General features: G+C 65.3%; 37 protein-coding genes, 1 pseudogene and 1 riboswitch. Of the genes and pseudogenes, 16 read left to right on the top strand and 22 right to left on the bottom strand.

Annotated elements, in window-relative coordinates:
* The first annotated feature begins 9 nt into the window (after positions 1–9).
* On the top strand, positions 10–2109 hold the full coding sequence (locus tag PSEMO_RS22185; protein WP_075805125.1) for a TonB-dependent receptor: 2100 nt from the start codon (positions 10–12) through the stop codon (positions 2107–2109).
* Here the strand turns inward: PSEMO_RS22185 and PSEMO_RS22180 are convergent, their stop codons facing one another.
* From PSEMO_RS22180 to PSEMO_RS22170, 3 genes are all read right to left on the bottom strand, one after another.
* A complete protein-coding gene (locus PSEMO_RS22180) occupies positions 2110–2298 on the bottom strand; it encodes a co-regulatory protein PtrA N-terminal domain-containing protein (protein WP_075805124.1) in 189 nt (62 codons plus the stop codon).
* Positions 2299–2444: 146 nt separating this feature from the next.
* Positions 2445–3461 carry a transporter gene (locus tag PSEMO_RS22175; protein ID WP_075805123.1) on the bottom strand — a complete coding sequence of 339 codons (1017 nt, stop codon included), beginning with the start codon at positions 3459–3461 and terminating at the stop codon, positions 2445–2447.
* 20 nt (positions 3462–3481) lie between these two features.
* Positions 3482–4429 (bottom strand): Ppx/GppA phosphatase family protein, encoded by a 948-nt coding sequence (locus PSEMO_RS22170; protein WP_075805122.1) that lies wholly within the window; start codon positions 4427–4429, stop codon positions 3482–3484.
* Positions 4430–4623: 194 nt separating this feature from the next.
* Between PSEMO_RS22170 and PSEMO_RS34490 the strand changes: the two genes are divergently transcribed.
* The gene (locus tag PSEMO_RS34490; protein ID WP_075805121.1) at positions 4624–6303 is read left to right on the top strand and encodes a methyl-accepting chemotaxis protein; all 1680 of its coding nucleotides are present in this window, start codon (positions 4624–4626) and stop codon (positions 6301–6303) included.
* 123 nt (positions 6304–6426) lie between these two features.
* Here PSEMO_RS34490 and PSEMO_RS22160 read toward each other — a convergent pair whose 3' ends face one another.
* On the bottom strand, positions 6427–6609 hold the full coding sequence (locus tag PSEMO_RS22160) for a DUF6021 family protein (protein WP_075805120.1): 183 nt from the start codon (positions 6607–6609) through the stop codon (positions 6427–6429).
* 238 nt (positions 6610–6847) lie between these two features.
* Here PSEMO_RS22160 and PSEMO_RS22155 point away from each other — a divergent pair.
* Positions 6848–7006 (top strand): annotated as a pseudogene (locus tag PSEMO_RS22155) (general stress protein); the annotation flags it as partial.
* A 27-nt stretch (positions 7007–7033) separates the two neighbouring features.
* Here PSEMO_RS22155 and PSEMO_RS22150 read toward each other — a convergent pair.
* The gene (locus PSEMO_RS22150; protein ID WP_218641249.1) at positions 7034–8212 is read right to left on the bottom strand and encodes an MFS transporter; all 1179 of its coding nucleotides are present in this window, start codon (positions 8210–8212) and stop codon (positions 7034–7036) included.
* A 110-nt stretch (positions 8213–8322) separates the two neighbouring features.
* Between PSEMO_RS22150 and PSEMO_RS22145 the strand changes: the two genes are divergently transcribed.
* The gene (locus PSEMO_RS22145; RefSeq protein WP_075805118.1) at positions 8323–9216 is read left to right on the top strand and encodes a LysR family transcriptional regulator; all 894 of its coding nucleotides are present in this window, start codon (positions 8323–8325) and stop codon (positions 9214–9216) included.
* On the opposite strand, the gene PSEMO_RS22140 is transcribed toward PSEMO_RS22145, so the two are convergent.
* Together PSEMO_RS22140 and PSEMO_RS22135 are read right to left on the bottom strand one after the other, a co-directional pair.
* Positions 9208–9684: a methylmalonyl-CoA epimerase gene (locus PSEMO_RS22140; protein WP_075805117.1), complete on the bottom strand. Its 477-nt coding sequence runs from the start codon at positions 9682–9684 to the stop codon at positions 9208–9210. The two genes, PSEMO_RS22145 and PSEMO_RS22140, sit on opposite strands and share 9 nt — an antisense overlap.
* A gap of 155 nt (positions 9685–9839) precedes the next feature.
* Positions 9840–10715: an AEC family transporter gene (locus tag PSEMO_RS22135; protein ID WP_075805116.1), complete on the bottom strand. Its 876-nt coding sequence runs from the start codon at positions 10713–10715 to the stop codon at positions 9840–9842.
* A gap of 161 nt (positions 10716–10876) precedes the next feature.
* On the opposite strand from PSEMO_RS22135, the gene PSEMO_RS22130 reads away from it, so the two are divergent.
* On the top strand, positions 10877–12064 hold the full coding sequence (locus tag PSEMO_RS22130; protein WP_075805115.1) for an MFS transporter: 1188 nt from the start codon (positions 10877–10879) through the stop codon (positions 12062–12064).
* Between the two features lie 103 nt (positions 12065–12167).
* Here the strand turns inward: PSEMO_RS22130 and PSEMO_RS22125 are convergent, their stop codons facing one another.
* The 3 genes from PSEMO_RS22125 to PSEMO_RS22115 all read right to left on the bottom strand — a co-directional run bounded on the left by PSEMO_RS22125 (position 12168) and on the right by PSEMO_RS22115 (position 13511).
* Positions 12168–12716 carry a TetR/AcrR family transcriptional regulator gene (locus tag PSEMO_RS22125; protein WP_075805114.1) on the bottom strand — a complete coding sequence of 183 codons (549 nt, stop codon included), beginning with the start codon at positions 12714–12716 and terminating at the stop codon, positions 12168–12170.
* Positions 12717–12787: 71 nt separating this feature from the next.
* A complete protein-coding gene (locus PSEMO_RS22120; RefSeq protein WP_075805113.1) occupies positions 12788–13024 on the bottom strand; it encodes a hypothetical protein in 237 nt (78 codons plus the stop codon).
* 61 nt (positions 13025–13085) lie between these two features.
* Complete coding sequence (locus PSEMO_RS22115; protein WP_075805112.1) at positions 13086–13511, bottom strand: hypothetical protein; 426 nt, start codon at positions 13509–13511, stop codon at positions 13086–13088.
* A gap of 249 nt (positions 13512–13760) precedes the next feature.
* Here PSEMO_RS22115 and PSEMO_RS22110 point away from each other — a divergent pair, with 249 nt between their 5' ends.
* Positions 13761–14453, top strand: coding sequence for a class I SAM-dependent methyltransferase (locus tag PSEMO_RS22110; protein ID WP_075805111.1), 693 nt, complete (start codon positions 13761–13763; stop codon positions 14451–14453).
* Here the strand turns inward: PSEMO_RS22110 and PSEMO_RS22105 are convergent.
* Complete coding sequence (locus tag PSEMO_RS22105; RefSeq protein WP_075805110.1) at positions 14440–15051, bottom strand: TetR/AcrR family transcriptional regulator; 612 nt, start codon at positions 15049–15051, stop codon at positions 14440–14442. The genes PSEMO_RS22110 and PSEMO_RS22105 overlap by 14 nt on opposite strands.
* 117 nt (positions 15052–15168) lie before the next feature.
* Between PSEMO_RS22105 and PSEMO_RS22100 the strand changes: the two genes are divergently transcribed.
* Positions 15169–16386: an MFS transporter gene (locus tag PSEMO_RS22100; protein WP_075805109.1), complete on the top strand. Its 1218-nt coding sequence runs from the start codon at positions 15169–15171 to the stop codon at positions 16384–16386.
* A gap of 68 nt (positions 16387–16454) precedes the next feature.
* On the top strand, positions 16455–17375 hold the full coding sequence (gene glsB / locus PSEMO_RS22095; RefSeq protein ID WP_075805108.1) for a glutaminase B: 921 nt from the start codon (positions 16455–16457) through the stop codon (positions 17373–17375).
* A 104-nt stretch (positions 17376–17479) separates the two neighbouring features.
* Here glsB and PSEMO_RS22090 read toward each other — a convergent pair whose 3' ends face one another.
* The 4 genes from PSEMO_RS22090 to PSEMO_RS22075 all read right to left on the bottom strand — a co-directional run bounded on the left by PSEMO_RS22090 (position 17480) and on the right by PSEMO_RS22075 (position 32101).
* The gene (locus tag PSEMO_RS22090; protein ID WP_081430307.1) at positions 17480–27007 is read right to left on the bottom strand and encodes a beta strand repeat-containing protein; all 9528 of its coding nucleotides are present in this window, start codon (positions 27005–27007) and stop codon (positions 17480–17482) included.
* Positions 27008–27046: 39 nt separating this feature from the next.
* On the bottom strand, positions 27047–28642 hold the full coding sequence (locus PSEMO_RS22085) for a ShlB/FhaC/HecB family hemolysin secretion/activation protein (RefSeq protein WP_075805107.1): 1596 nt from the start codon (positions 28640–28642) through the stop codon (positions 27047–27049).
* A 1429-nt stretch (positions 28643–30071) separates the two neighbouring features.
* Positions 30072–31361 (bottom strand): ATP-binding protein, encoded by a 1290-nt coding sequence (locus tag PSEMO_RS22080; RefSeq protein ID WP_075805106.1) that lies wholly within the window; start codon positions 31359–31361, stop codon positions 30072–30074.
* Positions 31358–32101, bottom strand: coding sequence for a response regulator (locus PSEMO_RS22075; RefSeq protein WP_075805105.1), 744 nt, complete (start codon positions 32099–32101; stop codon positions 31358–31360). The genes PSEMO_RS22080 and PSEMO_RS22075 overlap by 4 nt, the downstream gene beginning before the upstream one ends.
* 218 nt (positions 32102–32319) lie before the next feature.
* On the opposite strand from PSEMO_RS22075, the gene PSEMO_RS22070 reads away from it, so the two are divergent.
* From PSEMO_RS22070 to PSEMO_RS22035, 8 genes are all read left to right on the top strand, one after another.
* Complete coding sequence (locus PSEMO_RS22070; RefSeq protein WP_075805104.1) at positions 32320–33528, top strand: cytochrome c biogenesis protein DipZ; 1209 nt, start codon at positions 32320–32322, stop codon at positions 33526–33528.
* A 12-nt stretch (positions 33529–33540) separates the two neighbouring features.
* Complete coding sequence (locus tag PSEMO_RS22065; RefSeq protein WP_075805103.1) at positions 33541–34557, top strand: alpha/beta fold hydrolase; 1017 nt, start codon at positions 33541–33543, stop codon at positions 34555–34557.
* 187 nt (positions 34558–34744) lie between these two features.
* The gene (locus tag PSEMO_RS22060) at positions 34745–35641 is read left to right on the top strand and encodes a LysR family transcriptional regulator (RefSeq protein WP_075805102.1); all 897 of its coding nucleotides are present in this window, start codon (positions 34745–34747) and stop codon (positions 35639–35641) included.
* A 226-nt stretch (positions 35642–35867) separates the two neighbouring features.
* Positions 35868–36791 carry a hydroxymethylglutaryl-CoA lyase gene (locus PSEMO_RS22055; protein WP_075805101.1) on the top strand — a complete coding sequence of 308 codons (924 nt, stop codon included), beginning with the start codon at positions 35868–35870 and terminating at the stop codon, positions 36789–36791.
* 10 nt (positions 36792–36801) lie between these two features.
* On the top strand, positions 36802–37986 hold the full coding sequence (locus PSEMO_RS22050; RefSeq protein WP_075805100.1) for a CaiB/BaiF CoA transferase family protein: 1185 nt from the start codon (positions 36802–36804) through the stop codon (positions 37984–37986).
* Between the two features lie 16 nt (positions 37987–38002).
* The gene (locus PSEMO_RS22045; protein ID WP_075805099.1) at positions 38003–38527 is read left to right on the top strand and encodes a gamma carbonic anhydrase family protein; all 525 of its coding nucleotides are present in this window, start codon (positions 38003–38005) and stop codon (positions 38525–38527) included.
* Positions 38528–38591: 64 nt separating this feature from the next.
* On the top strand, positions 38592–39911 hold the full coding sequence (locus tag PSEMO_RS22040) for an MFS transporter (protein WP_075805098.1): 1320 nt from the start codon (positions 38592–38594) through the stop codon (positions 39909–39911).
* Between the two features lie 57 nt (positions 39912–39968).
* Positions 39969–41258, top strand: a complete 1290-nt coding sequence (locus PSEMO_RS22035; RefSeq protein WP_075805097.1) for an OprD family porin — start codon at positions 39969–39971, stop codon at positions 41256–41258.
* Between the two features lie 135 nt (positions 41259–41393).
* On the opposite strand, the gene atzF is transcribed toward PSEMO_RS22035, so the two are convergent.
* From atzF to PSEMO_RS22000, 7 genes are all read right to left on the bottom strand, one after another.
* On the bottom strand, positions 41394–43151 hold the full coding sequence (gene atzF, locus PSEMO_RS22030; protein ID WP_075805096.1) for an allophanate hydrolase: 1758 nt from the start codon (positions 43149–43151) through the stop codon (positions 41394–41396).
* The gene (gene uca, locus PSEMO_RS22025) at positions 43148–46732 is read right to left on the bottom strand and encodes an urea carboxylase (protein WP_075805095.1); all 3585 of its coding nucleotides are present in this window, start codon (positions 46730–46732) and stop codon (positions 43148–43150) included. The genes atzF and uca overlap by 4 nt, the downstream gene beginning before the upstream one ends.
* A gap of 159 nt (positions 46733–46891) precedes the next feature.
* On the bottom strand, positions 46892–47518 hold the full coding sequence (locus PSEMO_RS22020) for an urea amidolyase associated protein UAAP2 (protein WP_075805094.1): 627 nt from the start codon (positions 47516–47518) through the stop codon (positions 46892–46894).
* Between the two features lie 9 nt (positions 47519–47527).
* A complete protein-coding gene (locus PSEMO_RS22015; RefSeq protein WP_075805093.1) occupies positions 47528–48241 on the bottom strand; it encodes an urea amidolyase associated protein UAAP1 in 714 nt (237 codons plus the stop codon).
* A gap of 2 nt (positions 48242–48243) precedes the next feature.
* Complete coding sequence (locus tag PSEMO_RS22010; RefSeq protein ID WP_075805092.1) at positions 48244–49023, bottom strand: ABC transporter ATP-binding protein; 780 nt, start codon at positions 49021–49023, stop codon at positions 48244–48246.
* The gene (locus PSEMO_RS22005) at positions 49020–49835 is read right to left on the bottom strand and encodes an ABC transporter permease (RefSeq protein ID WP_075805091.1); all 816 of its coding nucleotides are present in this window, start codon (positions 49833–49835) and stop codon (positions 49020–49022) included. Before PSEMO_RS22005 ends, PSEMO_RS22010 begins: the two co-directional genes overlap by 4 nt.
* 13 nt (positions 49836–49848) lie before the next feature.
* A complete protein-coding gene (locus tag PSEMO_RS22000; protein WP_075805090.1) occupies positions 49849–50916 on the bottom strand; it encodes a putative urea ABC transporter substrate-binding protein in 1068 nt (355 codons plus the stop codon).
* A 66-nt stretch (positions 50917–50982) separates the two neighbouring features.
* A riboswitch (guanidine-I (ykkC/yxkD leader) is annotated at positions 50983–51084 on the bottom strand.
* Positions 51085–51188 lie beyond the last annotated feature (104 nt).

The raw sequence follows: 51188 nt of genomic DNA, 5'->3' as shown, positions 1-51188 counted from the left end.
CTCCCCCCATTGTTGCTGACCCTCCCCCTGACCACCATCGCCGCCACCGAAGAACGCCTGCCCAGCGTCACCGTCACCGCCGAGCACCGTCAGGAAAACCTGCAGAAAACCCCGGTGGCCATCAGCGCCTTCGACGAAACCACCCTGCGCGACCAGCAGATCAACAATATCCGCGACCTCTCCGGCCGCGTCCCGAACCTGACCCTGAATCGCCAGTCGATCTCCTACAGCGCCCAGACCTACGGCATCCGCGGCATCGGCGAGACCGACCCGATCCAGGAAGCCGCCGTGGCCGTCTATGCCGACGACCTGTACATCCCCCGGGCGATCTCCTCGATGCTCAACTTCAACGATGTCGAGCGCGTCGAAGTGCTGCGTGGCCCGCAAGGCACCCTGTACGGCCGCAACAGCGCCGCCGGGGCGATCCGTGTGATCACCCGCGACCCGGACCAGAAAACCCGCGCCTTCGTCGAACTCGGCGCCGGCAACTACGACGCACGCAACGGCCGCCTGCTGGTCAGCGGCCCGCTGGTGGACGACACCCTGTTCGCTAGCTTCTCGGCCCTGCGCCTGAGCCGCGATGGCACGGTGTACAACCGCACCCGGCACAAGGACGTCAACAACGTGGATATCCAGTCCTATCGCGGCAAGCTGCGCCTGGCCCCGGTGGACTCGGCCTGGGACACGCAACTGACCCTGGCCGGCACCTTCGACCGCGGCGACACCACCAGCTACACCCCTTTCGACCCGAGCAACGGCCACTTCGACAAGTTCAAGACCTACAGCAGCCTCGACCCGAAGAACCGCCTCGACCAGGGCAGTGCAGTGCTGCGCTCGATCTACCACTTCGACGATCAGCTGAGCTTCAAGTCGGTCACCGCCTGGTCGGCCTTCGACCAGCCGGTGGACTACGACAACTCCGGCGAAGCCAACACCGGCAACGCCGCACCGACGCAGAACAACCTGATCCACTACAAGCAGCGCTACGCCACCCAGGAGTTCCAGCTCAACGGCGAGTACCAGCGCTTCAACTTCACCCTCGGCGCCTACCTGTACAAGGAGCGCTTCCGCGCCGAGCGCGACAGCCTGACCTACTCGGTGGCGGCCGACCGGGTCAATGCCAGCGGCCAGTACAGCACCACCGACACCGAAAGCTACGCCCTGTATGGCCAGGGCACGTACAAGCTGACCTCACGCCTGTCCCTGACCGCCGGCCTGCGCTACACCGCCGAGCACAAGAACTTCGACTACCAGAACTACGCCATTACCCGACAGCGCGAGATCACCGGCCTCAACTTCAGCGCCGAAACCAGCGAAAGCTGGGCCTCGTTCAGCCCCAAGCTGGGCCTGGAATACGCCTGGAGCGACGAGCTGACCCAGTACGGCTACGTGGCCAAGGGTTTCAAGGCCGGCGGCTTCGACAACCGCGCACCGACCCGCCTCGCCGCCTTGCAGGGCTTCGACCCGGAGAACGTCATCACCTATGAAACCGGCGTGAAGGGCGACTACCTCGATGGCCGCCTGCGCAGCAACATCGCGGTGTTCTACAACGACTACAAGGACCTGCAGACCAACGCCTGGGACCCGGCGATCAGCGCCAACCTGCGCACCAACGTCGGCAGCGCCCACAGCTACGGGGTGGAACTGGAAAACACCGCGCTGCTCAGCCGCGACCTGACCTTCAAGGCCAATCTCGGCTACCTCGAGGCGCAGTACGACGACTTCAAGAATGCGGCAGGGCCGGGGGTGGATGCCGATGGCAACCGGATGGTCTTCGCGCCGCGCTGGAACCTGGCGCTGGGCTTGAACTGGACGCTGCCGGTAGACGTACCGGGCGCACTGGTGGCGGGGACCGACTGGCAATTCCAGAGCAAGTCCTACGCGAATGCGGTGAATGGCGATATCTATGAGGTGCCGCAGCAGAGTTTCTGGAACGCCACCAGCAGCTACAGCAGTGGTGATGGTCACTGGACCACCACCCTTGCGGTGAAGAACCTGCTCAACCGCGCTTATCCGCAAAGCATTGCGTATTCGGCGGCGAGCAGTACGGCGTATTACTCGGTGAATGATCCGCGGACCATCACCTTGAGCGTGCGTTACGACCTGTGATCAGGAATCGCGCTTGTCGGCAGTCGACTGCTCGGCTTTCTTGTCGGCTACCGCCTGCTGCGGTGCCTCTTTTTGTGCCTGCTGGAATTGCGCATGCCATTCATTGACCCGGTCGCTGCCGCCTTCTGCATGGGCCAGGACTGGCAGGGCGAAAAGGACGGACAGGGTTGCGGCTTTGAACATGGACATGGAATAGGACCTTTGCTTGGGCTAACGGAAATCGTTTAGCCCGGGCATTGTCCGAAGGTGCGATTAACCAGGAATTAAGCGCCGGGAGCGCTGCTGTCTTTCCCGGTCTGCTCGCTGCGGAGCAGCCCGAAAGCCTGACGCGAGCGTCAGTAGTCCCCACGCTTGCGGAAGGCCCAGCGCCCCGCCAGCGCGGTAAAGGTCGCCACCAGCACCACCAGCACCCAGAAGCCGTTGGGGTCCTCCGACAGCGGCACCCCGCCCACGTTCATGCCGAAGAAGCCGGCAATGATGTTGATCGGCAGCGCCAGCACCGTGACCACCGTCAGGGTGAACAGGGTGCGGTTGTTCTCCTCGGTCAGCTTGGCCGCGATCTCTTCCTGCAGCAGCTTGATCCGCTCGCCCAGCGCCGTGAGGTCGTTGATGATCACCGAGAACTCCTCGGTGGCCGCGCGCAATTGGCGGATGTCCTGCTCCTGCAGCCAGTCCGGCGGCCGGTTGAGCAGGCGCAGCAGCGAGCCCGGCTCCAGCGCCAGCAGGCGTTGCAGGCGCACCAGTACACGGCGCATGGCGCTGAGGTCGGCGCGGTTGTCGCTGAGGCGCTGGGACAGCAACTGATCCTCGATGCGGTCAACGTTCATGGTGGTCTCGCGGACGATCTGGGTCAGTACATCGCCTTGGTCGCCGAACAGGTGCACCAGCAACTCGATGGTCGAGCTGAACTGCTCGCCACGCTTGACCGACGAACGCAGGCGATCCACCGAGTGCAGCGGCTGCAGGCGCGTACTCACCAGCAAACGCGGGCGCACGCAGGCCCACAGGGTGGAAACGTCGGACGAGACCATGCCGAAGTTGAACACCACATCGTTGACCACCGCGAGCAAGGCGGTGTCGGCGTGTTCGATGCGGGTCGAGCGCGAGCCTTCGCGCAGGGTTTCGAAGAAGGTTTCCGGCAGGTCGAGGCTGCCCTTCATCCAGCGCTCGCAGGCGGCGTGGGCGAGGTTCATGTGCAGCCAGAGGAATTCCTCGGGGTCGCGGGGCGCGAGCATCAGCTCGCGGGCTTCGCTGGAATCGATCTCCCGCCCCGGCTGGCCGGGACGGAACACGAAACCGTAGAGCAGGCCGTTGAGGTCGGCGTCCTGCTGATGGCCCTGGGTGGTGATCATGCGGGCTCTCGGCAAGGGAATCAGTGACGGGAAGAACCGCTATCCACGAGGCTGTGCAGCAGGCCGAAACGCAGGCCGGGCTCGGACGGGGTCATGTCCTCGATACCGAAGACCTTGAACGCCGCCAGCATGATCGCCAGGCCACCGGGGAGCATGCCCTGGCGATGGGCCTGCAGACCGCCAAGCTTGAGGCGCTTGACCTGGCCGGCACCGAGCAGGGCCAGGGACAGGCGCAACAGCCCGGCATAGGTGATGCCATCGCGCCCGCCCTCGTTCAGGCCATTGGCCTTGAGCACCCGGGACAGCATGCGCGCGGTGCCGGACGAGCCGATCGCCGCATGCCAGTCGTGTTCGCGGATATAACCATCGACCCGGGAGAACTCCAGGGTGGCGTGCTGCTCGGCCTGCTGCAGGGCGCGGCTGTCGACCCGGCCAGCGGGGAAATAGCGCTTGCCAAAGGTGCCGGAGCCGATGGTCAGGCTTTCGGTGAAGATCGGCTGCTTGCCGCGGCCGACGATCAGCTCGGTGGAGCCGCCGCCGATATCCACCACCAGGCGCGTGGTTTTCTCGCACGGCATGGTGTGGGCGATGCCGGAGAACACCAGCTCGGCTTCTTCCTGGCCGGAAATCACCCTGATGGGAAAGCCCAGGCGGGCCTCGGCGCCTTCCAGGAACACCGCTGCATTGCGCGCCTGGCGCACTGCGCTGGTGGCCACCGCGCGCACCCGCGCCTCCTTGAAGCCGCTGAGGTGTTTGCCGAAGCGCTCCAGGGCCTGCCAGCCGCGCTCCAGGGCGAGCTTGTCCAGCGACTCGTCACGCAGCCCCTCGGCCAGGCGCACTGGCTCGCGCAGGCTTTTCACCTTGCGGATCAGCGGGCAGCGGTTGCCGGGAATCTGCTGGCCGATGGTCATGCGGAAGGCGTTGGAACCGAGGTCCACGGCCGCAAACAGGGGGGCGCTGCCTTTCATGGGAGATGTCCTGATAGGTCCGACGGCCAATTCCGCGCCGGGCGCAAGCATGTTCGAATTTGATGGCAGGAATGTTACCTCTCGTTTCATGACACTTCGGTGACGCGTGCGCCCTCGAGCCTTCAGCTTTTCCCGGCCAGGCCGATGACCCTGTTACCTCCCCTCGCCTTGTGCCCGTCACTGAGGACTCGAAGATGCAGCTGACTCTAAAAACAAAACTGCTGTTGCTTGCCGTACTCCCCGTCCTGGTTTTCGCCCTGGTCATCAGTGGCGCCGCCGACCGGATCCTGCGCAACCTCGCCGAAAGCGAGATCAGCGAAACCCGCCAGCGCCTGCTGGATGAAAGCCGCCAGAGCCTCGAACACTACATGCAGATCGCCGTTGGCTCGGTCCAGGCCCTGTACGACGCCGCCCCCGCCGGCGACCTGGCCAGCCGAAGCGAAGCCATCGCCCTGCTGGCGAAGATCAAGTACGGCAAGGATGGCTACTTCTTCGCCCACGACTCCAACGTGGTCCGCCTGTTCCGTGGCGACAGCCCGGTGGACGTGGGCAAGAACCTCAGCGACCGCAAGGACGTCAACGGCGTGTTCATCAACCGCGAGCTGGTGCGGGTGGCCAAGGACGGCAGCCACTACGTCAACTACAGCTCGCCGCTGCCGGGCAACGAAAGCGTGCAGGTGCCGAAGCTGGCCTACAGCTTCTACCTGCCGAAATGGGACATGGCCGTCGGGACCGCAGTGAACCTGGACAACATCGAGCTGCGCATCACCGAGCTGCGCGCCGAGATCGACCAGCGCATCGACTCGATCCTCACCAGCATCATCGCCATCGCCGCGGTGCTCCTGGTGATCCTCGGCATCGCCGGGCTGATGCTCAGCAACACCCTGCTCAAGCCGCTCAAGGCGATGAAGGACAACCTCGACGCGATCGCCGACGGCGACGGCGACCTGACCCACCGCCTGCGGGCCGGCAACGACGAGCTGGGCCAGCTGGCCGGCTCGTTCAACCGCTTCGTCGAGAAGATCCAGGGCCTGGTGCGCCAGGTGGTCGAGGTCAGCGGCGAGCTGTCGACCCTGGTCGAGGCCGTGGAAAGCCAGAGCCGCCGTTCCGAGCAGGCGATGGAAGCCCAGCGCCACGAAACCACCCAGGTGGCCACGGCGATCAACCAGATGTCCGCCGCTGCCCTGGAAGTGGCCCACAGCGCGCAGAACGCCGCCCAGGCCGCCCAGGAAACCGACAGCCAGGGCCAGCAGGCGCGGCAGGTGGTAGACGGCAGCATCAAGCGCATTCATGCGCTGGTGGAGAACATTCGCGGCAGCGGCACCTCGCTGGACAGCCTGCAGCAGGACGTGCAGTCCATCGTCGGGGTGCTCGGGGTGATCCGCTCGATTGCCGAGCAGACCAACCTCCTGGCCCTCAACGCCGCCATCGAGGCAGCCCGGGCCGGTGAGGCCGGGCGTGGTTTCGCCGTGGTTGCCGATGAGGTACGCGGGCTGGCCAGCCGGACCCAGCAGAGCACCCAGGAAATCCAGGTGATGATCGATCGCCTGACCACCGGCACCCATTCGGCGGTGGAGTCGATGCGCAACTCCTGCGAAGCCGGCGACAGCACCCGCGACCAGGCCAGCGAGGCCGGGGTGTCGCTGGATGCCATGGCGGGGTTGATTGGCACCATCAGCTCGATGAACGCGCAGATCGCCAGTGCGGCGGAGGAACAGACGGCCGTGGCCGAGGAGATCAACCGCAGCGTGCACCAGATCGCCCAGGCGGTGGACAGCGTGGCCGAGCAGACCCGGCAGGGGGCGCAGACGGCGCAGAGTCTGTCGGCGCTGGAGGGGCATCTGCGGGCGTTGGTGAAGCAGTTCCGGATCTAGTGCGCTTTCGGGCCTCATCGCTGGCAAGCCAGCTCCCACAGGGTCAGCACAAACCTTGAGACTTGTGCAGTACCTGTGGGAGCTGGCTTGCCAGCGATAGGGCCTGGGAGAACGCCCAATTCCTTAGCTTCGATCCTCACCCTTGCTGTCCCCCGGCCCGCCCTTGGGCGCCTTGGCCGGCCCGACCGGATCCACCTGTGGATCCTCGAGATCCGGCGAATCCGGATCGAAACCCGGATCATCCTTGCCACTGGAATGCTCCGAAGAATGCGGCCCCTGGTCGTGGCGCGGCTTGTCGTGGTTCATGACGATGCTCCCGTAACGAATGTCCTGCGTTAGGTTGCATCCGGCCGCAGAGCGTTCCATCCATTTCCCTTGGCCCGCCAACCTTTACGACAATTCGTCGGCCCGTGCCGAATCGCGTTGAGCAGCGACACCGCAGCCCTCGTCGTACCTGTACGCAGGGCATCCTGTGTGCACACTTGAAACCGACATGAGGTGAAGGATCATGGCCAACGATCAAGGCAAACCCGCACACTCCAACCCGGGCAATTTCGCCAATGACCGGCAGAAAGCCGCCGAAGCCGGCCGTAAAGGCGGCCAGTCCTCGGGCGGCAATTTTGCCAACGACCGCCAGCGCGCGTCCGAAGCCGGACGTCTTGGCGGCCAGAACAGCCACGGCGGCGGACGCAAGAGCCAGTGACCGACCTGGGCCCCGCGGGGCCCTTTTTCATGGGGTGAAACCGTGGCGCCGGGCGCTCCACACCAGGCTCAGGGTGACCCCGAGCAACAGCACCAGTACAGGCGCGAACGCCACAACGCCAAGCTGCTTCAGCAACACGCCCCCGAGTATTCCGCCCCCGGCGATTGCCGAATTCCATGCCGTGACCAGCATCGACTGGGCCACATCCGCCGCCTCCCCCGCCGCCTTGGCCAGCGCGGTCTGGAACAGCGTCGGCACGCCGCCGAAGGCCAGGCCCCAGACCGCCACCGAAGCCAGGATCAGCATCGGGCTGTCGCTCAGACCCAGTACCAGGGCTGCCACGCCAAACAGCAGGGTACTGACCAGGGTCAGCACCCGCAGATGCCGGTCGATCAGCACGCCGGTGATCCAGATCCCCAGGAGCGATGCTGCGCCGAAGACCAACAGCACCAGGTCGGTCCGATCCCCCATCCCCGCCTCGGCCAGGAACGGCGCGATATAGGTGTAGAGAATGTTGTGCGCAAGCACGAACAGCAGCACCACCGCCAGCACCGGGCGCACCCCGCCCAGAGTGAAGACCTTGCCCAGCGACAAACGCTGTCCCGCGCCCTGCCCCGGAAAGTCCGGAACCTTGATCCGCACCCAGACCATCAAGCCCAGCGCCAGCAGGCTCATCAGCCCGAAACACAGGCGCCAGCCGACCAGGTTGCCCAGCCAGGTCCCCGCCGGCACACCCAGCGACAGCGCCAACGGCGTACCGACCATGGCGATGGCGATAGCCCGGCCTTTCTGCGCCTCGCTGACCATCCGCGCCGCGTATCCGGCGACCAGTGCCCAGAGCAATCCGGCGGACACCCCGGCAACGAAGCGCGCCGCCAGGGTCAGGCCGACATTGGCGGACAGGGTGGTGACGCCGTTGGCGACCACGAACCCGGCCAGCGCCGTCAGCAGCAGACGGCGCCGGCGTACGCCACGGGTAAGCGCAATCAGGGGAATGGCCGCGACCAGCGAACCGATGGCGTACAAGGTCACCAGTTGCCCGGCCAGCGCTTCGGAAATCCTCAGGTCGCCGCTGATCGCCGGCAGCAAACCGGCGGGCAACGCCTCGGTGAGGATGGTGATGAAGCCGGCCAGCGCCAGGGCCAGTAGCGCGGCGATCGGCAAGGGCGCCGCGTCGTCCATCAGGGTGGTGCTGGAAAGTGCCATGGTGCCGTCCTGTGCCAAATGAGGCGGCCATGCTGGAGCTATCGTCGATACAAGACAATAATGCCCGGACTCAAAACATATCGGACAAAATGTCCGCAATAGGCGCAGTGATGGAATCGCTCAACGGCATTGCCTTTTTCGTTCAGGCGGCGGAAACCCGCAGCTACTCGGCGGCGGGACGCCAGCTTGGGGTTTCGGCCTCGGCGGTGGGCAAAAGCATCTGCCGTCTGGAGCAGCGCCTTGGCGTGCGCCTGTTCCACCGCAGCACCCGCAGCATCACCCTGACGGCCGAGGGCTCGCTGTTTCTCGAACGCTGCCGGCGGATCCTGTGCGAAGTGGAAGCGGCCGAACTGGAGTTGTCGGAAACCTGGCAGGCACCCCGCGGGCGCCTGCGGGTCAGCCTGCCCCTGGTGGGCATGCTGGTGATGCCGGCGCTGACCGCATTCATGCACCGGTACCCGGAAATCGAACTGGACCTGGACTTCACCGATCGCCTGGTGGATGTGATCGACGAAGGCTTCGATGTGGTAATGCGCACCGGCGAGCCTGCCGATTCCCGGCTGATGTCCCGGCCGCTGGGCACCTACCACCTGCAGATCGTCGCCGCCCCGGACTACCTGGCCCGTCGTGGTACACCCCAGGTACCCGCCGACCTGGCGCAGCACGCCTGCCTGCAGTACAAGCTGCACACCACCGGCAAGTACGAGCCATGGCCGCTGAAGGATGCACAAGGCACTCGGGACTGGAAGCTGCCGGCCTCGATGGCCTGCAACACCTCCGCCGCCCTGGTCGACGTGGCCCTGGCCGGCCTCGGCATCGCCTGCCTGCCGGACTTCATGGTGCGTCAGGCGATCGCCCGGGGTGAGCTGGTGGCATTGCTGGAGGCGCATGTCGAGCACCAGGGCAGCTTCCGCCTGCTCTGGCCGTCGAGCAAGCAACTGGCGCCGAAGCTGCGGGTGTTCATCGACTTCATGTGCGCCGAGCTGTTCAAGCCGTCAGCCTGATTCCGCAGGGGACAGGGCAAAGGCGCTGCGGATGAAATGCTCCAGCTCGTCGGCCTGGAGAATCTCGATGGACAACTGCCCGAAGCGCTTGGGCAACCAGATGATCCGCACCCCGCTGGGCGAGTCCAGGTGCTCGCGCAGCAGCGGCTGGCCGTTCTCGTCCTCGGGCTGTTCGCCCTTGGCGACGAGTTCGTCATAGGCCACGAGGATATCCGGGGTGGTGTAGCACTGCCGGTAGATGGTGCCCTCGCCGCAGCGCAACAACAGGTCGTGGAGGTTTCCGGCCAGGGGCTGGACCAGGATGAAGCGCTCGCTGCCGAACAAAACCACCGCGTAACGCACATGCAGGCCGTCGCGCTGCCAGGTGAAGGGCCGCGAGACCTGGGCCGAAAACACCCGGGCGTAGTGGGCGCAGGCGCTTTCCAGGTCGGCGACGAGGATGTCGGTGTGGCTGAATTTCAGGTCCATGGTCGAGGTTCTCCGGCGACAGAAAGGAAGAGTAACCCTCGTTGGTCGCGCCGCGAACCTTGTGGGAGCGGGTTTACCCGCGATTGCAGTGGTGGATTCACCGGCGAATCGCGGGTAAACCCGCTCCCGCAGGATCTGCTGCTTACTCAAATCTGTTACATCCACCCCGCCAGCACCACCGGCAACCACACGAACGACAGCACGGTGGAGCACATCACCACATTCGCCACCTGCTCCGGCGAGCGGTTGGCGCGTACCGCCAGCAGGTAGTTGAACACCGCCACGGGCATTGCCGTCTGCATCACCAGGATCGCCCGCTCCAGGGTGTTCAGGTCGAGCAAGGCACCGATCCCCCAGCCCACGCCAGCACCGAGCACGATGCGCAGCGCGCCGATCAGCATGCCGCTGGCGACGTCGCTGAGACGGATGCTGGCCAGGGACACGCCGAGGGTCAAGAGCATCAGCGGGATGGTCATGCCGCCCAGCAGGTCGACGGTGTTGCCCAGCCACAGCGGCAACTTGATGTCGAAGAAGATCAGCGGCAAGGCCAGCACCAGGCTGATGACGATGGGATTCTTCAGCAGCGAGCGGAAGTTTGCCGCGCCACCTGAGATGGCGATGCCGAGGGTGAACTGGAAGCTCGACAGGGTCAGGAAGAATGCCACCGCCAGGGCCAGGCCTTGGTCACCGAAGGCATACAGCGCCACGGGCAAGCCCATGTTGCCGGTGTTGGGGAACATGAACGCCGGCATCAGCACGCGCCAGTGCTGGCGGAATGCGCGGCTGACCAGATAGCCGATACCCGCCATGACCACCATGCAGATCACGCAGGCCAGGGCCATGCTGGCGAACGCCGCCGGCTCCAGGCGGGTGCGGTGCAGGGTCGACAGCACCAGCGACGGCGTGCCGATGGTCATCACCAGGCTGGCGATGAAGTCCGTGGGATAGGCATTGCCCCGCCGCGCCCAGATAAAGCCGATCCCGGCGACAATAAAGACCGGTGCCAGAACGGCGAACAACGAAGCCAGCATGGGGCGTGTTCCTTGGCAAAAACAGCCATGCTAGGGGCCTGCGACCGTCTGACGCAAGGCCTTGCCGGACCTCGGGGACGTTGACCCGGGAATTTCATCACCGTAGGATAGCTTATCGTACACATGTACGAATGAAGATATCTCTGCGCAGGAAATCCCCGATGTCGATCCACGTCAGCGCCGGCGCCCGCCGTGCGCTTTATCTCCTGTTCCTGATTCCCGGGCTGACCATGGCCACCTGGGTCACCCGCACGCCGGCCTTGCGCGATGGCCTGGCGGCGTCCACCGAGCAGATGGGCCTGATCCTCTTTGGCTTTTCCGCCGGGGCCATGAGCGGGATTCTCAGCGCCGGCCCCTTGGTGGCGCGGCTTGGCAGCCATCGCCTGACCCTGATCGGTCTGCTCGCCCTGCCCTTGAGCCTGTGTGTGCTGGCAGCCGGCAGTGACCTGCTGAGCATGGCCGGGGCCTTTGCCGGGCTGTTCATCTTCGGCCTGGGCATGGGCTGGGCAGAGATCGCGGTGAATATCGAGGGCGCGGCGGTGGAGCGGGCGTCTGGGCGCTCGATCATGACCACCCTGCATGGTTTCTTCAGCCTCGGCACGCTGCTGGGAGCGCTGGCCGGGATGGCCATGACGGCCCTGGAAGTGCCGCTGGGCCGGCATCTGTGGACGATTGCACTGTTGTCGGTGTTGCTGGTACTGGCCTTGATCGGCAATGCGCCACGGCTCAGCGAGCAGGAAAGTACGGGGCATGCCAATGGATCGACCGCCCCATTACGCAACCTGCTCGCCGATCGCCGACTGCTGCTGATCTGCTTCGTGGTCCTGGCCATGGCCTTGGCCGAAGGCGCGGCGAACGACTGGCTGCCGCTGTTGATGATCGACGGGCACGGCTTCGCTCATACCGCCGGGACCTTGATCTACGTGGTGTTTACCCTGGGCATGACCCTCGGGCGCTTTGCCGGGGGCCGGGTGGTGGAGCGCCTGGGGCGGGCGGCGACCTTGCGCGGCAGTGCCCTGATCGGAGCGCTGAGCCTGGGGTTGATCGTGTTCTGCGATATTCAGTGGATTGCCGCGTCGGCGGTGGTCTTGTGGGGACTGGGCGCTTCGCTTGGATTCCCGTTGGCGATCTCGGCGGCCGGGGACAGTGGCCGGGACAGCGACCAGCGGGTGCGGGTGGCAGCGACTGCCGGGTACATGGCGTTTCTGGTCGGGCCGCCGTTGCTCGGGTTCATTGGCGAGCATTTCGGCTTGCGCCTGGCGATGCTGCCAGTGCTGGGGTTGGTGGCGATGGCGTTCGTGGTGGCGTCGGCGTTGCAGGATCGGCCGGGGAAACAGGCTGTGGTTTGATCTCGTTGGTTCGGGCCTCATCGCCGGCAACGCCGGCTCCCACAGGGTTCAGCGGCGCACGCGATACCTGTGGGCTTGCCAGCGATGAGGCCCGCGACATCACTCAGGAAACCGCCTCGATCAGCCGCAAAATCTCCCCCCGCTCCACCGGCGTTTTTCCCAGAGCATTGTGGATGGTGAAGCCCTCGATCAAGGCATCGATGGCCCGCGCCGCGCGCTCGTCGAAGTGCAGTTGCAGGGCCTTGCGCGACAGGGCCATCCAGTCATCCATGATGTGCATGTACTCGGGAAAGCGCGACACGAAGGAATACAGCTCGAAGATCAGCAGCATCTGCCCGGAGACCTTCCACAGGTCACCGCAGATCAGGTCCGCCACCACCTCCCGCGCCTGGGCCTTGTCGCGGGCTTCGCGCAGCTTGCTGTAATAGATCCCGGCAATCCCCTCGCTCATACGCACGAAGGCCGCGGCGATGATCTCGTTCATGCATGTGAAATGGTAGGTCACCGTGCCCGGCGACACCTTGGCCCGCGCGGCAATGCGCCGGGACGTCGCCCCGACCACGCCATCCTCGACGATCATCGCCAGGGCGGCGTCGATGATCACGTTCTTGATTTCAAGACCCAGGGAGTCCTCTTTGCGGGGTCGACCCATGTCTGCCTCGATGGTGCGGGGGGTTAGGGCGGGGAGGATAACAGGGTGCAGGTTTTCCAGGCAGCTCGAACTCACGGCTGCCGGCCGACCACCTCGATCCAGGTCAGCCCCATCCGTTGAGCCTGCTCCAGAATCTCCTCCGGCGTGGCATCGGCAGACGGCATGACCAGGCTGTTCTCGCCGTCGCCAAAGTGCAGCACCAGCAGGTGCATGGCGGCTTCGTGGAGCGGCAGCTCGGTTTGCTTGAGGTCGAAGGTATGGGACTGGGGTTTGTCGTTGAACAGGTAGTTGAGAGTGAAATGGGCCATGGAACGCTCCGGGCAATGGGCTAGGGACTGAAGCAACTGACCCACAGGTCAGCTTTTTGGTTCAGATCCTGTTCCAGACCTGGACCAGCCCGAGCAGATGAACCAGTCCGTAACCGGTGCAGATCAGCGAGCTGACGGCAATAAAGCGCCCAGTGCGCCCGGTATTGCGCAGGAGCACGGGCCCGAGGATACCGCGCAGCAGGTAGACCAGGGTGATCAGGCACAGCGCCGGGCGCAGCAGTGGCAGCGGGCCGATCACCCCGGCGCCGGACAAGGCGTACGCGGCCCAGACCGTCAGGACGGCGGCGATGAACAGGGTGATCAGGGTCGGGAGTTTCCGGCCTTTCTCGGCGGCGCGGACCATGCGCTCGCCGGCACCGAGAAGGCGGTAGCCGGCTGGGCCCTGCTGGATGCACCAGAGGTGCGCGAGGGCGGCGAGCAGGCTGAGGGTGGCGGCGAAAATCAGGGGGAGGTTGTGGTCCGTCATCTTGGGTGCTTCTCCTTGAAGGGCGTCAAGCATAAACACCAATCTCGGGGCTGACCAATAACCCTGTGGGAGCTGGCTTGCCAGCGATGAGGCCGACATGACAATGATGTTGTCAGATAGGGCCAAATCGCTGGCAAGCCAGCTCCCACAGGGTTCTGATGTGTCCTTAGGATCGGGGGCTTGACAGCTCTGCGAGAATGGAAGGAAACACCACCCTCGATACCGCGTCGAAAAGACAGGAAGACTCCCATGCACAACGACGAACTCAAGGCCCTGTTCGACCAGCAGGCCGCCGGCTACGACCAGCAGTGGGCCGGCATGGCGCCGATCCGCGACAACCTGCATTTCCTGCTCGGCTCACTGTTTACCAGCCTGCCGGACAATGCCCGGATCCTCGCCGTCGGCGCCGGGACCGGCGCGGAAATCGGCTATCTGGCCGCGCGCAATCCAGGCTGGCGTTTCATCGCCCTCGACCCTTCCGGCGCCATGCTGGAAGTGTGCCGCGAGCGGGCACAGCGAGAGGGCTTTCTGGAACGCTGCGATTTCCATGAAGGCTATCTGGAAAACCTGGATAGCGCGCCGACCTACGACGCCAGCACCTGCTTCCTGGTCTCGCAGTTTTTCCTCGATCCCGCCGCACGCAGCACCTTCTTCGGCGAAATCGCCCAGCGCCTGAAACCCGGAGGCCTGCTCGCCAGCGCCGACCTGTCGGCCGACACCGCCTCCCCCGCCTACGACACCCTGCTCCACGCCTGGATGTCGCTGATGTCCTCCGCCGGCGTGCAGCCGGAGGCGCTGGAGCGAGCCCGGGCCGCCTATGCCAGGGATGTGGCGATCCTGCCCCGGGAGCAGGTCGCACGGATCATCGAGGCCGGCGGTTTCAGCCATTCGCTGCCCTTCTTCCAGGCCGGCCTGATGCACGGCTGGATCAGCCGCCGCTAAGCTCCCAGACCCGCATCACCCGGGTGATCGCCGCATCGATCACGGCATGCGGCGTGTCGTCCCGGGCCAGGATCGAGATGCCCTGGAGGAAGCTGTCGAACACCGTCCCCAGCACCTCGGCCTGGGTCTCCCCGGGCAACTCGCCCGCGCTGATCCCGCGTTCAACACAACGCAGAAGCCCGGCCCGGGTACGCTGCCGCGATTGTGTCAGTGCTGACGTCACCCGGGCGTTTTCCGGACTCGGGGCACTCATCACCCCCAGCGCAACCATGCAGCCACGCGGGTGCCCGTCCTCGCATTGCATCCGCGCCGACTGGCGCAGCGCGGTTTCGATGGCCAGCCGCGGCGCCAGGCCTTCATCCCACAGGCATTCGGTGACCTGGGCGTAGGTCGCCAGGTAGCGCTTCACGCATTCGTTGAACAACGCCTCCTTGGAACCGAAGGCGGCATAGAAACTCGGTGCGGAAATGCCGCCACCCAGCCCGGCCTTGAGCTGGGCCAGGGAGGTGGCGTCGTAGCCATGCTGCCAGAACAGGTGCAGCGCCTGCTCCAGCGCCTGGTCACGATCGAAGGTGCGCGGACGGCCCATTTGCGCCATGGGGAAACTCCTCGGGACAAGGACTTCGATACTAGTTGATACATAAGTCGTTGACAACGCAGCCGCAGGCCCGCCAACATTTGTACCGATCGATATCTAACTCAAGGAACCTTTCCCGTGACCGCCTCGCTCTCCCTCCCCGCGACAGACCAGCGCCTGCCCCTCGGCGCCCTGCTCGCCCTGGCCATGACCGGCTTTCTCTGCATCGTCACCGAAACCCTGCCGGCCGGATTGTTGCCGCTTATCAGCGCCGGGCTCGATATTTCCCCGTCCATGGCCGGGCAGATGGTGACCGCCTATGCCCTCGGTTCGGTGCTGGCGGTGATCCCCATGACCATCGCCACCCGCGGCTGGCGGCGACGCAATGTGCTGTTGCTGACCATCGTCGGTTTCCTGCTGTTCAACTCCATCACCGCCCTCTCCTCCCACTACGGCGTGACCCTGGTCGCACGTTTCTGCGCCGGGGTCTGCGCAGGCCTGGCCTGGAGCCTGCTGGCCGGCTATGCCCGGCGCATGGTCGCGCCGCATCAGCAAGGCAAGGCCCTGGCGGTGGCCATGGTCGGCACACCGATCGCGCTGTCCCTCGGCGTGCCGCTGGGCACCTGGCTGGGCAGTGCCATGGGCTGGCGCGCGACCTTCGGCCTGATGTCGCTGCTGACCCTGGTGCTGATCGCCTGGGTGCTGGTCAAGGTCCCGGACTATCCGCCGCAAGCCGCGCACCAGCGCCAGTCCTTGCACCAGGTGCTGACCACGCCCGGCGTGCGTCCGGTACTGGCGGTGGTGATCAGCTGGATGCTGGCGCACAACATTCTCTACACCTACATCGCGCCGTTCGTAGCCCAGGCCGGCCTGGAAACACGGGTTGACCTGGTGCTGCTGGTGTTCGGCATGTTCGCCCTGGCGGGCATCTGGCTCACGGCGAAACGGGTCGAACCGGCACTGCGGGCAACCACCCTCGCCAGCCTCGTCGGCTTTGCCGCAGTCACCCTGGTCTTCGCCCTGTGCGCCGACCAGCCCCTGGTGATCTACCTCGGCGTGGCCGCGTGGGGGCTGAGTTTCGGCGGTGCCGCGACCCTGCTGCAGACCGCCCTGGCCGATGCTGCCGGGGAAGGTGCGGATGTCGCCCTGTCGCTCAACGTGGTGGCCTGGAACAGCGCTATCGCCGGCAGCGGCGTGGTCGGCGGAGTGCTACTCGACCACTGGGGCGCGGCAGCCTTCCCGTGGGCGATGCTGGTACTGATCGGCATTGGCTTGCTGATCGCCTGGAGTGCCCATCGCCACGGCTTCACCCCGGGGCCGAGAACCCCGGGGAGCGCGGCGGCGAGCGGGCACTGAGCACGTGCCTCGGGCGCGTGGCGCATCGTCTGTGACTACTCCATGCTCCCGCACCCAAGGCCGTCGCGATGCAAGACATGCTGCAAGAGATCCTCGACCAGGTCCGCCCCCTGCTCAGCCAGGGCCAGGTCGCGCAATACATCCCCGCCCTCGCCCAGGTCGAGCCGAACCAGCTGGGCATCGCCGTGCACAGCCTGGACGGCCAGTTGTACTGCGCTGGCGACGCGCATACGCCGTTCTCGATCCAGAGCATTTCCAAGGTCTTCAGCCTGGTCCAGGCCATCAACCACAGCGGCGAGGAGATCTGGACACGGCTGGGCTACGAGCCGTCCGGGCAGGCGTTCAACTCGCTGGTCCAGCTGGAAGTGGAAAAGGGCCGGCCGCGCAATCCGTTCATCAATGCCGGGGCCCTGGTGATCTGCGATATCAACCAGTCGCGCTTCGCCACCCCGGCCCTGTCCATGCGCGACTTCGTCCGGCGCCTGGCGGGCAATCCGCGGATCGTCAGCGATGCCGTGGTGGCCGAATCCGAGTACCAGCACCGCGCACGCAACGCCGCCATGGCCTGGCTGATGACCGCCTTCGGCAATTTCCATAACGATGTGGATGCAGTGCTGCGCAGCTATTTCCATCACTGTGCGCTGTCGATGAACTGCGTGGATGTGGCGCGTGGTTTCGCCTTCCTGGCCAACAGCGGCTATTGCCCGCATAGCGGCGAGCAGATCCTCAGCCCGCGCCAGGCCCAGCAGGTCAACGCGATCATGGCCACCAGCGGGCTGTATGACGAAGCGGGGAATTTCGCCTATCGGGTGGGGTTGCCGGGCAAGAGTGGTGTCGGCGGCGGAATCGTTGCAGTGGTGCCGGGGCGCTACAGCATCTGCGTGTGGTCGCCGGCACTGAATGCCTCGGGGAATTCGCTGGCGGGGTTGCGGGCGCTGGAGTTACTGAGCGAGCGGATTACCGGGTCGGTGTTTTCGGCGGTGCCGTAGAGGCGGGGCTGCGCGAGTGTCGCCAGCGACACGGCCCTTGCAGACACACCAATAAAAAAGGCCGCCGGGTCTCCCCGGCGGCCTTTTTCATTACAGGTTCCGACTTACTTGTTGTAAGTCATCACCCCGTCTTCGCCTTCGACGAAGCCGTTGTACGGCGTGACCTGCTTGGTCGTCAGCAGGCCCGCATCGAACAGCTTCTCGGGACCGGTCTGCTGGACGATCGCCGGCTGCAGCAGCGCTTCCATGAAGCGACGGCTTTCGGCCAGGCTGCCGCCGATGACGCGGCTGCCCAGGTCGACCTGCGACGAGTCGTTGACGTCGCCCATCAGCTCCTGGATCAGCGCGGCATTGCCGTTGTCCGCCTTGATCGACACCTGCCATGCGCGCACGTTGGCCACGCCCGGCATGTTGTCGAGGACCTGCGGTGCAACGAACACCACCTTGCCGCCACCCATGTTGTTGGCCGTCTGGATCGACGCCACCTTGATGGTCTTGCCACCCTGGTAGCTGACGGTACCGGTGTCGGTGCTGGTGGTGCTGCCGGCCGCCATGACCACGTCACCGCTACCCGTGACGCTGACATTGCCGCGACCGCTGGTGCTGATATCGGCGTTCTGGTTGACGTTGGTACCGCTCAGGGCAATGTTGCCCGCGCCGCCATTGCTGACCGCACCGTTGACGTTCAGGTCGCCAGCGCTAGTCAGGGCGATGTTGCCCTGGGCAGTCGACAGACCGCTCACGTTCAGCGCCGCAGTCGAGGTGCTGTTCAGGTTGGCACCGCCGTTGCCGCCGTTACCCGCCAGGGTCCGGACGTTGACGTCGAACGCGTTGCCGCTCTGGCCGACGCCGCTGGCCGCGACCAGGTTGGCGCTCTGCGCGTTGACGTTGCTCGCCGCGTTGCCGTTGGCATCGAGGATCGCACCGGCGTTGGCGTTCAGGTTGACCGCATGACCGCTGGCATTGACCACATCCACACCGATGTTGCCGGTGCGGCTGGTGACCGAGACGTCACCGTTGGCGCTGTTGACGGTCAGGCGATTGAGGCCGTCGGCCTCGTCGATGGCGATGTTGCCGCTGCCGGTGACCTGGGCGTTGACGCTGCTGCCCTGGGTCTGCGTAGCGATGCCATTGCTGGCGGTCAGGTTCAGCGCGTTGCCCTGGACCCGGGTGTTGGCATTGCCATCGTCGACCAATTGGCCGTTTTCGGCAGACAGGCTCACCGAGCCGCTACCGCTGACCGCACCCACGGTTGCGTTGCCGTCGGCCACGCTGACCGAGACATTGCCGTTGCCGGTACGCACCTGCTCAAGGGTGACGGCCTGGCTCTGCGCCAGGTTGACGTCGCCGCCGCTGGTGCTGGCCGCCACGGTGCTGCCGTGCAGTTGCAGTGCGCCCTGCTCGCCGTTGCCCAGGCCGGTAGCGGCATTGAGCTCGACGCGGTCACCGGTGATCCCGGTGGCCTGGGCCACACGGGACAGCAGGCGAGCGAAGAAGCTCGGCTGAGCCTGGGTGACGATGGCGCCGCTGGTGGAAGTCAGGCTGACGTTGTGGCTGCCGGCATCGACGGTCCGCACGGCCATGTCGCCACCGGCGTTGACGCGGATGTTGCCATCAGCGGTGCTCAGGCGATTCAGGCTGATGCCGTCGTCTTCGGCCAGGACCACATCACCGCTGCCGTTGACCCGGACCGTGGCGCTGTCCACCGCAGTGTGCAGGTTGACACCGGTTTCGGCGTTGACGTCCAGGCTGCCGCCCTTGACCAGGCCACCGGTGGCGGTAACCACCTTGCCGCTGGAGTTCAGCGAGAGGCTGTCGCCCTGCAGTTGCTTGACGCTGATATCACCGGCGCTGACCGCCACTTGGCCATTGGCCGCAGCGACGTCGTCGAGGGTGATGGCGTTGGCTTCGTCGACCACGATCGAACCGCTGCCAGCCTTGGCCACCAGGGTGTCGATATCGGTACGCAGCGCATCGTTGGCGCCGATGCTGCCGCCCGCGTTGGCGGTCAGTTGCTTGGCCGTGACGTTGCGTGCCGCAGTGCCCTGGACCTGGATGTCACCGGTGGTGGCGGCCAGGTTGACGTTGCCGTCGGCAGTGCGGATCTCGTCGATCAGCAGGTTGTTGCCGGCCGTGTAGGTCACGTCGCCCTGGCCGTTGACCAGGGTCTGCGCGCCAACGCTCATGATCAGGTCGCTGCCAGCGCTGGCATTGACCTGACCGCCAGCGGTCTGCACCAGCGCTTGCTGGGTCAGGTTGCCGACCAGCGCCTTCAGGTCAACGTTGCCGCCGCCGGTGCTCACCTGCTGCAGCGTGGCGTTGCCGCCAGCGCTGTAGTCGATGTTGCCGGTGCCAACCACGCTGGTGGTGGCTTCGGTGCTCAGGTCGCCGTCGGCATGGGCAGTGATAGCGCCCGCGCCGGTCTGCACCAGCGCGTGCTGGGTCAGGTTGCCGGTGGCCTTCAGGTCGATGTTGCCGGTACCGGTGCTCACCTGCTGCAGGCTGACGTTACGGCCAGCGCTGTAGTCGATGTTGCCGGTGCCAACCACGCTGGTGGTGGCTTCGGTGCTCAGGTCGCCGTCGGCATGGGCAGTGATAGTGCCCGCGCCGGTCTGCACCAGCGCGTGCTGGGTCAGGTTGCCGGTGGCCTTCAGGTCGATGTTGCCGGTACCGGTGCTCACCTGCTGCAGGCTGACGTTACGGCCAGCGCTGTAGTCGATGTTGCCGGTGCCGACCACGCTGGTGGTGGCTTCGGTGCTCAGGTCGCCGTCGGCATGGGCAGTGATAGTGCCCGCGCCGGTCTGCACCAGCGCGTGCTGGGTCAGGTTGCCAGTGGCCTTCAGGTCGATGTTGCCGCTGCCGGTGGTCACCTGTTGCAGGTTGGCGTTACCGCCAGCGCTGTAGTCGAGGTTACCCGCACCGATCACGGTGGTGTCGTCTTCAGTGGTCAGGTCACCGTCGGCATGGGCGACGATGTTGCCGGCAACGGTTTGCACTACGGCGTGCTGGACCAGGTTGCCGCCAGCCTTCAGGCCGATATTGCCGCCACCGGTGGTTACCTGCTGCAGGCTGGCGTTGCCGCCGGCGCTGTAGTCGATGTTGCCGGTGCCGTTCACGGTGGTGTCGGCCAGAGTGGTCAGGTTGCCGTCGGCCTTGGCGGTGATGTTGCCAGCACCGGTCTGCACGAGCTGGTTCTGGATCAGGTTGCCGCCTGCCTTCAGGTCGATGTTGCCGGCCGAGGTGGTGACTTGCTGCAGGTCCAGGTTACCGCCAGCGGTGTAGTCGATAGTGCCGTTGCCAATGACAGCGGTCGGCGCCAGGGTGGTCAGGTTGCCACCCGCGTTGGCGGTGATATTGCCTTCGCCGGTCATGACCAGGGCGTTTTGGGTCAGGTTGCCCGCCGCGCCCAGGTTGATGTCGCCAGCGCCGGTATTGACCTGCTGCACGTTCAGGTTGCCGAAGCTGAGGTAGGTGATGTCGCCGGTCCCGATCACATTGGCGGTGTCCAGGGCCGTCACGTCGCCCAGCGCACCGATGCGGATATCGCCTTCAGCGGTCTGCACCAGGGCCATCTGGGTCAGGGCGCCCAGGGCGGTCAGCTGGATATTGCCCGCCACATCCACCAGCACCTGCCGCTCGGCCACCAGGTTACCGCCGGCATGGGCGGTGATGTTGCCTGCGTCGGTCTGCACCAGTTGGTGCAGGGTCAGGTCCCCGGCTTCGGCTTTCAGGTCGATGTTGCCGGTAACGGCATCCAGGCGTTCCAGGCTGGCGTTGCCACCGGCCTTGTAGGTGATGTTGCCGTTGCCCTGGGAAGCCGAGAGCACGCCCGACTGCATGACGATATCGCCACCGGCCTTGACCGAGAGGCTGCCGTTGGTAGCCAACAGGGAAGCGTTCTGCTCCAGGTTGCCGCCCGCTTGCAGGCTGATCGCGCCGTCGACGCTGCTGACCACGCCTTCGTTAACGGTGAGGTTGCCGGCAGTGCCGACCTCGATATCGCCGCCGTTGGCGGTGACACCGACGATGGACGGGTTGCCCAGGTTCGCGGTGACGCCGCCGATGACCAGGTCGCCGTCCAGGTCCTTGACCTTGACGCCGCCGTTACCGGTTTGCGCGACCAGCTTGTCGACCTTGACGTTCAGCGCCTTGTCGGTACCGATGCCGTTGATCGCCGACAGGGACAGGTTGCCCGCGTCGATATTGCTGTCGTCGCCGCTGCCGGCGTTGGTGATGGTGTCGCCGGATACCAGGGTCACGGTGTCGCTGGCGGTGCTGATGCGACCGACGTTCAGCGCGCCAGCGGTGGTCACGGTGACGTTGCCCTGCTCGGTTTCCAGGGTGCCGATGGTCAGGCTGTCGGCTTCGGCCAGGTTGACCTCGCCGCTGGCGGTGACATTGACGGTGTTGACCTTCAGGTCCAGGTGACGGTTGGCGTTGCTGCCCACCGCGCCGACGCTGCCGGCCGCGTTGATGTTCAGGGTGTCGGCGACGATCAGGGTGGTGTTGTCCTGGTCATCGGAGACCGCGCCATCGGCATGCAGGTCGATGGTGCCAGTGCCGGCACCGGCGTCGAGGCTGCCCACCACCACGGCACCACCGGCCTTGAGGTCGATGTTGCCGCTGGCGGTCTTCAGGTTGCGTGCAGTCACGCCGTTGGCTTCACGCACGGTGATGTTGCCAGCGTTGGTGATGTCGGCGTTGAGGGTGTCGACTTCAGTGTCGAGGTCGATATTGCCGGCGGCCTTGGCCACCAGGGTACCGCCCTGGACATTGCGCTCGACGGTGTTGCCGTCGACGATCGCGCCATCGGTGGCAGTCAGGCTCACGGTGTGGCTGTGAGTGCTGTCTTTCACCAGTTGGTCGATCTTCAGCGAGCCATCGGTGGTGACGCTGATATCGCCGGCACCGGTGATGCCCTTGACCGCGCCCTGGGTACCGATGGTCAGCAGTGCGCCGCCATTGGCGTTGACGATGGCCACACCGCTGTTGCCGGCGTCCGCTGCAACACGGTCAGTCTTGGTGTTGACCGCTTGCAGGGCACCGATGCCGTTGCCGGCGACCATTTTCAGGTCAGGGGTGACCAGCACACCGCCCTGGCCGAGGATGGCCTGGCCAGCCTTGAGGCTGATGGAGGTGTTGCTGTTGACGGTACCGACCACGCCGACGTTGCCGGTGGCTTCGGCGACGATCTTCTCGCCGGCGGCGACGGTGATGTCACCCAGGCCCAGGCTGCCGGTGGAGTTCAGGTACAGGCTGGAGTCGATGACCCCGCCGTTGTTGATGTCCAGGCGATTGGCGGTGATGCCCAGCGGTTTGTCGGCGGAGCTGTCGATCTGCTGGTTCAGGTCGTAGGCGGCCACGGCCTGCTTGCGCACCTGGAGGGCGGCGTCGCGGGCAGTGTTGGCCTTGAACACGGCGAGATCGGCCGTGGCCTTGGAGGTCGCGGTGGTGTCGCGGATCTGGGTGGTGGTCGCCAGGTTGGTGGCGGCGGTGTAGACCGCAGCGTTGGCCACGTCCAGGGTGTTGTTCAGCTCGACCAGCAGGTCCTGCTGCGGCGCCAGGCTGTAGCGCTCGTAGCTGTCCAGGGCCAGGGAAGCGGCGGACATCACCAGGTCGACCACGGCGAAGGCGGCGTCGGCACCGGCGTCACCGGAGAACGGCACGGCCTGGGCGGCACCGGCGATCACGGCGGCGGCGTTGCGCACCACGGTGGCAGCGTTCAGCGCGGTGTTCAGCGCGTCGGCCTTGGCGGACATGCTGTCGACCTTGGCCGCCTGGGCGTTGGCGTTGATCTCGGACAGACGCTGGGTCAGTTCGGCCAGGCTGTTCTGCAGGGTCGCCGAGGTGACCAGCGCCTCGTAGTCCTTCAGTTGCTGGATCAGGATGTTCAGTTGCAGCAGCTTGGCCGCCGCTTCCGCGTCGCGCGCCGAGTATTCGGCGATGGCGGTGTCACGGGTCAGCTCGGCGGTGTGCTCGCTCGGGGTGCTGGCAGTCAGGCTGACGTTATTGCCGCGGATGTTCTGCGCAGTACCGTTGCCGTCGAGGATCACGCCGCCGGCCGAGGCCACGGTGACGTTGCCGGTGCTGCCGGCATCGAGCATGCCGATGGTGATGTTCGACTGCGCCTGCAGGGTGATGTTGCCGCCGTCGGTCTTCAGGTTGCCGGCGATGATCACGCCGTCGTAGCCAGGGACCTGGGAACTGGCCTTGGAGGTGGCGATCAGGGTGATGCTGCCGCCACCCGGCAGGTAGATGGTGTCGTTCTGGTTGAGGAAGACGATGTTGCCCGAGGTCGCCTTCAGCACCAGCGAGCCGCCATCCATGGTGATGGTGCCGCCGTTGTTGTCGAGGATGGTGATGGCGGTAGCGACGATGTTGATCGCGCTGGTGCCCTTGCCGGTCAGGGAGCTGGCGTCCACGGCCACCGCGCCGGCGTTGGTCGCGGTCACGCCCGCGCTGCCGCCTGCGGCGGAGAGGAAGCTGACGTCCAGGGCGAGGTCACCCTGCTGGCCGATGCCGTTCGGCGCGCTGATGTCCAGCGAGCGGGCGACGACGTTGGCCTTGCTGCGGTCGGTACGGCCATCTTCGATGCTGCCACCGGCAGCGATCTTGACGTTGTTGCCGCCGGCATCGACGTTACCCAGCTTGATGGAGCCATCGGCGTCGATCTGGATGTCGCTGCCGGTGCCACCGCTGGTGACCTGGACCAGGGACAACAGGTTGCCGTTGCTCTGGCGTGCGTAGATACCGCCGTTGGCGGCGTCGATCACCAGGTTGTCGACCTGGATTTCCAGGGCGTCGCCGCTGGTACCGAAGGATTTCACCGCCGCGGTCAGGCCGCTGGTGATGAAGTTGGCGGCGCTGCCGTTGCCGTCGGTGACGTTGCCGGTGACCTTGAAGTCGATGGTGCCGCTGGCCTGCAGTTGGCCAACCACGGTGTCACCCGCGTTCTGGAAGGCGATCTTGCCGCTGGAGGCAAGCACGTCCAGCAGGCTGATGGCGCCGCTGTTGGAGAAGTTCACGTCGCCGCCGGTGGCGGTCAGGTTCACTGCGCCGCCAGCTACCTGGCTGGACAGGGCCTTGCTGCTGGTGCCGATGGAGGCACCGGTAACGTTCAGCGAGCCGGCCGAGATCGGCGTGCCCACGGCGTCGGCGGCAGTGGTCACGGCACCACCGGCGCTGAGGTCCACGGCTTTCTTGGCGATGACCGAGTTGACTGCGAGGTTGCCGGTCTGGGTCGCGGTGATCGCGCCGTTGGTGGCGTTGGCCTTGGCGGTCAGGGTCAGGTCGCTGGAGGTGTTGGCGAGGTTGACGGTGCCATTGCGGCTGGTCACGTTCAGGCTGCTGGCCTGGGTGGCCAGGGCCGTACCAACGGCGCCGACACTGCCGGATGCGTCGATGACCACGTCCTTGCCGACCACGCTGCCGCTGCCCTGGGTGATATCACCGGCGGCGGTCAGGGACACGTTCTTGTCGGCACCGGCGTCGATGCCATTGAGCTTCAGGCCGGCGGCGGTGTTGGCGAAGGACAGGTCCAGCGCCTGGGTGCGGTTCAGGGTCAGGGTGCCGAGGGTGCGGCTGTAGACCAGCGAGCCACCGGTGAAGGCGACGTTGGTGTCACCGTTCGGGGTGGTTACCGACAGTGCGCTCAGGGCCTTGTCGTTGGTCGCGTAGACGCCGGCCTGGGCGGCGGTGGTAGTGGCGGTCAGGGTATCGACGCTGGTGCCCAGCTTCTTCGCCGAGGTACCGATGCCGGACTTGCTCGAAGCAGTCAGGTCCTTGGCGGTGACGTTGGTGGTCGAGCCGCTGGCGGAGATGATGCTGCCGTTGTCGGCATTCAGGGTCACGGCGCCGCCGGTGGCGGTGAGGCTGCCGATGGTCATGTTGCCCTGGGTAGCGTTGAGCACGACGTTGTTGTCGGTGCCGGCAGCGGTGATGGTGCCGACGGTCAGGCCGTTGCTTTCGCTCAGGTACACGCCGCCGTTGCCGGCCGCCGCGTTGACGGTGTTGCTCTGGGTGCTCAGGGACTGGGCGGCGTCACCGATCTCGCCACCGGCGGACAGGTTGACGCTACGACCGACCAGCGAGGTGCCGGCCTGGGCGGCAAGGATGCTGCCGGTGTCGGAGGTGACGCTCAGGCCGTTGGTGGCCGAGACGGTACCGGTGAGGATCACGCCTTCGCTGGCCTGGACCTTGACGTTCTTGGTCCCGGTGCTGCCGTTGCTCAGGGTGATCGCGCCGCTGTTGTCCACCGCGCCGGACACCGAGGACTGGCCGTTGATGGTGATCTGCTCGCGGGCGACCACGTCGCCAAGGATCAGCGCGCCGTCGTTCTTGACGTTGATGCCGCCGTTCTGGGTCGAGGCAGAGAGCACGCCGACCTTGGTGTTGACCGCGGTGCTGTCGCTGCCGACCGCGCCGTCGGCGACCAGCTTGGCCGAGTAGCCGGTGACGTTGGCCTTGGAGGTGTCCGCAGAAGTAATGGAACCGTTCTGCGCGGTGATCACCACGCTGCCGCCAGCTGCCGGGGTACCGGCCTTGACGTCGCCCAGGGCGACGCCGCCGCTGACGTCGGTGACCAGCACGTTGCCACTTTGCGAGGAAGCGTTGAGCACGTCGGCATCGACGGTGAGCGCGCCTTCTTCGGAACCGATCGAGGCGCCTTCGTCCTTCACGCTGAGGTTCAGGGTACCGGCGCGGGTCGAGCTGTTGGCGCCGGTGGTGATGGTCTTGCCGGCGGTCAGGGTCGCGGTGGTCGCCGCTGCGGTGCCGACGCCCTTGATCACGTTGTTCTGGACGATGTCGCCCGCTTCGATGGTCAGGTCGGTGGCTTCGATGATGCCGCTGTTGTTGACCACCGAGCTCATCAGGCCGCTGGCCGAGTTGCCCTGCATCAGCACGGTCTGGGCGGTCACGGTGCCGCTGTTCTTGACGCCGGTCAGGTCGTTGCCGGTGGCGGCGGCCAGGGTGTCGGCGCTGACGCTGAAGTTGATCAGGTTGCTGCCTTGCAGGTTGACCGTGAAGCGGTCACCGGCGGCCATGGTCACGCGGCCGACGTTGGCGATGACGAAGCCGGAGTTATCGACTTTTGGCGCGACCAGGTAGACGAAACCACCGCTACCCGCGGTGATGGTGCCCTGGTTGGCGACGCTGGCCAGGTCCTTGCCGGCGACCTGGGCGAAGTTCAGCTGGCCGCCGTCGATGAAGCTCTGGTCGGTGACGTCGAAGGTGGTGGCCAGCAGGCCGGCCACGTCGACCTGGGAGCCGGCACCGAAGACGATACCGTTGGGGTTGATCAGGAAGATGTTGCCGTTGGCCTGCAGGGCGCCCTGGATGTTCGAGACCTGGCTGCCCAGCACCCGGTTCAGGGTGATCGAGTCGTTACCGGCGTTCTGCGCGAAGCGCACCAGTTCGCCCGCGTCGATGCTGAAATCGGTCCAGTTGATGATGCCCTTCTGCAGGGCCTGGGTGATCACCAGCTCGTTGTTGTTCATGGTGCCGATGCTGATGCCGCCCTGCACCGCGACGCCGCCGGTCGGGCCTGCCAGGGCAACCGAACTGGTCGCGCCGATGACGGAAACCGAAACCGCCTTGATGAATCTCTGTGTGCCTTTCTTCTTGCGGGACATAAGTACTTACCTGTGCAAATGGGGTGTGGTTTCCGGGGCTCAGAAGCGATAGCGGGCCTGGGCGTAGACGTAGGAGCTGTCTTCGGTCTTGTCACCGATCGGCACTCCGAAATCGACGCGCAGGTCGACGCTGTCGATCGGCCGGGCCAGCAGGCCGATGGCGGCACCGCTCAGGTCCTGATGGTCGTCCTGGCCGACCAGCGGGTCCTTCAACCAGACCTGACCGTGGTCCAGGCGCGCAGTGGCCTGGTAGCGGTCGTTGTCCTTGAACAGCGAATAACGGCCCTCGAGGCTGGCGGTAAAGCCGTGGTCGCCCGAGTAGGTGGAAGGCGCGTGGCCGACCACCGAGTTGAAACCACCGACGCCCCACTGCTCGCTGGAGACCAGCGAATCCAGCGAGTACTGGCCGGCGATGCGCGGGATCACCAGGAAACGCGGGGTGATCTGTTGCAGGCGAGCCACGTCGAAGGTGAACTTGGTGAACTTGTTGTCCGCCTTGGCGGCGGCGCGGCTGGACATCAGCGAGTCGTCGTCCATGCCGCCCAGGGCTTCGCCGAGGCCGTAGTGCAGGCCGGCGGTGGCCAGGGTGCGGCCGTACAGGTCGGAGTTGTCCAGGTTCAGGCTGAAGCGCAGCTTGCGGATCTTGTCTTCGGCGGTACGCACGCCGAGGATGCTCTGCTCCAGGTCCTGGGATTCCAGCCAGGCTTCGGCGGTGACGATGCTGCGCGCGGAACGCACGAAGTCCTGGGACACGCCCAGGCCCCAGCTCTGGTTGTCACCCTCGATCTCCAGCACGCGATAGGTGTTGCCGACGTCGACGTTACCTTTCGAGAAGTAGGCGCGGGCCTTGGTGCCCTGGGCGTTGAGCGGCAAGCTGTAGTCGACGTAGCCGTACCACAGGTCGCCGTCGCCGACCGAAGTCAGGGCCAGGACGTTGGCTTCGTCGCCGTGGCCGGTCAGGTTGGCGAACTTCAGGCTCGGCATCAGGCGGGTTTCGCCGGTGTCCTTGCTGCCGTAGTTGTTGATTTCCATGGCGCCCTGGATGCGCGGCGCCTCGGTGACGTCGACCACCAGGTCGGTGGAACCGGTCTGCACGCCAGGCTGCAGGGTCGAGCTGACTTCGATGCCGGACAGGCGGTTCAGGTGGGTCAGCGCGCGCTCGACCTGCTCAAGGGTGAACGGCTTGCCTTCGACCACGCCGCCGGCGGTCAGGGCGTCGTGCACCTGTTCCGGGGTGAAGCGCTTGGCGCCGGTGACCTGGACATTGCCCAGCCAGCCTTCCAGCACCACCAGCTTGAGGGCCGGCTCGTTGGCGAAGTCCTGGGCCGGGACCACCACCTTGACCAGGCGGTAGTTGGCGGCCTGGTAGTAGGCCTCGATCTTGGCAGCCAGGGCCTTCATCTCGACCAGGCTCATGGGCCGGCCAATGTCGTTGGCGATCTGCGCGCTGAGCTGCTCGCTGGTGAAGGTGCGGTTACCGCTGAACTCGACGGCCTTGACCATCACCCGGCTCTGGGAGGCCTGGGCCGGAGTGGCCGGGGCCGCGCTTTCGCTGGCCATCGCGGCATTGGCTGTCATCACGGCAAAACCGAGGGAGCACAGCAGCGCCTTCGCCGGTACGGGGGAATTGAACATGGGAACCTTGCTGTCAGTTATTGGCGAGGAGGTTGCGCGGGACAGGTGTGTCGAGCGTCGTGATACATCCGGCATCGTTGTTTCTCTAGCGATTAAGCACACTCGAGCGACGCCCCAAAACAGGGCGACGAACAGTCCTTTGGTAAACCGTTTGCATTGTTTCGGGCATACGAGGCCCTGGCCGAAAAACAGTCAGCCACTTCATTTTCTTAGTTGGGCACACACAAGCGGCTTCGAGGAAGCTTGCACGCAAAGTAGTTTGCCACTCCCCCCGCAAGTCCGTCGCAGTCACGACCAATAGCATGGTCTGGGTAGAGTTGGCGCATTAATAGCGCCGTTAGCAATAACGGTCAACGGCAAGTTGCTGATATTTTTTGACGCCGAGGGTTTGACGCGACGAAGTGCAACTTTCATAAGTGCGCAAAATAATCGACCAATGGGTCAGAACCCTGCCCGCAGCCCTTGCAGGATAAGGGATTCACAGCGGCGAAAGGCTGCTTCGCAAATATTTTGCGCACCAGGCAAAATGCCGGAAGTTATACTTTTGGATACGAGCAGAAAACGTATTCGATGAGGCACCCATATAAATCGCATCTAGGAAACGCAGATAAAAGTATACGGGTATCAGCAGGAAAGTTAACAACCAAAAGAGAGCCGATACAAATAAACCAAAATAAATTTCAGAGAAAAACCCGAACAGAAAACTGCGAACCTATTAGAACAAATTAAAATAGAGAAAAAGTCCGGGTATATTGACGACCTGAGAGTCGGGTTCGGCGAGAAAAAACTCAAGGGAACATCGCATTCCATTGGTCAGTTACGAACGTCGAGCGCCGAAAAAGAGCACCGTTGAATCACGCCCGATTCGCTCCGAAGTCACCTGCTAAATAATGTGAAGCGCATCACAAAAACGACGCGGAGCAATGATTACGGGGGTGGCAGTCATCAGCCACTGTGAGCCGGCCTGGCCAGCAGGTAACTCGCCTTAGGGTGCAAAGATGCGTGGCTTCGAACAGATAGTTGATAGCTTAATGATGGCACCTCCATTTGGAGGTTATGCCTTTCCGCTATCACCCGAATGCCAGCTTACAACCAAAGATAGAACCCAACTGAATGGCCTTATAGCCATTTCGAATCACTCATGTGAGTGGATGTATCAAAATGTGAAATTCATTCCCGGGTCTGCCTGGATAGGCCCGGAGACCTTGTCGTACAACTAACCTGATGGCATACCAAGTGGCTGGATGATGGCAATCACATAGCGCCGGTCATCGGCAAAATGTTCATCGAACTGCTGTTACTGGAACTTCTTTGCAAATGCGTAGTCTGCGTCGAGTTGTGCTGTCCTCCCGGGCCTCATCGCTGGCAAGCCAGCTCCCACAGGTTCTGCGTGCGCCGCGGACACTGTGGGAGGCCCTGAGGAGAGACACTAGACCAAGGGCAATCTCACCTCGGCACACAAGCCACCCTCCTGCCGATTGCCCAAACGCAGCTCTCCCCCCAGGCTCACCGCCAGCTGCGCCGCAATCGCCAGGCCCAATCCCGTACCACCGGTATCCCGGTTACGCGAGCTTTCCAGGCGGTAGAACGGCTTCACCACTTCCCCCAGCAGTTCCTCGGGAACCCCCGGCCCGTTGTCCAGCACCTGGATCGACACGGCCTCCCCCTCCCCGACCGCCCGCACCCACGCTTCACCACCAAACTTGAGGGCGTTGTCGATCAGGTTGGTCAGCAGCCGACGCAACGCCTGCGGCCGGCTGCTGACCAGCAGATCGCCGGTTTCCAGCAGTTCCACCGCCCGCCCGACATCGCGGTAGTCGAACACCAGGCTGTCGAGAAACGCCTTCAAGCGGATCCGGCTCCGCGCCTCGGTCGAAGGCTCGGTGCTGCGGGCATAGGCCACGCCCTCCTTGACCAGGTGACGCATCTCCTCAAGGTCGCTGGCGAGCTTGTCCTTGTCCGCCGAGTCGTCCATGAACTCGACCCGCAGCTTCATCCGGGTGATCGGCGTCTGCAGGTCGTGGGAGATGGCGGCGAGCAGTTGCACGCGCTCCTTCACATAAGCGGCGATCCGCTCCTGCATGCGGTTGAAGGCTACGGCAGCCTGCACCACCTCGCTCGGGCCCTGTTCTTCCAGACGCTGGCCTTGCTGGTTGAGGTCGAGGTTTTCCACGGCGCTGGCCAGGTGGGCAAGCGGGCGCATCGCCGTGCGTACCGCCAGCCAGGTGCAGATCAACAACAGGGCAAGCTGCCCGAGCAACAGCACCGGCAACCACGGCGACAACGGCATGATCGACGGCCGCACATCAATGGTCAGCGGCTGGCCATCGGCGAAACGCAGGTGGGCCTGGTAATGCGGGCGGATGTCGGGAATATCGCGAAAGCTCAAGGCGTAGTGCGCGCCCAGGGTGGTCTTGATCGATTGCACCGAGGCCGGTTCGTCGGTCATCTCGATGCCCGCTTCGCCCTGGTCCAGTTGGTAGCTGTAGTTCGGTCGCTGCAGGCGCGGCAGCCAGACCGGGCGCTCCGCCGCCGGCAGGCGTTCGAGAATCGCCACCGAGGTGTCGATGTCCTGCTCGAAGTTGCTCAGCATCAGGGTCCGGGCGCTGCTGTAGCGCTCGAAGGTCTGCAGGCCGAACGACAGGCCATGGGCGAGGATCAGGCTGGCCAGGAAGATCAGCGACAGGCGCGAGGCCAGGCTGCGCGGCCAGCGCTTCATGAGCCGGCTCCGACCAGGCGCACCGGGAAGCTGAACACATAGCCTTCGCTGCGCACCGTCTTGATATAGGCCGGCTGGCGCGCGTCATCCAGCAGGCGCTGGCGCAGGCGGCTGACCATCAGGTCGATGGAGCGGTCGAACAGGTCAGCGTCGCGGCCCTGGGTCAGGTTGAGCAACTGGTCGCGACTGAGGATCCGCTGCGGATGGTCGAGGAATACCCGCAGCAAGCGGTATTCGGCCCCGCTCAAGGCGACCACGGTGTCCTGTGCATCGAGCAGGTGGCGCGCCGTGGTGTCCAGGCGCCAGGTGCCGAACTCAAGCAAGCGCGCCTGCTCGCTGACCTGCAGGTTCGGCGGCAGCATCCGCGTGCGTCGCAGCACGGCGTTGATCCGCGCCAGCAGCTCGCGGGCCGAGAACGGCTTGACCAGGTAATCGTCGGCGCCCATTTCCAGGCCGATGATGCGGTCGGTCTCGTCGTCCCGCGCGGTCAGCATCAATACCGGCGTGGCGCGGTGCTTGCCGGCGCGCAGTTCGCGACAGAGCACCAGGCCATCGTCGCCGGGGAGCATGATGTCGAGGATGATCAGGTCGACCTGGCCGGCTTCAAGGTAACTGCGCATCTGCCGGCCATCGGCGGCCAGGGTGGTGCGCATGCCGTTCTTCTTCAGGTAGTTGCCCACCAGTTCGCGGATTTCGCGGTCGTCGTCGACGATCAGCACGTGATCAGCGTTGGAGTCCATTGCAGTGGCCTTGCTCAGCGGGAGGTGCGCTGAGTCTAGCGAGACGCCCCGGGGCTGGCAGCAGCCTTTGTAGGGTTTTGTATCAGGACGGTACACAGATACCAAAAGCGACAGCAAAGGCCGTGGATCGACACATCCCGGATACCTCGGCGGCGTGAAATGCCTGGCAAGCGCCAATCTGCGGAGCGGCGCCCTCCCCCTCGCAACCGGAGAACGCCATGTTGATCATTGCCTTCCTGGGCGGCCTGCTGACCGTCCTCAGTCCCTGCATCCTGCCCGTCGTGCCCTTCGTCTTCGCCCGTGGCGGGCAGAGCCGCACGTCGATCCTGCTGACCCTCGGCGGCCTGGTCCTGACTTTCGCTGCCGTCTCGAGCCTGGCGGTGGTCGGCAGCGACTGGGTGGTCAAGGCCAATACCGGTGGCCGCTTCCTGGCCCTGGCGGTGCTGATGCTGTTCGCCCTGTCGCTGCTGGCGCCGCGCCTCGGCAGTTGGCTGGCCAGGCCCTTCGTGGCCCTGGGCAACCGGATCGCACCCAGGGCGTCGGCCTCGGGTCCGCTGGCTTCATTGCTGATCGGTGTCGCCACCGGCCTGCTCTGGGCGCCCTGTGCCGGACCGATCCTTGGCCTGATCCTCAGCGGTGCCATGCTCGCCGGGCCGAATGTCCAGACCAGCCTGCTGCTGCTCGCCTATGGCCTGGGCAGCGCGGTGTCCTTGGGCGTGCTGATCCTCGCCGGCAAGGGCCTGAGCCGGCGGCTGCGGCTGTCCCTGCCAACCCTCGAATGGCTGCGCCGCGGTACCGGCGTGGTGGTGCTGCTGGCCGCGGTCGGGATCGCCAGCGGCGGTACCCGCAGCCTGCTGGCGGACACCTCGTCGCAACTGTCCAACCGGGTCGAGCAGCAGGTGCTGAAGTCGGTCTCCACGGCCCTCGACCGCCTGATCGCCAAGGCCCAGGCCGCCACCGAACCGGACCTCTCGCCCAAGGGAAAAATGCCCTCGCTGGGCGGTGCCGTGGAGTGGATCAACTCCCCTGAACTCAGCGCCGAAGCCCTGCGCGGCAAGGTGGTGCTGGTGGATTTCTGGACCTTCGACTGCATCAACTGCCAGCGCACCCTGCCCTATGTGAAGCAATGGGCCGAGCGCTACGGCAAGGACGGCCTGGTGGTGATCGGCGTGCATACCCCGGAATACCCCTTCGAGCGGGTCCCGGCCAACGTGCGCAAGCAGGTGCAGAAGCTCGGCATCACCAACCCGGTGGCGATCGACAACGACTACGCCATCTGGCGCCAGTTCGCCAACCAGTACTGGCCCGCCCACTACCTGATCGATGCCACGGGCCAGGTGCGCTACGCCCACTTCGGCGAGGGCGCCTATGCCACCCAGGAACACGTCATTGAAGAACTGCTGGCCGAAGCCAAAACCACTCACTGAAGGAGCCTGACCATGAACACCCTCACCTCGATCTTCGCCGCCACCGCCCTGCACCTGGGCCTGCTGGGTGCCGTCCATGCCGATCAGGCCAGCACGCCGCAGATCGTCCCGATTGTCGCCGGCAGCCACACGACCCTCGGCCCGCTCAAGCACATCAAGGCCGGACTGCTGGATGTCGCCTATGCCGAGGTCGGCCCGGCCGATGGCCCGGTGGTGATCCTGCTGCACGGCTGGCCCTACGACATCCATAGCTACGCGGATGTCGCGCCAGCGCTCGCCGAACAGGGTTACCGGGTGCTGATCCCCTATGCCCGGGGCTATGGCGAAACCCGCTTCCTCTCGCCGAAGACCCTGCGCAACGGCCAGCCGGCGGCGCTGGCGGAGGACCTGATCGCCTTCATGGATGCACTGCAGGTGAAGAGCGCGGTACTCGGCGGTTACGACTGGGGTGCACGGACCGCGGACATTGTCGCGGCGCTGTGGCCGGAGCGGGTCAAGGCGCTGGTGGCGGTCAGCGGCTACCTGATCGGCAGCCAGGAACTCGGCAAAAAACCGTTGCCTCCGGCTGCCGAGTTGCAATGGTGGTACCAGTTCTACTTCGCCACTGAGCGCGGTCGCGAAGGCTATGCGCAGAACACCCAAGACTTCGCCAAACTGATCTGGAAGACCGCCTCGCCGCAGTGGCAGTTCGACGATGCCACCTACGACCGCAGTGCCGCGGCGCTGGCCAACCCGGACCATGTTGCGGTGTCGGTGTACAACTACCGCTGGCGGCTGGGCCTGGAAAAGGGCGAGGCACGCTATGACGCCATCGAGAAAAAGCTCGCCGGCTTCCCCGCGATCACGGTGCCGAGCATTGCCCTGGAAGGTGACGCCAATGGCGCGCCGCACCCGCCGGCCGAGGCGTATGCCAAGCGCTATACCGGGAAGTACGAGTACCGCCTGATCGAGGGCGGCGTGGGGCATAACCTGCCGCAGGAAGCGCCACGGGCGTTTGCCCAGGCGATCGTGGATGTGGATCGGATGTAGCCATCTCAAGTACACCACATCACCCTGTGGGAGCTGGCTTGCCAGCGATGACTTAGGTGAATTCACCGTCGCTATCGCTGGCAAGCCAGCTCCCACAGGGTCCGCGGCGCTCCTGCCGTTCTGGTTGCCCAGGTCTCGGCGGCCTGCGTATCCTGCCCCGGCCTACACAAGCACAAGGCCTCCCCACATGTGGCACATCGACCCGATCTCCCTGCGCCTGTTCATCGCGGTCTGCGAGGAAGGCACCATCGCCCGCGCCGCCGAGCGCGAGTTCATTGCGCCGTCGGCGGTGAGCAAGCGCATCGCCGATATCGAGGCCGACCTTGGCGTGCCGATGCTGCGCCGCAGCAAGCGCGGGGTGACGCCGACCCCGGCCGGCCAGGCGCTGTTGCGCCATGCCCGGCAACTGATGCTGAGCATGGAGCGCCTGCAGGGGGAAATCAGCGAGTACGCCGAGGGTGCGCGGGGGCATGTGAAGGTTCACGCGAATATCTCGTCGATCATGGAGTTCCTCCCCGAGTCGCTGTCATCGTTCATGATGGCCAACGAGAATATCCGCGTGGATGTGGAGGAGCGCTTCAGCTTCGATGTGGTGCGCGGTGTGCTGGAGGGCCAGGCCGACCTGGGGATCTGCCGAAAGACCGTGTCCACCAGCGAGCTGGAATTCATCCCCTACCGGCGCGATCACCTGGCGCTGGTGGTCAACGAGCGGCATCCGCTGGCCGGGCGCAGCAGCATTACCCTCGGCGAGACCCTCGATTACGAGCATATCGGCCACTCGGCCTTCGCCACCCTCAACAGTTTCATGCAGAACACCGCCCAGGAACTGGGCCGGGAGCTGCGCATCCGCGCCCATGTGTCGTCGTTCGATGCGGCTTACCGGCTGGTCCAGGCCGGATTGGCCCAGACCATCCTGCCGCGGGAAGCAGTGACGCGCTATGCGGCGATGTTCGGGTTGAAGGTGATTCCGCTGACCGATGCCTGGGCCAAGGGGGAGTTCGTGATCTGCGTGCGTGACCAGGAGGCGCTGTCACCTTCGGCGCGGCGGTTGTTGAATCATCTGTTGGCGGAGATGCCGACATAGCTGGCTGAATCGCCCCCTGTGGGAGCTGGCTTGCCAGCGATGGGGCCGGCCTGTGCAACGATGTTGTCAGATAGGGCCAAATCGCTGGCAAGCCAGCTCCCACAGGGTTCTGTGCAAGCCGCATCGATCCATCGCCATCCACGATGGATACCCCCGCCAAAGACGTCTTTTCCCCCGCCCGCCCCCTGCCTACCTTAGGCGGCAAGATCACCCCGCGAGAGATGCCATGACAAGAATAATCATCAATGAAGTCGGCATGCGCGATGGCCTGCAAAGCCTGCAGAGCATCATGCCCACCGACGACAAGAAACGCTGGATCGACCAGGCCTACGCCGCCGGCGTGCGCCATATGGAAGTCGCCTCCTTCGTCCCCCCCCGCCTGCTGCCACAGATGGCCGACGCCGCTGAAGTGGTCGCCCATGCCCTGACCTACCCGGACCTGAACGTCACCGTGCTCGCCCCCAACCTGCGCGGCGCCGAGAATGCCCTGGCCTCCGGCGCCCAGCGCATCGTCGCGCCCATTTCGGTCAGCGCCGCCCATAGCCAGGCCAACGTGCGCCGCTCCCCGGAAGAGATGGTCGAGGAATTCGCCCGCATGTGCGACCTGCGCAGCAGCAGCGGGCGCGACAACGTCATCATGGTCGCCGGCATGTCCACCGCCTTCGGCTGCACCCGCCAGGGCGAAGTGCCCTTGGCCGACCTGTGCGCCCTGGTCCGTCGCGTGCTGGAAACCGGTTGCGAACAGATTTCCCTCGGCGATACCACCGGCTACGCCACCCCGGGCCAGGTCGGCGAGACCATCGATGCGGTCCGCGAGATCGCCGGCGCGAAGCTGCAAGCCGCACACTTCCACGACACCCGCGGCCTGGCCCTGGCCAACAGCCTGGTGGCAGTGCAGCACGGTATCACCGAGGTGGACGCCTCCCTCGCCGGCCTCGGCGGCTGCCCCTTCGCCCCCGGCGCCTCGGGCAATACCGTGACCGAAGACCTGGTGTTCATGCTGCAGAGCATGGGCTACGCCACCGGCATCGACCTGCAGCGCCTGATCGCCAGTCGCGAGCTGCTCAGCCGCGCCCTGCCCGGCGAGCCGCTGTACGGCTATATCGCCCGCGCCGGCCTGCCGAAGAACTTCGTCGCCCCCTCCGCCTGAGGAAACCACCATGCAACAGTTGCCACTCGACGGCGTGCGCGTCGTGGAAATGTCCCATATGGTCATGGGCCCCACCTGCGGGATGATCCTCGCCGACCTCGGCGCCGAGGTGATCAAGGTCGAACCGCTCAAGGGCGACGGCACCCGCCGCCTGCTCGGTGCCGGCGCCGGCTTCTTCCGTACCTTCAACCGCAACAAGCAGAGCCTGGCGGTGGATGTCGAGACGCCCGAGGGCCGCGATGCGGTGCTCAAGCTGCTGGACAGCGCCGATGTGTTCATCGAGAACTTCAAGCCCGGGCGCATGGACGCCCTGGGCTTTGGCTACAGCGCCTTGAAAGCCCGCAATCCGCGGCTGATCTATGCCACCCACAAGGGCTTTCTCGCCGGGCCCTACGACAAGCGCCTGGCCCTCGACGAAGTGGTGCAGATGATGGCCGGCCTGGCCTATATGACCGGGCCGGTGGGCCGGCCACTGCGCGCCGGCAGTTCGGTCAACGACATCATGGGCGGCATGTTCGGCGCCATTGCCGTGCTCGCCGCGCTGTTCGAGCGCCAGCGCAGCGGCCAGGGCCGCGAGGTGCAAAGCGCGCTGTACGAGAACTGCGTGCTGCTGGCCGCCCAGCATATGCAGCAATACGTGGTCACCGGCGAGGCGGCGGCACCGATGCCCAACCGCATCAGTGCCTGGGCCATCTATGACGTGTTCGTTTTTGCCGGCGGCGAGCAGATGTTCGTCGCCGCCACCGGCGACGGTCAGTGGCGCACCCTGTGCACCCTGCTCGGCCAGCAAGCGCTGATGAACGATCCGACCCTGGCCACCAACAACGACCGGGTGTTGCAGCGCCCGCGCCTGCTGGCCCACCTGGCGGAGATCTTCGCCACCCTCGATGCGCAGGAACTGGCACCGCAACTGGAAGCCAACGGCATTCCTTTCGCGCCGATCCGCCGTCCGGAAGAACTGTTCGACGACGAGCACCTGATCCACAGCGGCGGCCTCGCCCGCCTGGAGCTGGAAGACGGCAGCCATACCGAGATGCCCCTGCTGCCCTTCTCCCTCGATGGCGAACGCCTGGGACCACGCCGCCCCATCGCGCGGATCGGCGAAGACACCCTCACGGTGATGCGCGATCTCGGCTACAGCGATGACGAAATCGCCCGCCTGCGCGATGCCGGCGTGCTGCGCAGCGAACAATAAGAACGAGGACTGCAAGATGGCGATCTATGAATACGACGGCCAGCGGCCGGAACTGCACGACAGCGTCTACGTGGCCGAGGACGCCACGGTGATCGGCAAGGTGGCCCTCGGCCAGGGCGCCAGTGTCTGGCCCCAGGCGGTGCTGCGTGGCGACAACGAACTGATCGAGATCGGTGCCGGCAGCAATGTCCAGGAAGGCGCGGTGCTGCATACCGATCCGGGCTTCCCGCTGCGGGTCGGCAATGACGTGACCATCGGCCACCAGGTGATGCTGCACGGTTGCCAGATCGGCGACGGCAGCCTGATCGGCATCCAGTCGGTGATCCTCAATGGCGCGGTGATCGGCAAGAACTGCCTGGTCGGCGCCGGCTCAGTGGTTCCCGAAGGCAAGGTCTACCCCGACAACTCGTTGATCCTCGGCGTGCCGGCCAAGGTAGTGAGGGAACTCACCGACGAAAGCATCAGCAGCTTCCACAAGAACGCCCATGATTATGTGGAGCGTGCACAGATCCACAAGCGGACCCTGATCCGCATCGCCTGACCTGAACCCGCCGCCCACGCAGGCGGCAAACACTCTCCGCACAATTACAAGAATGGAGAACACCATGACCACGTCCTCGACGGCGCTGGACATTCCACACGCCTCTGCACGCCTCAACGAACTGCTGCTGTACCGCCGGGTGGCCTGGCGGATCATGCCGCTGGCGATCATCTGCTTCCTGTTTTCCTATTTCGACCGCATCAACATCAGCTTCGCCAAGACCCAGATGCAGGCCGAACTGGGCCTGAGCGACGCCGCCTACGGCCTGGCGGCGAGCATGTTCTTCATCGGCTACGTGCTCTTCGAAGTGCCCAGCAGCTGGGGCCTGAAGAAGTACGGGGCGCCGGCGTGGATCTGCCGGATCATGATTTCCTGGGGCCTGGCCACCGCCGCCCTGGTCTTCGCCTATACCCAGTACACCCTGTACTTCCTGCGTTTCCTGATCGGTGTGATGGAGGCCGGCTTCGGCCCGGCGATCCTTTTCTATCTCGCCTGCTGGTTCCCCAAGCGCTACCTGGCGCGGATCAACGGCCTGTGGTTCCTCGCCGTGCCCCTGGCCGGTGCGGTAGGGTCGCCGGCCGCCGGGCTGATCCTCGGCAAGATGGACGGCCTGCTGGGGCTGGCCGGCTGGCACTGGCTGTTCCTGCTCTCCGGCCTGCCCTGCGTGCTGCTCGGCCTGGCGGTGCTGTGGAAGCTGGACAAGGACATCGACTCGGCGAAATGGCTGAGCCCGGAGGAAAAGCACCAGCTCAAGGAAAACCTCAAGGCCGATCGCAAGGCGGACAGCAACAGCCACGGCTCGATCTGGCGGGTGCTGTTGACCTGGGAGGTCGGGGTGTTCGCGCTGATCTATTTCGTCATCAAGAGCGCCAGCTACGGCCTGAATTTCTGGATGCCCAACCTGATCCAGATGTCCGGGGTGCACGACCTGCTGACGGTCGGGCTGCTCAGTTCCTCGCCCTATATCGTCGCCTGCATCGGCATGCTGGTGGTGACCCGGCGCTCGGACAAGACCGGCGACCGCAAGAGCTACCTGCTCTGGTGCATGGTCGCCTCGGCCATCGGCTATATCCTCGCCTGCGGCTTCTCGGGCAATCCGGTGGCGCTGATGCTGGCACTGGTCCTGGCGACGGCCGGCACCTTCATTGCCATCCCGGTGTTCTGGACCATTCCCCAGTCGACCTTCTCCGGGCTGGGCATTGCCACCGGCACCGCAGCTATCAACTCGCTCGGCCAGTTGAGCGGCATCGTCTCGCCGGCCATGGTCGGCTTCGTCAACGACCTGACCGGGGTCAGCTACATGGGCATGCTCTCCATCGTCCCGCTGATCCTCGGCTGCGTCGTGCTCATCGCGGTGTTCGTGAAGAACCCGGCGAAAGCCTGAGCCCTCCCCTGTGGTCGGGCAGGTCTTCAGCCCGACCCGCTCCTGAAGGTAATAACAATGACAACAAGCACCTCCTGGTGGGCTTGCGCCGTGGGCGCGGGTCTGGGTTTCACCCTGCTCGCGCCGCAGGCTTCGGCGGATTTCCTGGCCGACGGCAAGGGCAAGCTGGAACTGCGAAATTTCTATTTCAGCCGGGATTTCCGCGATGGGTTTCCCAGCCAGTCGAAACGTGAGGAATGGGCGCAGGGTTTTATCGTCAACTGGCAGTCAGGCTTTACTTCGGGGCCGGTGGGCTTCGGCGTGGATGCCATTGGCATGCTCGGGCTCAAGCTGGATTCCAGTCCGGATCGTTCAGGCACCGGGTTGCTGCCGCGCAATGCCGACGGCCGTGCCGAGGACGATTATTCGAAGACGCTGGTGACCGCCAAGATGCGCTTCGCCAAAAGTGAACTGCGCTATGGCGGACTGAATCCGGTGCTGCCGCTGATCGCCTCGAACAACAGCCGGCTGTTGCCGCAGTACTTCAATGGCGGGCAACTGACCTCCCGGGACCTTGGCGACTTCACCTTCCACCTTGGCCGGGTCGACAAGGTCAAGCAACGCGACTCGGCGGATTCGGAAGAGCTGACCACCATGGCCCAGGTGGGTGCCTGGTCCACCGCGATCCATAGCGACAGCTACACCTATGGCGGCGTCGATTACCAGCCGGTGCCCGAGCTGACCCTGAGCGCTCACGCCAGCGAACTGGAGGATTTCTACCGGCGTACCTATCTTGGGCTGAAATACTCGCTGCCGCTGGGGCCGGGCAAGGTGTTTACCGAGATCCGTCACTTCACCGCGCAGGAGACCGGGGCGAAGCTGATCGGCGAAGTGGATAACCGGGTGATCAGCAGCAACTTCGGCTATCAGCTGGGCGGGCACCGGATCAGTGGCGGGTACCAGAAGGTGGCCGGGGATACGGCCTATGCCTATCTCGGGGGGACCGATACCTACCTGTTCAGCGAGCAGCAGGCCTATACCTTCTCCCTGCAGGACGAGCGGGCCTGGCATGCGCGGTATGACTATGACTTTGCGGCGCTTGGGATTCCCGGGCTGAGCTTCACCCTGCGTTATGTGAAGGGAGATGACGTCGATGTCAGCCATGTGTCCACGCGCAAGGCCGCGTTGCTGCGGGCTGCCGGAGAGGACGGGCATGAATGGGAACGGACCACGGACCTGGCCTATGTGGTCCAGAGCGGGCCGTTGAAGAACCTCGGGCTGAGGTGGCGCAATGCGACGGCGCGGTCGAATCTGCAGGATGGGGTGGATGAAAATCGGGTTATTGTCAGTTACGAGATAGCGTTCTAGGTGAGCGCGCCGCATACCCTGTGGGAGCTGGCTTGCCAGCGATTTGGCCCGACCTGAAAACATCATCGCCATTGTCGGCCTCATCGCTGGCAAGCCAGCTCCCACAGGGTCTGCGGTGCGCTTTCGGAATGTTGACTACGACTTCAACCAGGCGCGCCAGCCGCCCCACTTGCTGATGTCCTGCGCTCCCTCAAGCCCGTAGGCGTCACAGACGAAGCCAGTCTCCCAGCGTCCATCCTCCAGCTCGACCTTGCCCAGCCCCAACGGCGCCGGAATCTCGCTGAGGAACGCACCCAGCGCGGCACTCGGCACCTGCCAGACCTCCATCGCAATCGCCACGCCATCACTGGCAACCCGCACCATCCCCGGCCGCTGCACAGGCCCGCCCGCCAGGGCATACAACCGGTAATTCGGCGAGCTTCGGATCGCCTCGACCAGCGTCGCGCCACGCTGCTTCAGTTGCCAGTTGAGCGCCAGCCCTTCCAGGTGAGCACCACAGACCACAACCCGGACCTGATCGTTGCGCGCTTCACGGGCAGGCGTTTCAAGACCTTGATAAGCACTCGCCAGACTCAGCAGGTACTGATCGGTAAACGCCCGCCCGAACAGGGTGACGCCCCACGGCAAACCGTTCGCCATGATCCCGCTGGGCACCGCGACCGCCGCATAATCCAGCAGGTTCATGAAGTTGGTGTAGTAACCCAGTTCGGCATTGCGCAGCACCGGTTCCTCGGCCAGTTCGGCCAGGGTCACAGGTCGACCGATGGTCGGAGTGAGCACGCACTCCAGCCCGACCAGCAGCCGGTCGCATTCCGCTTTGAGCTCTTGCAAACGGTAATGGGCCCGGAAGGTATCGACACCACTGACCTGCGGCGCCTTGGCCAGCACCGCATGGATCACCGGCAACACGGCTTCCGGCTGGGTACGTGCCAACTCGCCGACCACGCTGTAGCGCTCGGCCACCCACGGGCCTTCGTACAGCAGCCGGGCGGCCTCGAGGAACGGTGAGAGATCCAGCGTCACCGCCTCGCCCCCCAGCGCCTGCAGGCGCTCCACCGCTGCCGCGAACAGCGCCGGGCCTTCCTGACAGCCGAAGAACTCCAGGTCCTGCTCCCGTGGCACACCGAAGCGGAATTTGCCCACACGGCCAAAAGCACTGCCCAGGTTCCAGCCGGCATTGGCCCGGCTGTACTCGTCACGCGGGTCCTGCACCGCCAGCAGTTGCAGCAACTGGCTGGCCTCTGGAGCGGTGGCGGTGAAGGTGGTCACGCAGTCCAGGGTGCGGCAGGCCGGGACCACGCCAGCGGTGGAGATCAATCCTTTACTGGCTTTGAGACCCACCAGGTTGTTCAACGCTGCCGGTACCCGGCCGGAGCCTGCGGTGTCCGTGCCGAGGGCAAAACTGGTCAGCCCCAACGCCACGGTCAGCGGCGATCCGGCACTCGAACCACCCGACGGATACTCTTCCAGCACGCTGTTGATACAGGCACCATAAGGCGAGCGCGTACCGTTGAGGCCGGTGGCGAACTGGTCCAGGTTGGTCTTGCCCAGCGGCACCGCACCCAGCCTGATCAACTGCTCGACCACCGTGGCCGAACGCTCCGGTACATAGGCGAATGCCGGGCAGGCGGCCGTGGTCGGGATGCCGGCGAGGTCGATATTGTCCTTGATCGCGAAGGGCACACCGTACAGCGGCAGGCTCTCCAGGGAAGCACCGTCCAGCGCCGCCAGATACGGCTCCAGCTCTTCGACGCTCAACAGATGAATGAACATGTTGAAGCGCGGATTCAGTTCCGCCGCTCGCTCGCGCAGCGCCAGAATCAGGTCCCGCGCCGAGTATTCACCAGCGCCATAACCCTTGCGCAGCGCATCCAGTTGCAGATTCACCTTCATGCCTCACCTCCTTCCAGTACCACCACCCGTTGCCCCGCACGCACCGCCGAGCCCGGCTCGACCCGTACTTCCCGCACGACCCCGGCGCACGGCGCCAGCACCGGTATCTCCATCTTCATCGACTCCAGCACCACCAGCGCCTCCCCGGCCGCGACGCGCTGGCCGACAGCGACCTGGACCTGCCAGAGATTGCCGGCGATGGCGCTTTCCACACCGGTCTGCCCGGCCGGCAGTGGCGCCTCTTCACCGACCTCGGCCACCGCCTCGGTGGATTCGAAATGCGCCTGCCCGCTGTCGATCCAACGCTGGCGCTCGGCCGCGAACGCCGCCTGCTGCTGGTCGCGGAAGGCCTGGATGCTCGGCGCCTCCTCGGCCAGGAACTGCTGGTAGTCGGCCAGGCGCAACTGGCTCGGCTCGATCGCCAGGTCGAAACGACCCAGCGGGAAATCACGGCGAATCTGCTCCAGTTCCCCGGCGCTGACCGGGTAGAAGCGGATCTGGTCGAAGAAGCGCAGCAACCACGGCTTGCCGTCGAACGCCTCGACCTCGCGATAGCGGTTCCACATCTGCAGGGTGCGACCGACGAACTGGTAGCCCCCCGGCCCTTCCATGCCGTACACGCACATGTAGGCACCGCCGATACCCACGGAGTTTTCCGCGGTCCAGGTGCGCGCCGGGTTGTACTTGGTGGTGACCAGGCGATGCCGCGGGTCCAGCGGCGTAGCCACCGGTGCGCCGAGGTAGACGTCGCCCAGGCCCATGACCAGGTAGCTGGCGTCGAACACCGTGCGCTGCACCTCGTCGAGGTTCGGCAGGTCGTTGATGCGGCGGATGAACTCCAGGTTGCTCGGGCACCAAGGGGCGTCCTTGCGCACCGTGGTCATGTATTTCTCGATGGCCAGCTGGCAGGCCGGGTCGTCCCAGGACAGCGGCAGGTGGACGATGCGCGACGGCACTTGCAGGTCCTTGGCAGCACATACCATCTGCCATTCACCGGCCACGACTTCCAGCAGATGACCAAGCGGCAGACGCTCCGGCTGGTAATGGACCTGCAGCGAGCGAATGCCCGGGGTCAGGTCGATCACGCCGGCCAGGGCCTTGGCCTCCAGCGCCTGCATCAGCGCATGGCCACGGAAACGCAGGACCAGGTCCAGTTCGGCGGCGCCGATTTCCAGCAGCAAGTGGGTATCACCCGCCAGACGGGCGACCAGACGGGTATCGTCCGCGCCGATATCGAGGACGATGGGAGACAGCAGGTCCTGTTCGGATACCGCCTCCTCCGGCTCGTCCAGCAGCGCGGCGCAGGCCAGCTTGCGGGCCTGCGCCAGCGACGTCGGCACGAAGCGCACCTTGTCCCCCGCCTTGAGCTGGCCGAGCTGCCAGAGATCGGCCTCGATCACCGTCACCGGGCAGACGAAACCGCCCAGGCTCGGGCCATCCGGGCCGAGGATCACCGGCATGTCACCGGTGAAGTCCACCGCGCCGATGGCGTAGGGATTGTCGTGGATATTCGACGGATGTAACCCGGCCTCGCCGCCATCGGCACGGACCCATTCCGGTTTCGGGCCGATCAGGCGCACGCCGGTACGGCTGGAGTTGAAGTGCACCTCCCAGTCGGTGGCGAAGAAGGTGCGGATGTAGCTTTCGGTGAAGTACTCCGGAGCGCCGTGGGGACCGTAGATCACCCGGATCTGCCGGGTAGCGGCCAGCGCTGGTTGCGCGGGCAGCGTGGCGCCTGCCGACGCATCCTCCAGCGGCGCCAGGTGCAGCACATCCCCGGCACGCAGTGCACGGCCGCCATGGCCGCCGAACTGGCCGAGCATGAAGGTGCTCTGGCTGCCCAGGTACGCCGGCACCTGGAGGCCGCCGCGCACACAGAGGTAAGCCCGGGCGCCGGCACCGGCGATGGTGCCCAGGGCCAGCAGGCTGCCGGCCTTGACCAGCACGCTGGTGTTCATGGCGATGGCCTGGCCGTCCAGTGTCGCCGGGATCACGGCGCCGGTCACGGCGATCACCGCATCGGTGTTGAAGCGCAAGGTCGGACCGCTCATGGTCACTTCCAGGCCTGCGGCACCTTCCGGATTGCCGAGCAACTGGTTGCCCAGGCGCAGGGCGCGGCTGTCCATCGGGCCGGAGGGCGGTACACCGACGGCCCAATAGCCCAGGCGCCCCGGGTAATCCTGCACGCTGGTCTGGGTGCCGCCGCTGAGCACTTCGCAGGTGCTGGCGCGGTAGGTCAGGCCTTCGAGGCAACGGGTCCAGGGCTGACCGCTGACGAAGGGCGTGTCCTGGAGAATCTGGCGCAGGTAGTCGCGGTTGGTTTCGACGCCGTAGACCTGGCTGTCGCCGAGGGCGCGATGCAGTTGCTCCCGCGCCTGCTCGCGGTCTGCAGCCCAGACGATCACCTTGGCGATCATCGGGTCGAAGTACGGCGGGATTTCGCAACCGGCGCTGACCCAGGTGTCGATCCGCAGCGCCTTGCCGTCCGCCTCGGGGAAGCTGACGGCGGTGAGCAGGCCGGGGCTGGGCTGGAAGTCCTTGCCCGGATCCTCGGCATAGAGCCGCGCCTGCACGGCATGGCCCTCGGGCTTCAGCCCGGCAGCCAGTCGATGGAGCGGCGGCAGATCGCCGGCTGCCAGCTCGATCATCCAGCGCACCAGGTCCACGCCCCAGACCTGCTCGGTAACACCGTGCTCGACCTGGAGCCGGGTGTTCACTTCGAGGAAATAGAAACGCTGCGCATCGCTGTCGAAGACGAACTCGACGGTGCCGGCACTGCGGTACTTCACCGCGCGGGCCAGGCGGATCGCGGCGTCGCACAGGGCCTCGGCCATGCCTTCGGGCAGGTTCGGCGCCGGGGTTTCCTCCAGCACTTTCTGGTTGCGGCGCTGCACCGAGCAGTCGCGCACGCCCAGGGCGAGCACCTCGCCGGCACCATCGCCGAACACCTGCACTTCCAGATGGCGAGCGCGTTCGATGTACTTCTCGATAAACACGCCGGCATCGCTGAAGTTGTTCTGGCCCAGGCGCTTGACCGCCTCGAAGGCGTCTTCCAGCTCCGCCGCCGAGCGGCACACGCGCATACCGATGCCGCCACCGCCCGCCGTGCTTTTCAGCATCACCGGGTAGCCAACCGAGTCGGCGGCCTGCAAGGCATCGCCGAGGCTGTCGAGCAGATCGGTGCCTTCCAGCAGCGGCAAGCCTTGCTGGCGCGCCAGATCACGGGCGGTGTGCTTGAGGCCGAACAGGCGCAACTGCTCCGGCGTCGGGCCGACGAAGACCAGCCCGGCCGCCTCGCAGGCTTCGGCAAAGGCAGCATTTTCGGAAAGGAAACCGTAGCCGGGATGGATGGCCTGCGCCCCGCTCTCTCTGGCGGCAGCGAGGATCTTGTCCACGGCAAGATAAGTACCCGCCGCAGCGCCCTGCCCCAGGCTGATGGCCTGGTCGGCCTCGAGGATATGACGGCTGGCGAGATCGGCTTCGGAGTAGACCGCGACGCCCTGCACCTTCAGCTCGCGCAAGGTGCGCAGGACGCGGCAGGCAATGGCGCCACGGTTGGCGATCAGCAGTTTTTCGAACATGACAACGTCCCCGGAGGGGTGCGGGCCGTCCCGCAGTTGTTTGGAGGTCTCGGGGTCGTCCCCGGACGGCAGATCAGACGCGCTTGTCGGTTTTCAGCTGGCCGAAACGGGCCTGGCAGGCGCTGAAGAAGCACAGGCGGACCTGGCGCAGCAGGGCTTTCAGTTCCATATCAGCAGCTCCGCCGGGGTCGGGTTGTAGCCGTTGCACGGGTTGTTCAGTTGCGGGCAGTTGGAGATCAGCACCATCACGTCCATCTCGGCCTTGAGCTGCACGTACTTGCCGGCGGCGGAGATGCCGTCCTCGAAGGTCAGGCCGCCCTCGGGGGTGACCGGGACGTTCATGAAGAAGTTGATGTTCGGGCTGATATCGCGCTTGCCCAGACGGCCGTCGTGGCAGCAGGCGCGCAGGTAGTTGTCGCGGCAACTGTGCATATGGCGCTTGTCGAGGGCGTAGCGCACGGTGTTGCTCTCCTGGGCGCAGGCGCCACCGAGGGTGTCGTGGCGGCCGCAGTTGTCTTCGACGATGGTCAGCATCGGCCGGCCGAGGTTGGAATACAGCACGCTGCCGACGCCCAGGTAGACGTTGCCCTGGCGCCGCAGGGTGCGCTGCACGTCATAGCGTTCGCGGGGGTTGGCGACGCTGTAGAACAGGGTGTCGATGGCCTGGTTGCCTTCGAGGTCGAGGATCCGCAGGGTCTGGCCGGCCTTGACCTCGGTGAGCCACGGCTCGCCGGCGGGGATGGTGGCGCGGTAGATCGCGGTGTCGGCTTGCAGGGATGACGTCATGACGGGTCCTCAGGCGAACAGGCGTTGGGTGTTGAGGAAGCCGCGCTCGTTCTCCGGGCGCGAGGTGCGGCAGTGTTCGGCAACGCTTTCATCGGCGCGGGCGAAGGTCAGTCGCACCGGCTTGGGCGTGTACTGCGCGGACGGGTCCATCGGGTGCTGCAAGGCGGTGACGATGAACAGGGTGTCCATCGGCGCATACAGCTCGATGGCATCGCCCGGCTGCGAATTGCCCTCGACGAAATGCAGGCTGCCATCGGCGCCCACGTCCACGCGGCTGAACAGGTTGAGGGGCATGGTCAGGTCGGACAGCTCCAGGCCCCACTTGCCCATTTCCACCAGCAGGTTGTCGGTGCCGTTGCGGTGGAAGCGGTTGCGCAGTTCCTGGTAGCGGCCGGTGCCGTATTTCTCCTGGACTTCCTCGGCGTTGAGCACGCCGCCGATGCTGTCGCTCCAGCCGCAGGTGTCACGGGTGATCGCCGCCAGCACCCGGCCCATGTCCGAGTACAGGCAGTGGCCACTGCTGAGCTTGGCGGTGTGCTGGCACTTGAGGCTGTCCGGCAGGTTCAGGCGCTCGCTTTTTTCATGGGCGTTGAACAGCATCAGGCTGACGTTGGCGCCGCCTTCCAGGTCGGTGAAACGCACCTGCTGGCCGCGCTTGAGGACGAAGGACAGATGGCCGCCTCCGGGCAGGAATTCCTCTGCAAAAACGTTGGTGTCGGTCATGGTTAACCTCTTGCGTACGATTGAAGAAGCTCGGGTAATTCATCGGCCCGGGCTGCGAGGCGTTTGCCGTTGAGTGGCAGGTCGTAGGTGACCCGTGAGCCAAATGCCGTGGGCGCGTGGGGGTCGTGGCGCACCTTGTCGAAGACCAGCAGGCGGGTGCCGAGGCTGAAGCCTTCGCTCAGGTCGTGGGTGACCATGAACACGGTCACCCCGGTCTCGCGCCACAGCTCGAGGAGCAAGGCATGCATGTCCTTGCGGATGCCCGGATCGAGGGCGCCGAAGGGCTCGTCGAGGAGCAGCACCTTGGGTTTCATGATCAGCGCCTGGGCAATCGCCAGACGTTGCTGCATGCCGCCGGAAAGCTGGCTGGCGTACTTGTCGAGGGCGTGACCGAGGCCGACCTTCTGCAGCAAGGCCGCCGCCTGCTCGCGAGCTTCGCGCTTGGCGCTGCCGAACAGGCGGCCCAGCAGCTTGGCCCGCGGCAGCTCCAGGCCAAGGGCGACGTTGTCCAGCACGCTCAGGTGCGGGAACACCGAATAGCGCTGGAACACCACGCCCCGGGCCGGATCGGGCTCGGCCACCAGGGGCTCGCCATTCAGCAGGATCCGCCCGCGGCTCGGCCGCTCCTGGCCCAGCAGCAGGCGCAGGAAAGTCGACTTGCCGCAGCCCGAGGCACCGACCATGGTGCAGAACTCGCCTTCAGCGATGTTCAGGTTCAGGCCTTCGAGCACCACATGCTGGTCGTATTCCTGCCAGACATTCTTCACCTGGATAAAGCTCATGCCCGTGCCCCCTCGTACCAGGGGAACGCACGGCGGGTCAGGGTCTTGAGCAGCCAGTCGGTCAACCAGGCGAGCAAGGTGATCCACACCACATAAGGCAGGATCACATCCATCGCCAGATAACGGCGGACCAGGAAGATCCGGTAGCCCAGGCCATCCTCGGAAGCGATGGCCTCCGCCGCGATCAGGAACAGCCAGGCCGAACCCAGCACCAGGCGCAGGGAAATCAGCAGGCGTGGCAGCAGTTGCGGCAGCACCACCCGCAGGATCAGGGTCCAGGAACTGGCGCCCAGGGTCTGGGCCTTGATCAGCAGTTCGGCGGGAATCTCCCGGGCACGCTGCTCCAGGTCACGGGCCAGGACCGGGGTGATGCCGATCACGATCAGCATCACCTTGGACAGCTCGCCCAGGCCGAAGACGATGAACAGGATCGGCAATATCGCCAGCGGCGGAATCATCGACAGCACCACCAGCAACGGCGACAGCGGCGCACCGAACAGCGGCAAGGTGCCCGAGGCGATGCCCAGGCACAGGCCGATCACGGCGCTGATCGCCAGGCCGACACCGAGGCGTTGCAGGCTGGAGGCGGTGTCCTGCCAGAGCAGGTAGTTGCCGCTGCGCTTGTCCTCGACGAACGCCATGCGCTCCACCGCCGCGCCCATCTGGGCCGCGCTGGGCAGCAGCTTGTCGTTGGGGTTCTCGGCCAGGCGCTGCGCCGAGCCGAGGAAATAGGCACAGAGCACCAGGGCGAACGGCAGCAGCATCAGCAGCAGCCGCGACGGGCGATCGGGATGGCGGTTGATCAGGCGCATGTTCACTCCTCGCTTACAGCGAACCGTCGACGGCCATGCGCACGTAGGTCGGGTCGAAGCGCAGCTTGAGGTTGTCGCGGTTGCCGAGGATGACGTCGTTGGCGAAGCTCATGCCCACCGCCTTGCTGTCCTTGGCGCCCTCGCCCAGCAGGCCGTGGTCGAAGGAGAAGCTGGCGACCTTGTCCATGGTCTTCGGCAGTTCGGCGCTGCTGACGAAGGTCAGTGCCGCCTTGGGCGTATCGAACAGGTAGGTGGTGGACAGCTGGCGCTCGAAACCGTCGAGGTCGGTGCCGGAGGCCTTGGCCATGTGCTCCAGGGCCTTGGTGCGCTCGGGCGAATCGCCGGCGATCAGGTCCATCACCTCGTACCAGGCGCCGGTCAGCGCCTTGCCCAGGGCCGGGTTGTCCTTGAGGGTCTGGGTATTGACCACCATCAGGTCGAGGATCTCGCCGGGGATGCGGCTGGAGTCGAAGACCTGGGTCACGCCAGGCTTGTTACGCACCTCTTCGAGCATCGGATTCCAGGTGGTCACCGCCTGCACGTCGGCGGTATTGAAGGCGGCGGCGATATCGGCGTCGGAGGTGTTGATCACCTTCAGGTCCTTCTCGCGCAGGCCGGCGGTGTCCAGGGCGCGGGCCAGCAGGTAGTGGGAGACGGACAGCTCGACCAGGTTGACGTCCATGCCCTTGAGGTCGTTCACCGTCTTGCCCGTGCCTTTCAGGACCACGCCGTCGTTGCCGTTGGAGAAGTCACCGACGATCAGCGCGGTGCTGTCGACGCCGCCGGCGGCGGGGATGGTCAGGGCGTCCATGTTGGTCATCGAGCAGCCGTCGAACTGGCCGGCGGTGTACTGGTTGATCGACTCGACGTAGTCGTTGACCTGGGTGAGCTTGATATGGATGCCGTACTTGCTCGCCCACTTGTCGACGATGCCTTCGGCGGCGGCGTATTCCCAGGGCATCCAGCCGGCGTAGATGGTCCAGCAGATATCGAAATCGGTCTTCGCCGCGGCGTTGGAGGCGGAGCTCGCGGACAGGGCCAGGCCGGCGGCGAGGAAGGCGGAAAGCAGGGACTTTCGCATGAAGTGACTCCAGTTGACGGTGGACGAACCAGGGAGCAGCACGACACTCATTGCAGTGAGTGGTCTGTCTCCCGGGCTTTTATCCCGCCGTGTAACCTCGAACTGGAGGTCGCCGGCTCTCGGTCCAGACGCCCGCAGAAGCGGACCGGAACCCTAGCCGACCTATTTTCAGATTGTGGTGCAATTTAGCTCGCGCTACTCCCGCACGGAGGGAAGTAATGCCAGAGGCGTGCCAAGTGGATGGCGGGGTGGGTTTTGCGGGGGTTCTGGGG

The organism is Pseudomonas putida, assembly GCF_001941965.1.
Taxonomy (GTDB): Bacteria; Pseudomonadota; Gammaproteobacteria; order Pseudomonadales; family Pseudomonadaceae; genus Aquipseudomonas; species Aquipseudomonas putida_L.
The sequence above is the reverse complement of the archived record's forward strand: the minus strand, read 5'-3'. Positions and strand labels throughout refer to the sequence as shown.

Excerpts from the sequence above, each read along its gene's own strand:
- PSEMO_RS22170 (WP_075805122.1), bottom strand. The coding sequence starts at position 4,429 with ATGAAAGGCAGCGCCCCCCTGTTTGCGGCCGTGGACCTCGGTTCCAAC.
- PSEMO_RS22160 (WP_075805120.1), bottom strand. The coding sequence starts at position 6,609 with ATGAACCACGACAAGCCGCGCCACGACCAGGGGCCGCATTCTTCGGAG.
- PSEMO_RS22110 (WP_075805111.1), top strand. The coding sequence starts at position 13,761 with ATGCACAACGACGAACTCAAGGCCCTGTTCGACCAGCAGGCCGCCGGC.
- PSEMO_RS22175 (WP_075805123.1), bottom strand. The coding sequence starts at position 3,461 with ATGATCACCACCCAGGGCCATCAGCAGGACGCCGACCTCAACGGCCTG.
- PSEMO_RS22005 (WP_075805091.1), bottom strand. The coding sequence starts at position 49,835 with ATGCGCCTGATCAACCGCCATCCCGATCGCCCGTCGCGGCTGCTGCTG.
- PSEMO_RS22140 (WP_075805117.1), bottom strand. The coding sequence starts at position 9,684 with ATGGACCTGAAATTCAGCCACACCGACATCCTCGTCGCCGACCTGGAA.
- PSEMO_RS22115 (WP_075805112.1), bottom strand. The coding sequence starts at position 13,511 with ATGACGGACCACAACCTCCCCCTGATTTTCGCCGCCACCCTCAGCCTG.
- PSEMO_RS22105 (WP_075805110.1), bottom strand. The coding sequence starts at position 15,051 with ATGGCGCAAATGGGCCGTCCGCGCACCTTCGATCGTGACCAGGCGCTG.
- glsB (WP_075805108.1), top strand. The coding sequence starts at position 16,455 with ATGCAAGACATGCTGCAAGAGATCCTCGACCAGGTCCGCCCCCTGCTC.
- PSEMO_RS22020 (WP_075805094.1), bottom strand. The coding sequence starts at position 47,518 with ATGACGTCATCCCTGCAAGCCGACACCGCGATCTACCGCGCCACCATC.
- PSEMO_RS22015 (WP_075805093.1), bottom strand. The coding sequence starts at position 48,241 with ATGACCGACACCAACGTTTTTGCAGAGGAATTCCTGCCCGGAGGCGGC.
- PSEMO_RS22145 (WP_075805118.1), top strand. The coding sequence starts at position 8,323 with ATGGAATCGCTCAACGGCATTGCCTTTTTCGTTCAGGCGGCGGAAACC.
- atzF (WP_075805096.1), bottom strand. The coding sequence starts at position 43,151 with ATGAAGGTGAATCTGCAACTGGATGCGCTGCGCAAGGGTTATGGCGCT.
- PSEMO_RS22075 (WP_075805105.1), bottom strand. The coding sequence starts at position 32,101 with ATGGACTCCAACGCTGATCACGTGCTGATCGTCGACGACGACCGCGAA.
- PSEMO_RS22080 (WP_075805106.1), bottom strand. The coding sequence starts at position 31,361 with ATGAAGCGCTGGCCGCGCAGCCTGGCCTCGCGCCTGTCGCTGATCTTC.
- PSEMO_RS22125 (WP_075805114.1), bottom strand. The coding sequence starts at position 12,716 with ATGGGTCGACCCCGCAAAGAGGACTCCCTGGGTCTTGAAATCAAGAAC.
- PSEMO_RS22070 (WP_075805104.1), top strand. The coding sequence starts at position 32,320 with ATGTTGATCATTGCCTTCCTGGGCGGCCTGCTGACCGTCCTCAGTCCC.
- PSEMO_RS22060 (WP_075805102.1), top strand. The coding sequence starts at position 34,745 with ATGTGGCACATCGACCCGATCTCCCTGCGCCTGTTCATCGCGGTCTGC.
- PSEMO_RS22135 (WP_075805116.1), bottom strand. The coding sequence starts at position 10,715 with ATGCTGGCTTCGTTGTTCGCCGTTCTGGCACCGGTCTTTATTGTCGCC.
- uca (WP_075805095.1), bottom strand. The coding sequence starts at position 46,732 with ATGTTCGAAAAACTGCTGATCGCCAACCGTGGCGCCATTGCCTGCCGC.
- PSEMO_RS22130 (WP_075805115.1), top strand. The coding sequence starts at position 10,877 with ATGTCGATCCACGTCAGCGCCGGCGCCCGCCGTGCGCTTTATCTCCTG.
- PSEMO_RS22065 (WP_075805103.1), top strand. The coding sequence starts at position 33,541 with ATGAACACCCTCACCTCGATCTTCGCCGCCACCGCCCTGCACCTGGGC.
- PSEMO_RS22035 (WP_075805097.1), top strand. The coding sequence starts at position 39,969 with ATGACAACAAGCACCTCCTGGTGGGCTTGCGCCGTGGGCGCGGGTCTG.
- PSEMO_RS22045 (WP_075805099.1), top strand. The coding sequence starts at position 38,003 with ATGGCGATCTATGAATACGACGGCCAGCGGCCGGAACTGCACGACAGC.
- PSEMO_RS22150 (WP_218641249.1), bottom strand. The coding sequence starts at position 8,212 with ATGGCACTTTCCAGCACCACCCTGATGGACGACGCGGCGCCCTTGCCG.
- PSEMO_RS22180 (WP_075805124.1), bottom strand. The coding sequence starts at position 2,298 with ATGTCCATGTTCAAAGCCGCAACCCTGTCCGTCCTTTTCGCCCTGCCA.
- PSEMO_RS22085 (WP_075805107.1), bottom strand. The coding sequence starts at position 28,642 with ATGTTCAATTCCCCCGTACCGGCGAAGGCGCTGCTGTGCTCCCTCGGT.
- PSEMO_RS22120 (WP_075805113.1), bottom strand. The coding sequence starts at position 13,024 with ATGGCCCATTTCACTCTCAACTACCTGTTCAACGACAAACCCCAGTCC.
- PSEMO_RS34490 (WP_075805121.1), top strand. The coding sequence starts at position 4,624 with ATGCAGCTGACTCTAAAAACAAAACTGCTGTTGCTTGCCGTACTCCCC.
- PSEMO_RS22055 (WP_075805101.1), top strand. The coding sequence starts at position 35,868 with ATGACAAGAATAATCATCAATGAAGTCGGCATGCGCGATGGCCTGCAA.
- PSEMO_RS22090 (WP_081430307.1), bottom strand. The coding sequence starts at position 27,007 with ATGTCCCGCAAGAAGAAAGGCACACAGAGATTCATCAAGGCGGTTTCG.
- PSEMO_RS22050 (WP_075805100.1), top strand. The coding sequence starts at position 36,802 with ATGCAACAGTTGCCACTCGACGGCGTGCGCGTCGTGGAAATGTCCCAT.
- PSEMO_RS22010 (WP_075805092.1), bottom strand. The coding sequence starts at position 49,023 with ATGAGCTTTATCCAGGTGAAGAATGTCTGGCAGGAATACGACCAGCAT.
- PSEMO_RS22040 (WP_075805098.1), top strand. The coding sequence starts at position 38,592 with ATGACCACGTCCTCGACGGCGCTGGACATTCCACACGCCTCTGCACGC.
- PSEMO_RS22000 (WP_075805090.1), bottom strand. The coding sequence starts at position 50,916 with ATGCGAAAGTCCCTGCTTTCCGCCTTCCTCGCCGCCGGCCTGGCCCTG.